This window comes from Limosilactobacillus avistercoris, from assembly GCF_014836425.1.
Taxonomy (GTDB): Bacteria; Bacillota; Bacilli; order Lactobacillales; family Lactobacillaceae; genus Limosilactobacillus; species Limosilactobacillus agrestimuris.
Genome location: NZ_JACSQW010000003.1, coordinates 1 through 57114 on the forward strand (window position 1 = coordinate 1; position 57114 = coordinate 57114).

Below are 57114 nucleotides of genomic sequence, written 5' to 3' on the forward strand. Positions count from 1 at the left end.
CCACCCGCATAGCAGGTGGTTTTTTGTTTCGCACACTCGCTCTGCTCGCGTGCTCAACTAGGTCTAAAGACACTAATCAAAAAGCAGAAGTTAATAGAATTACTTTATTCCATTAACTTCTGCTAATAATGATTTACAGCTGAACATCAAACCAACAAAGAATGTCCAACATTCAACTAATCTATTTGAGTATCGTTTAGTTCTTGGTAACGATTAATTAAGTTATCCAAGAAATTAACTAAATTTCGATTCATTGTTTGACAATCAATTTTGCGAATTTCCTTAGCGGATTGGACGTATTGATACTGCTGATACTTCTTAACGTCATCCCCAATTTTATCAATCAATCTCTCATAATCCGGTGGGGTCAGTTCCATATGACATTGTAATCCATACACCAATTCACCATAACGAACAATTTGCCGTGGACAACCCTCACTAAAAGCTAATACAGGCGTTTGAGAATTGACTCCCATCATATCATTGTGCCATTCACCAAGAAAAGCACTATCTTGAAAATTTTGCAATAATGGGTCTTGTTTACCACTTTCATTCAGCCAAACTTGAACTGCTCCTTCCTCCTTATGAAGACTGTGTTCATAAGGAATTCCAAGAGACTCGCCAATAAGTTGGCCTCCTAAACAAACGCCAACTACCATTCTTCGTTGTTGAATAAAGGCCCGAATTGTCTCCCGTTCCGCTTGAGCATCAAAATAAGAGCATTTCTGTTTACTCGTATGAGGATTCTGTGGACCACCTAAAACAACCAACATATCTGCCTTCTGAACCAATTGCGGAGTGGGCTTTTCCACATGACAGTTAATAATTTGAACATCGTACTGATGATCTCGTGCCCAAGTTAAGTAGTAGCCAGGTCCTACATAAGGTTCATGCTGGATAAAACAAATTCTCATCTTTGTTTTCTTTCAATCAACGGCAAATATTATTTTAGGAATCGCCTGCAAATACCTATAATAAAGTCATTATAGTTGAAAAGTCATTTCTTGTAATCATAATTATTAGAAAATTTCCTAAAATTCCAATAATATAAGAGAAAAGTCCAAAATAAGAAAATTGGCAAGCAAGACAAAATTTATTTTTATTCTATTGCCCTAGTCTATTCAATTAACTTTTTGCATAAAAACCAAAAAGTGTGCTAATTCTTTCTGTGGTAAGAATTAGCACACCTTTAAATTTCTAAAATTAGTATTTAAATACTTTCCAATCGAGCTTCATTTCATTAGCTCTCTTAAAGTCTTTGCATGAGTCTACTCGTTAATAGCTAAAGCTTAACGACTTGACTGAGCATTCCTAATGCTTTCATGCTCCTGCTAGTCCTGTTCAAGCACCGTTACGCTCTCTGCGGTTCGCCACTAACCAATCATTCGTCACTACGTTCCTCATTCTTGGGTGGCTATCGCATGGAGTATCACTAGCACTCTCTTCATCGCTTTAGCTCCTTGACAGTACTGTCACACTCTCAACATGTGGCGTCCGACTCATACCAATCACACATTGCCTCAAACGCTGAGACAGTGCGATTTGTCGCTGCTTTCTAAGGATTAATTTCTACAGCAATTTAACTAAGATGAGTGCTTGCTTATCATACCCAGTCTCACTATTTTAACATTTCATTAGCTAACGGAAACTCAACGAACGCTACTATGTTATAGCGTACTTGGTGCCTGTCGAGTGCATAAAATCAATCGCTTAGTTATCATGGTATAATTTACATGAATAGGTATTTTTATAGACCGAAGGTGATAACATGGGAAAACTTAACTTTATAGGAAAATGGAATCGAGCTTCTGAACTATTCCGAACAGAACAGTTCATCCTTACCTTTGCTAAAGAAGAAGACTTAATCAAGATTGAAGAGTTTATCAAGCAACGCCGCGAGAAACTGGCTAAGAAAGAGTCAAAACATTAGTCCAGATAACGTTGTTTTACCGTTCATATTTTATGCATACGAAAAGACCGTCCCGTTAACCTTGGCCAGTTGCGGACGATCTTTTATTAGCATAGGTAATTAAGCCCTCGTCATTAAAGCAGCTCAGCCTCAAATTGCAAGGTATAGTTGCTATTCCTCCTTAGCATCAATTACATCACGCACAACTTGTAAAACCTGATGTAGTGCAATATTGTCAATTTGTGTTAAATACCGCATTGAACGGGTTTGATAGTCAAAAGTGTGAAATTGCAGCGGATTCACTACCCCATTAACATGATCGTTCTTAACTTCTACGAACAGTCCTGTTTGCCTCAAACGATTATTTTGTGCATGTGTGATGGGGCAAACTACCGCTAATCCCGTTAAAGCTGAGTACCGTGAATTGCTAATTACTAAAGCGGGGCGCCGCTTACGAATCTCACTCCCCGAACTGGGATTAAAATCAATGGTGACAATATCACCTTTATGAGGAAGATAATCCATCCTAACTCCACTCACTATCCAGTACCTCGTGATCATTCATTACGTCTTCTTGGTGCAAGTCTTCTTTAAACCAATGCCCTTCAAAGGGATTCCGATGTTCCGGACGATAAACAATTGAGCCATCGTCTTGGAGTTCGGCCTTAAACTTAGCACCTGGAGCAACATTGAACGACTTAGGAATAGTTAACGTCACTGAATTACCTACTCTACGAACTTTAATAGTCATGTCAATCCCTCCTTGTGTATCTTTAGTATACACTGGAGGCTTGCAGGAATCAATCACTTAATTGCTTTGCCGACTGTGGTCATCAGTTACAAGTTTCCAAAAATGCTGAGAATAAAATGATGACGCTTGGGAACAGCGGAAGTTGAGGGAAGTGGCAACTTTCATAAATGGTCGAGCCTATAAACAAAATGAATTATTAGATTCAGGAAAATATAAAGTTCTTCGTGTTGGTAATTTTTATACAAATGATTCTTGGTACTATTCTAATCTAGAACTAGCAGATAAATATTATATTGATAAAGGCGACCTAGTGTATACTTGGTCAGCTACTTTTGGCCCTCATATCTGGGATGGCGAAAAAGTTATATATCACTACCATATCTGGAAAATTGAACTCTCTGAGTCTTTAGATAGAGATTTTACTTTGCAAATATTAGAAGCTGATAAAGCTCAAATACAAATGGATCAACGATGATTCATGTGACAAAAAAAGATATGGAAAGCAAAGTTATTTCACTGCCAAACATTGAAGAACAAAACAAATTGGTTCATATTTAATGAAGTTCGATTCTCTCATCGCCCTTCATCAGCGTAAGCCAAATACACCATTTTCCTAACTCAAACTTGATAAGTACCTCATGACCAAATCATTGTCCTGATTTTCCAGCTCATTGATGATATGCATGTATACTTTTTGTGTAGTCGTAATCGAAGAGTGTCCCAACCTTCGCGAAACACTCGCAATTGATACACCGGCAAACATCAACAACGAGGCATGCGTATGCCGTAACCCATGTAATGAAATTTCCGGAATACCGCAGTTCTTACAATGACGAGTAAGCCATTTGTTAGGTGTTGAGTTACAAACTGCTCCATTAACAAAAATAGGCTCATCGATTTCGAGTCCCTTGATCAATTGTTGAAACTGCATTCCTAATTGCCAATCCATCTGCACTTTTCTGATAGAACTGCGATTTTTCGTTGGTTGAAACTCTGTATTATTTTTGTAATCCCATGTCTTACTTACTGAAATTGTTTGCCTTACAAAATCAAAATCAGCAGGTGTTAGCCCTAGTGCCTCAGAAAAACGAAGACCTGTTTTAGCAATTAGAAGAATTAACCAGTCCTAATTTATAGAAGTACCTAAATCTAAGTCCTCCAACAAATTATGGAGTTCAAATTGATTTAGGTACTTCTTTTTCTTTTCTCTAGGGGCCTTCCCTTTAAAAATTACCTTTCGAGTAGGATCCCTGTCAATTAATCCATCATCAACTGCATCTAAAATGGCACCTTTCACTTGATGATGGAAGTCAATGACTGTTTGTCGTTCATGTGTTTCTACATATTTGTTTAACAGCTCTTGATACACATTTCTGTCAAAATCTTTCATCTTCAAATCTGGAATGATCTGTGCTAGGTGCTGATAGTTACTTTGATACTTTTCAAGCGTAACCTGACGAACCGCACCTTCTTTGTACAACTTAATCCAATGGTTAAAGTAGTCCTTGAATAGACTATCTCTCGTAAAATTATCTTTACTCATTACTATGAACCTCCAATTTACTATTTTGGCTTACGCTGATGAAGGGCGATGAGGGAGTCTAGTTGCTTAAAGAATTTTCCTATCTTTAGTTGTTCATGAATAATTGGTAATCTGTAAGTTAAATTATTTAAAGTATTTGGATATATCGCTGCTACACTTGTAGTTCCGGTTGCTCTAGCATGAATCTTAGCCATAATATTATCTGTATTATATAAGTAATTGAAAAAATTGTATCAATATCAGATTTAAAGACAAACCTAGCAATATTACTATTAAAAGCAGCCGTTTTTAATTCAGATAACCACGTTGCTCCCTTTCCAACTAGTTCTAGAGTGTTTCTGGTATTAAAAAGAAAATCTCCGTATTTTAGAATATCCTGTTCCTTCACTGATGATTTTAATGGTAAAAATTCTAATTTAGAAAAATCAAAATATCTATTTCTTAGATTTCCCATTTTTATTAACGGAATTCCATCATTTGATTCAGAGCCTAATAAATTAGTTCCTGTATGAATTGATAAAATATCTTCCCCCCAACTTTCGCTGTTCCCAAACTAAAGAACTATCAACCAACTCGTTTTATGTCCAAGAACTCCACCTACAACAAAGATGCGGCCGACTTTGCAGTTTCGTTCATCGAATGCCTTTGCAACACCAAAGGTACCTGGGCAGGAAAACCTTTTGAGCTGATTGACTGACAAGAAAAAATCATCCGTGCCATCTTCGGAATTCTTAAACCAGACGGCTATCGGCAGTTCAACACTGCTTATGTGGAAATTCCCAAGAAACAGGGCAAATCCGAACTTGCTGCGGCAGTCGCCCTGCTGCTTTGTTGTGCCGATGGCGAAGAACGGTCGGAGGTTTATGGTCGTGCCGCTGATCGCCAACAGGCAGCGATTGTATTTGATGTGGCTGCTGACATGGTGCGAATGAATCCAGTTTTAAAGAAACGGTGTAAGATTCTTGCTTCGCAAAAACGATTGATTTATGAGCCAACTAATAGTTTCTACCAGGTTCTATCGGCTGATGCTTATTCCAAACACGGATTTAACGTTTCTGGGGTTATCTTTGACGAATTGCACACTCAGCCGAATCGAAAACTCTACGATGTGATGACCAAAGGTTCTGGGGATGCCCGCACTCAGCCGCTTTATTTTTTGATTACCACTGCTGGTAACGATGAAAACTCTATCTGTTACCAAGTTCATCAAAAAGCGATCGATATTATGAAAGACCGTAAACATGATCCCCGCTTCCATCTAGTTATTTATGGTGCCAGTCGTGATGAAGACTGGTCGAGTCCTGCCGTCTGGAAAAAAGCTAACCCTTCACTCGGTATTACTGTCAAGATGGAAAAAGCCAAGGATGCCTATAATTCAGCCAAGGAAAATCCAGCTGAAGAGAATACTTTCCGGCAGCTCCGACTCAACCAATGGGTTAAACAGGATGTTCGTTGGATGCCGATGGACAAGTGGGATGCTTGTGCTTTTTCAGTGGATCCTGATGAGTTACGCGGGCGCGATTGCTATGGCGGATTAGACCTATCTTCCACCACTGATATCACTGCGTTTGTCCTTGTCTTTCCACCACGTGATGAATCGGAAGGCTACACTTTGCTCCCCTACTTCTGGATTCCTGAAGACAATGTCGATTTACGGGTTCGCCGCGATCATGTTCCATACGATATCTGGAAACAGCAAGGATATCTACAAACTACCGAAGGCAATGTTGTCCACTATGGCTTTATTGAACATTTTATTGACGATCTTGGTAAGAAATATCATATCCGAGAAATCGCCTTTGACCGCTGGGGAGCTGTTGAAATGGTGCAAAATCTGGAAGGAATGGGCTTTACGGTCGTGCCATTTGGCCAAGGCTTTAAAGATATGACGCCGCCGACCAAAGAACTGATGCGGTTAACCCTTGAAAAGAAGATTGCCCACGGTGGCCACCCAATACTGCGCTGGATGATGGATAACATCTATATCCGTACTGATCCAGCTGGTAACATCAAACCTGATAAAGCCAAATCTACTGAGAAGATTGATGGCGTGGTAGCCACTATCATGGGCTTAGATCGGGCTATTCGAAATGAGGATAGTGGCGATTCGGTTTACGATGGTCGCAGACTATTGATGCTTTAATCAAAATAGAACGCATTTGCATTCTGATATGATATAATATCATTAACAAATCCAAGGAGGTCCAAACATGGCAACTGCTACTAAATCCACCACTATCCGTTTTGATAAAGACGTCTTAAATTTGATTCACAAACAAGCAGATCTTGATGGTCAAACTTCCACTGAATTCATGCGAAGTGCCGTTCTAGAAAAACTTGAGGATAGCCTTGACTACCAAGATGCGGTCAAAAACATCCGCGAATCCCATGGTCAAGCTGTGTCTCGCGATGACGTTAAGAGGCAATTAGGTCTTTAATGATGAAATACACCTGGTCATTTAATCAAAAAGCACTAAAAGATTTTAAGAAAAATCTCGATAAACCTGTTCAGCGACGAATCATTAATTGGCTTGACAAACATATCGAAGGTTCTAATAATCCTCGAGTTTGGGGTAAAGCCCTGGAAGGCGAACTCGGTACTCTGTGGCGTTACCGAATTGGTAGTTACCGCATCATTGCTGATATTCAAGATGAAGTTTTTACGGTTGTTGCTGTCAAGGCAGGTAAAAGAAATGACGTCTACAAACGAAAAAGGTAAGCGACCATTAGATCTATCAAAGCTATCAAAAAGTGAATTTAACCGAGAAATTCAAAAGGGCTTTGATTATTCAAGCATAATCAAACATTTACTGCCCCAAAAAGTGAAAAGAATTAAAGAATCGAAATTAGCATCGGCTTTTCATGAAGTGCCCTACAATTGTTAGACAAGAAATCTAATGATTGTGAGGCACTTTTTTGTATGACCAAATATAAATCAGAACTGAAAGCCCAAATTGTTCATGAATACCTTTCGACTTCGCAAAGTACTAATGATTTAAGTAAGAAATATCAAATTAATGGGCGACGTATTGCTGAATGGTTTCAGGGATACCAATTGAGGGGGATCAACGCCCTTGAAAAACGACGTCATAAACGAATATTTACCGCCGATTTTAAACTAAATGTGATAGACTACTACCAAACTCATGAGGATTCGATGGCTGAAGTAGCCGCTCGCTTTAATATTTTAACAGCGCAAGTTTCAAGATGGCGTTCGCAATTTGAACGGGACGGTATTGCAGCTTTGAAGCCTCACCCAAAAGGCAGGCCTTCTAAAGTGAAACATACTAAAAAACAGGCTCGTCAGCTCGCTAATAAGAGTGAGCTGGAACGATTAAAGGAAGAATTGGCAAAGAAGAACCAAGAACTTTACGAAACTAAGATGGAGCGTAATATCTTAAAAAAATCGCTGTCCCTGTTTGGACCCTCAAAGCCAGGAAGAAAAACCAAATAGTGGATCAGATCAGGGACGATCAATCACAGCGACCAAAGAAACTGCGCTATAAGATCGGTGATCTTCTCAAAACCATTGGGCTTGCCAAGGCAACCTATCACGATGAACGTAAATGAATTGCCCGCTCTCACGACAAATACGAAGAAGCTAAAGCTCAAATTCTAAAGATTGCCCAACGGTTTAGACTTCGTGGACGTTGGACCGCAGATTATCGTCGTATTCAAATGGAGCTAGACCGAATAGGATTACATTTGGCTGGGGATACTATTCGCAAGTTAATGCGGGAATTAAATGTTCAAGTAAGTTTGTATAATCGCCATCGTAATGGTAAGTATTCATCCTACCATGGTACGGTTGGTAAGATTGCGGAAAATCGGTTAAACAAAGATTCAATGAAAAACGTCCCTATCATGTTATCCATACTGATGTAACACAAGTCCGTTTAGCTAATCATCAGTGGGCTTACATCTCAGCAATGATTGATGAAGCGAGTCAAGAGATTCTAGCTTTCCAAATAAGTATCAGCCCGAATAAAAAACTGATTATAAAAGCCATAGAAGAATTAATTACCAATCTACCTGATAATGCTCACCCAATTATTCATTCGGATCAGGGCTGGCATTACCAGTTAGATTACTATACCCAAAAATTAGCGGATCACCAGTTTATTCAAAGCATGTCGCGGAAAGGAAATTGCCTGGATAACGCTCCAGTAGAAAGTTTCTTTCACTTATTTAAGACCGAGTTACTAGCAGGGTTTCTGCCATGCAAGGATATCGCAGAATTAACCGAACTTTCTCACGACTACGTTCAATACTTTAACCATGTCAGAACAACCTTAAAGACAAAAGGCATGACTCCAGTCGAATACCGAAACCATGCCTTAGCAGCTTAATATTTTAATTTTGTCTAACTTTTGTCTTGCACTTCATCATAAGTCGGTGCTTTTATTATGCCCTGAAAGCAGCTGATGCTATGGGCTTTCTCAATAAACTATTCCACACCAACAAGGCTTCACCTAAGAATACCTTGTCTAGCACTATGTCATTTCTCTTCGGTAGTTCGATGGCAGGACAAACAGTAACTGAACGCACAGCAATGCAGAATACGGCTGTTTATGCCTACGTCCGGGTATTAGCTAAAGGGTTAGCAGAATTACCACTTCATATTTACCAATACACTAATGATGGCGACAAGCAACGGGCGATCAAGCACCCTCTTTATTTTTTGCTGCATGATGCGCCTAACCCAGAGATGACCAGTTTTATCTTCCGGGAAACCTTGATGAACCATCTTTTGCTTTGGGGTAACGCCTATGCCCAGATTGTCCGGAATGGTCAATGGCACTGAGAACTTGATTAACCATCAGATCACCTTCTTACAATAAATTCTACTATTTTATGGCAGGTTAGTAATTAATTTTTAAGATATTGTTGTAACAAAGCGCTGGTCGCTAATTACACGGTTCAACATATGATTGAGAAATGACATCGCATCATTACAGCATAAAAGGTAAATGATAAAATAGAAGTAAGTTAATTATCTGGAAAGGAGGAGTCCAGATTGGATAGTAAGATTGTTGCCCGCCCCTTAGTCACCATCACGAATGTCATTTGGAGCTTTAATACAGAATTGCACCGGCCGCAATTATTGTTAATTAAACGGGCAGATGAACCATTAAAGGGCAAGTGGGCCTTGCCAGAAACTCTGTTGCGTAGTCATGAAAGTGCTGATGCAGCGTGCATTCGCTTGATTGACGATAAGATTGGCCTTCAGGTGCTGATGAGTTCAACTGAACAATTGGCTACTTTTACTGATCCCAACCGGGTTGCTGATAGCCGGGCCTTATCATTAGCCTACATGACTTACCTGCCTTCGACGCCCAAGCTGCATCCGGGCTATGGGGCAACGGACGCTCAATGGTTTACCTTGAGTACTGATCAACACAAGTATGTAATTAGTCACGATCGGCAGCAATTCATCCTAACGACACCTTCTGACCTTGCGTTTGACCATGTTCAAATTATCAACACCGCCATTAATCGGATTAAAAATAAGCTCGATTACCAACCAGGTATTCTCCACATTCTCGGCGATTCCTTTACCCTGCGTCAGGCCCGGGAAGTCTTTGCGGCGTTCTTAGGAACGACCCTGGATCAAATCGATAATTCCAATTTTAAGAAAACTCATAACCACCTGTTTAAGGAAGTCGGCACCGCCTCATTACAACACTCAGGTCGGCCGCCAAAGTTGTTTAAGCTAAATTGTTAATTTTATAAACTTGCATTTTCAAAAAAAGTATCTACACTAGAAGTAAATAAAAGGCAAAGATACTTTTATTTTTACGATAATTAAAGTACTTTTTACTTAAAAGAAAGTGTGGGTAATATGGATTTACAAATGTTAACCGACCTTTATGAATTCTCAATGGCAAATGGCTATTACGCCATCCTGCCCCATGATCGTCAGGCCCGGTTCGACGTTTTCTACCGGCGGGTTCCTGATAACGGCAGCTTTGTTATTGCGGCCGGTCTCCAACAAGTAGTTGAACAAGTTGCTAACTGGCATTTTTCTAAGGAAAACATTGAATACCTGAAATTATTAAAAAAGTTTAGTCCTGATTTTCTGGACTACCTCAGCAAAATTAAAAACGGCTGCACTATTCAAGCGCTCCCTGAAGGTACTCCAGTATTCCCACGAGAACCAATTATCTCCATTAGTGGTCCATTAATTGAGGCCCAACTCTTAGAAACTTTCGTCCTCAACATTATTAACCACCAGTCACTAATTGCCACTAAGTCATGGCAGATTAACCATGCCGCGCAAGGACTGCCAATAATGGAATTTGGTGCCCGGCGTGCGCAAGGACCCGACGCGGCCACTTATGGTGCACGGGCAGCTGTGATTGGCGGTTGCACCAGTACCTCAAACTTGCAAGCAGCTAGTCAATTCCACATCCCCGCAGCGGGAACAATGGCCCACGCCTGGGTAGAAAGCTTTCCTGACGAACTCAGCGCCTTTCAAGCATGGGCAAAAGTTTATCCAAATAAAATTTCCCTACTGGTTGATACGTATGATGTCCTTAAATCAGGGGTTCCAAACGCTATTCGGGTCTTTAAGCAAGCTCGGGCCAATGGTCATGAACCAGTTGGCATTCGGATTGATTCCGGGGATATTTCTCAACTTGCCATTAAAGCACGCCAGATGCTTGATGAAGCGGGCTTCCTAAAGGCTAAGATCACTGCTTCTAATGCGCTTGATGCCCACGTTGTGAAATCACTGCTGGACGAGGGTGCACCAATTGATAACTTTGGGATTGGTGAACGCTTGATTACTAGTTCTTCTAGTCCGGTCTTAAGCGGCGTTTATAAATTAGCGGAAGAAAAAGTCAATGGTAAATGGATCCCAACGATTAAGGTTAGTGATAGCCGGGAAAAGGTTACTATTCCAGGCAACAAGCAGGTTTACCGGATCTACAGTAATGACCTGCCAAATAAGGCCATTGCCGATGTCATTGCCCTGGCTGATGAACCCATCACTGCACCGCTCAAGGTTGTTAACTCCAACCCTACCGCAACTAATGCCAGTCAAGTCTTAGCCAACTTTACTGCTAAGCCGCTATTAAAAAACTACCTAACAGCAGGCCAGCCAGTAAAGGTGGAAACGGATGTCTTTAAGATTCAACAAACTTCCCGGCAATTGCTCGCTCAATTACCAGAAGCAAGTAAGCGGCTAGTCAACCCTGATCGCTACCCGGTTTACTTAACAGCTAAGTTAGCTGACCTTCAAGAACAATTGATTACCAAAGCCCAGTTTGCTGAGGAGAATTAAAATGGCAAAAGCATTATTAATTATTGACTACACAAATGACTTTGTCGCTGATAATGGATCCCTAACCGTCGGTAAACCAGCCCAGGCGTTAGAGCACCCCATCATTAGTTTAGCTAACCAGTTTCTTAAAAATAAGGATTACGTGATTCTGCCGACTGATGGTCACTTGAAAGATGATCATTTTAATCCCGAACATCGCCTATACCCACCCCACAATATTATCGGGACTAAGGGACAAAAATTATATGGCAAGGTTGGTCAATGGTTCCAACAAAATCAGACTGATCCCCACGTCTATAAATTTAACAAAAACCGCTATTCCGCTTTCCAGAATACTAATCTAGACAATTATTTACGGGAACGGCGGATTAACGATGTCTGGATCTGTGGAGTATGTACCGATATCTGTGTATTACACACGGCAATTAGTGCATATAACCGTGATTATCAAATTGTCATCCCGCAAAAGGCAGTCGCTACTTTCTCCGAACTGGGAGCAAAGTGGGCAATGGGACACTTCAAGAATGTTCTTGGAATAACGATTCGTTAACGTAAAAGGAAGTATCTAACAATGAGTTTTTATGGCAACCGAACTGAAAGGATGGTTGAATCAGCCACTCCGGGTATTCATTTGCACGCAATCACGAACTTAGCTGAAACTCCACAGGTAAATATAATTATCGTTCATGGGTTATCATCATATGCTAAAAGTTATGACCCCTTCGCTAGTTTTCTTGTTAAGCATGACTGCAACGTTTTTCGCTACGATCAGCCTGGTCATGGAAAATCAGAGGGACTCCGGGGATATATGGATTCTTTAGCTGACCTGTATGAAAATTTACATGTAATGGTTAGAAGGACTAAAACGGCTTATCCAAACCTTCCCCTATTTGTCATTGGTCATAGCATGGGTGGCGAAACAGTCCTCTTATATGGCATAAAGTACCCGCAAACGGTTGATGGATTCGTGGTGGCTGATCCAGTTTCCATTGTTAAAGCACCAAATTCATGGAGTAAGGGTTTAACAGGCGACCCTAAGAAACAATTACCTAACGTGTTAAGTACAGGGCTTAACAGTGATCCACGAGTAGTTCATAGAATTCAAAATGATCCTGCTAATCTGCATCACTTGACAGTTGGAATTTTGCAGAATGAAATTAAGGGAGCTTACTTCCTTCGGGAACACTTAACTGGCTTTAAGGATCCACTATTGTTTTTACAAGGTCAAAAAGACGGTTTGATTGATTATCATGATTCATTAGAAGCTTACGCAATGATTGCTTCTAATGACAAAGAGCTTCACGTCTACTCTTCTCTAATGCACAATATTTTTGACGAGCCCCAACGAAAATGGGATATCTACTCAGAAGTCGTCCAGTGGATTAATCGTCATCGATATTGACACTGAGTTGCAGCTATTAAACCACTTTGAAATTATAAAAGAGACGCAACGAATGACACTTTCGTCACCGTTACGTCTCTTTTTCATATGGTTAATGATCCTAATGAACAATAGCCTTCTTTAACAGGTATCCACATTGCCCTGCACTAACCACTGTTAAGCCGCTAATAAGTCCCAGGTTGTTATCCCGCAAAACAAATGTAATAATGATTCCAGAAATTAAAGTCGCCCCTAATCACAATTAATTGCTGGTATTTAAACTTCCTGAAAAATTCCGTTATTCTTGATTCTTATCAATGCGGTTGATTGTTAATGGGTATTTCTTATCGAGTTTAGGAGTAACAAATTTAATAGTTAATCCTTTTTTCAACGGTCCCATTAGTATCCAAGCGCTAATCCATAACATCCCCACTATCGATGACCAAATATCACTACCTTGAATTAGTGGAAACATGCATCCCCAAATTAACATAATGATATAACGTGTATATTATCAACTAAGCAATAATTGCCTAACTAAACTAATTTTCGAATAATTCAATTCGACGTAATTGACGTTTCAGTTGACCTTGCTTTTCTAATAAAGCAAATTTACGAGACAGGGTCTCAGGTGTTGTTCCAAGGTATAAGGCTAAGTCTTTCATTTTTAAGGGTAAGGTAAAATTATTTTTACCAATTTCATCTGTATATGTTTGTAAATACTTTAATAACCGGTCTTCAACCTTCGGCAAAGCCAACAAGTGAACTTGTTTTTGCATTTCCGAAACTTTAACAATATTTAGTTCCAATAATCGAATACTTAATTCTGGCTGTTTATGCATCAGCTTCAATAAATCCTGCCGTTTTAATAAACAAATTTCACTGTGTTCCGTAGCCTCGACGTAATTATTGATATTCTTTTGACCAAAAAGCCAATCCTCACCAATATAATCACCAGTATGCAAGATTTGCAAAACATTCTCATAGCCGTCTTCATCTAAGGTGTACTGCTTAGCGTTACCATCAGCGACAATTACTAAATTATCATTTATCATTGGATCAATTATCACTTCACCCTTTTGATAGTTTTTATGCTGAACTAATTTTTCGATTTGCATCTTCTCATCCTGAGGTAAAGCATTAAATAGTGGTACTAAGTTAACACATAAATCAGCCATTAAATTCATCGTCCTTTAATTAAAAGTCATCATCGTCATCTTCGACATACAATCCTTCTTTTAGTTCATGACCTAAGAAGTCTTGAGTTATCCGAATTTGCTCCTTAATCCAAGCCATTAAATTAGTTAAATTAGCAGATAATTCTAGCCAACTTTCATTGTTAGCTAAAGTAATTGCCTTAGTAATGAAGAGCGTTTGCGTATCAAAATCTTTTACCAAGCCAAACAGTTGCTTATCACCTGATAAATATTTACTACTGCCATCTTCTTCTAGCATAGTATATTCCTTAAATTGAGCTGTAATTGTTGGAATACTTTCACCATTATTAACCAATAAGTGATTCAATTGGTCAAGTTCCTGAAGTTCATAAGCAATCCAACCAGCAGCTTTTTCGGCCAAAAAAAGACTAGCAGATCCTTTAGCAAATAAGTTAGCTTGGTTAATCTTTAAAGAATGGATTAACAAGTTAGAAATAATGTGACCAGTCATGGCAGCTGCAGTTGGCTGATGGTGATCAAGGTCGCTTTGCTTCAATTCCGCCTGGTATTTTTCTTCTGCATTCATCAGTTAAGCTCCTTTTCCTTAATTTCTTGTACTTCATAACCCATTTTTTCAATAGCTGTCTTGACGTCAACAGTTTTAGTCTTATCAGGATCCAACGTAAATTTTAGCTTTCCTGCATTGAATAAAACTTTGATTTGGTCGGTTCCATCCAAACTACCAACCGCCCTTTCAATTTTGCTTAAGCATGAAGGACAGGTCATGCCAGATAATTTCATCATTACTTTTTCCATGATTAAACTCCCCTTCCTTATTAATTTACATATCTAATGATACTTTGTTTTGTTGATTATAAACTTGATGATCGTCAATTTTTGTTGAAATTTGATTAATCTCATCCCGTTCAAGATAACAATTAAGATGCTAAATTCATGAATAAACATCCCACTTGCCATTTCAACATAACCCGCAAACAAACCGATGAACAACAATAAGACTGTCAGTAAAGCCATCACGATATTTTCATTCATGTTCAAAATTGTCTTCTTGGATAATCCAAGGGCATAAGCGATCTTTCGCAAGTCATTTTTAACTAAAACTATGTCTGAAACTTCAATGGCAACATCCGCTCCACTACTAACAGCAATTGCAACATTAGCATTAGCTAAGGCCGGACTATCATTGATCCCATCACCAATAAAAGCAATATGGTGTCCCTTAGCTCTTTCTTTTTTAACAAAAGCAGCCTTGTCTTGTGGCAACATTTGACCATGAACTTCATCGATTGGCAACTTCGCCGCAATTCGTTCAGCAGTTTCTTGATTGTCTCCAGAAAGCATCACTAGCTTCTTAACCCCTAATTCTTTTAAGTGGGTTAAAGCATCATTAGCTTCTGGGCGCAATTGGTCTTTAATGCCAAAAACAGCTAATTGACTTTGGTCCTCATTGGCAAAAGTGACAATTGAATTACCTAATTGACTCAAATGATCAATTGTTTCACCCAATTTTGCATTTGCACGAGTATTTTCAACAATTAATTTTTGGTTACCTAAATAATATTTTTGATTATTTAAAGTAGCGATGATTCCCTTACCCTTAACAGTTTCCACTTTAATTGAAGCTGGCTTTTGTTTATTTAATTTGGCAATTGCCTGAGCTAAGGGGTGGTTACTTTGACGCTCAATTTGAGCAGCTAATTTAATAATTTCATCTTTTGGACCATTTAATACCTCAATTGCACTAACTTCTGGATGTCCAACAGTCAAAGTGCCGGTTTTATCAAAAGCAATTTCATCAATCCGATGAGTTTGGTCCATCACTTGCGACCCTTTAAACATAATGCCATTTTTAGCACCATTACCGATACCAGCAACTGTAGATACTGGCACACCAATAACTAAAGCACCTGGGCAACCCAGCACCATAACTGTAATAGCCAGCCTAAGGTCTTTAGTAATTAAACCTACAACGATTGCAATTATAAGTACGGTGGGAGTGTAATATTTGGAAAACCGGTTAATTAACTTTTCTGTATGTGACTTTGTATCTTGTGCTTCTTCAACTATTTCGATAATTTTACCGAAAGTCGTATCTTCACCGACTGCGGTAGTTTCGACAGTCAATGTACCGTTTTCAAGGATAGTTCCTGCATATACTTCATTACCGGCTTTTTTATTAACTAATTTAGATTCACCGTTAACACTGGCTTCATTAAGATAACCAGAACCTGAAATAACCTTGCCATCGACTGGAACCTGATCACCAGTTTTAACTAAAATCTTCTCACCAGGATCAATAAAATCGACGTCTTCTTTCTCAGTTGAGCCATCATCTTGAACAACTAACGCAGTCTGTGGTGCCATTTTGGTTAAATCAGCGACGGCTGACCGCGTTTTCTTTAGGGTTAATTCTTCCAGTACATCTCCTAACATGAATAGCCAAGTAACAATGGCTGCTTCATTAAATTCACCAATAATGAAGGCACCGATTACCGCCAGCGATACTAAAACATCAATAGAAATTAATTTAACCCTTAAAGATGAAATAGCCGTCAAAACAATTGGAAGCACTCCGACAATTCCCACAATAAGCATTAAAGCCTGGTATGGTAAATTCATGTGCAATAGCCATTTAGATCCTTCAGCAAGCAACAGCAGAATAGTATTAACAAGCAAAAGCTGCTTTTTGTACCTCATAAAAAATTGTTGTAACTTAATCATTTTTCACCTCTCCCTTTCTTGACACTACATATCATAGGTAAAAAACAATTTAGGTGACTTGACTGTTATCAAGATACTAGTGTCTTTTTATATTTATCTTTTAAGCAAAAAATCACAGTTTTATCGTGTAAATTTCGTTTAATAAAAGAGAGAATATACAAAAAAAGACTAGAAACCATGCAAAAAGCATAGACTCTGGTTTTCAAATTTCAGTTCTATAAAAATTAATGTGCCAATTTAATCTCTCCAGCAGTAATTGGCAAAGTTATATGTGCATCATAACTCATAACATTACCGGCAACGCTAGATGGTAATTTAAGATCCGCTGGTACGCCGTGAACATAAACTACTCGTTATCTAATTGAAGATCCTCACTACCAAATGCTTGCTTAAATTTTGCTTGTAAATCTTTTAATGGGACATCCTTATCATATTCATAATGACCGTATTTATCTGCAACCGGGTAGCCATCCATGGGGAATGTTCATTTCTTGTGGTACATCATCAAAAGGAACCATCGTTGTCCCAGATACTGCCTCTGTTTCAGGTAAATCAATAAAACCATCATGATTCACGTCCTGCATTAGCGTCGGAACATGAGCTTGTTTCCCATCTGGAAATCAATGGAAATGTTCCCAATGTTCAATATTGGCAGGCGTATCAAACATTTCCACATGAATATGAAGGCTATTACCATTTTCACTAAATGTTGCTATTCCATGCGCCTGTGTTTCAATTTTATCCGCATTTATTGGTTTAATTTTTGCAATATAATCAACCATATTTCTCATCCTTCCATTTGACTATTGCGATATAAATCTAGCATAAAAGCATTTTACAAAAATTGATTAGAATCAATAAATTAAATCTTTGATTATAAATATCTTTAATAATTAACATCCATTATCTTATCGTCATGTCAACCATTACTGCTTCTCTCATCAACTTAACCAACTCACCTCCCCAAAACGGACACTTATCTACACAACCTAAAAATCCAGCACGTTGTCCACTCGACCCTCTAGCTCAATAAGCAAAAAGTGTACTAATTCCAATCACCAAAAGAGGAATTAGCACACTTTTCATCTATCAAGAATGCCGGCATACCAGCGTTTACAGGCTATTTATCTGTGCGCTCAAGGACGGTTACGGATTCCACATGTGTCGTCTGTGGGAACTGGTCCACTGGCTGAATCTGCTTGACAACATGGTAACCTTGTTCACTGAAACGTTGAATATCACGCACCAAGGTAGCGGGGTTACAACTAACGTAGATAACCTTCTTCGGTGCCATTTTACCGGTTGCTTCAATTAATGATTCAGCAAGGCCCTTCCGTGGCGGATCAACGATGACAACATCTGGCTTTAATCCTGCTTCCTGCCATTTAGCAAACTGTTCTTCTGCCTTGCCGACAACAAACTTAGCATTCTTGATACCATTCCGCTTAGCATTATACTTAGCATCATCAATTGCGGCCGGAACGATTTCAACCCCATAAACCTGCTTAGCGTGCTTAGCCACGGCAAGGGAGATTGTTCCAATCCCACAGTAAGCATCAATGACAGTTTGACTACCATCTAAGCCAGCATTGTCGATTGCCGTTTGGTATAAGCGCTCTGTTTGTTGTGGGTTAACCTGATAGAAGGATAATGGCGAAATCGCAAAGTCAATGCCAAGAAGCTGATCATGGATTTCATCGGCCCCCCACAAAGTCTTGTTCTTCTCACCAAGGAGACGGTTGGTCTTCTTATCGTTAATGTTTTGCACGATGCTCTTTACTTCGGGAACACCAGCAATAATTCCTTCCACAATCTGTTTTTCCATCGGCAGACGCTTGGTATTGGTTACTAAAACGACCATCACTTCATGACTGTAGTAACCACGACGGACCATCACTGTCCGGATAACGCCCTTTCCGGTTCGTTCATCATATGGTTGGATGTGGTATTTCCGTAACAAGTCCCGAACAACTACAATTGCTTGGTCAATCTTGGGATCTTGAATATAGAAATCTTCAATTGGCACGAGATTATGACTTCCCCGCTTGTAGAAGCCAGTCTCTAACTTACCGTGGATCATCTTTACCGGTACCTGGGCCTTATTCCGGTAGTGGTATGGCTGGTCCATCCCCATTGTTGGCAATACCTTAATATCATCCAAGTGAGCTTTTTCAAGTAATTCCGCAATTTGGTGTTGCTTGAACTTTAATTGAGCATCATATTTCAAGTGACCGAGCGGAGCAATCCCCGTTTGAATGTACTTCTTATCCTTAACATCAACCCGATCCGGACTCTTTGTTTGCCAATCCATCACCCGACCCCAGGCAAAATGACTTGCAACCTTCGTAATCCGCACCGTAATCTCTTCACTAGGCAAGGCGTTTGGAACAAATACCGGAAAATCGTCAATTTTAACGACCCCGTTGCCCTCATAAGTTAAATCAACTACCTTGGCAGGGTATTCTTCATTTTTATGTACTGGAATGTTTAATTTCAAGATTATTCCTCCATATATTTCACGCTACAAACTTTCCCTATTATAACAATAAGAGACTTGGAAAAACGATTTAATTTCCAAGCCTCAAATATTACCTATTTATTTTGCTCTTTTTCTTGATCCTGAATGTCATCGACACTCTTTACGAAGTCTTTTTCAACCCGCTTAAAATCATCGGAAACTGTGATTGCATCATCCGGAATCTCATCCAAGTTAGCAACAACTTCGATATGTTGTTTCAAATCATGGAATTCCATTGGTGCATCGCCACCGTATTCCCCATCAAGGTTAACCATCAAGCGGTCATCCTTGTTTAGCGGAATCACTTCAATATCAGTTGCCTTGGCATAGATAATCCGTGGATCGTCCAAATGCTTTCCTTGCAATGCTTTGGCCATCAAACTCAGCATATCAATCATGTTACTCTTCTTCACAATGATCATGGTAAACTTTCCGTCATCAAGAGAAGCATCGGGAACAATTTGTTCAAAGCCACCAACTGAATTTGTCAAAGCAATCATAAACATCGTTGCGTTTCCCCGGTATTCCTGATCGTCATACTTAATTTGCATTTCAATTGGCTTAATCCGCGGAATTAATTCGGCACCCTTGGCAAAGTAAGCAGCGTAACCAAAGAGTGACTTCATTTGGGAAGGAACTTCATAGGTTAATTCTGTCATCGTTCCCCCAGCAGCAATGTTCATGAAGTAATTCTTGCCGGCCTTACCAATATCAATCTTGAATTTCTTGTTCTTCTTCAAAATTAACTTAGCTGCCGCAATCGGATCATCACGGGGGATCCGCAATGCCCGCGCATAATCATTGGTCGTTCCGGCAGGGATAATAGCTAAGGTTGGTCGGTGTTCGAGCCCTGCAATTCCGTTAATTACTTCGTTGAGGGTTCCATCACCACCAGCAGCGACAATCAAGTCGAAGCCTTCCTTAGCTGCCCGAGTTGCTTCGTTTTTAGCTGAGTCCGGCGCAGGTGTAGTTGCGAAAGCACTGGTTTCATAACCTGCTTTTTCATAGATTGAAAGAATATCCACAAGATCACTGCGGAATGTTTCCCGACCAGATGTAGGATTATAAATTATCCGAGCACGTTTTCGCACGCTCATCCCTCCAAACTACTTAGCATTCAATGACTTCATCAACAACTTCGTAACAACTTGTGGGTTGGCCTTACCACGAGTTTGCTTCATGATTTGTCCCATCAAGTAACCAACAGCCCGGTCCTTACCATTCTTAAAGTCTTCGATTGACTGTTCGTTGTTTGCCAGAACATCATCAACGATTGGTTGCAATTGAGCAGGATCAGATAATTGAACCAAGCCGTGTTCCTTAGCGTAAGCCTGTGGTTCTTCACCATTAAGGATTCCCTTGAAGACCTTCTTAGCCATCTTGGATGAAATGGTACCATCTTCAATCAACTTAACCATTCCAGCAAGGTTAGCTGGAGTCAACTTGGTATCTGGTAAATCAACCTGCTTATCATTCAAGTAGGAGTTAACATCGTTCATCAAGTAGTTAGCAACCCGCTTTGGATCGCCACCGTCCTTAACAGCTTCTTCAAAGAAGTCAGACATTTCCTTAGTCTGGGTCAAAACCATGGCATCGTAATCTGTCAAACCAAGATCGTTAACGTAGTGCGCACGACGTTCACCTGGCATTTCAGGCATTTCAGAATTAATTTCATCAATCCATGCTTGATCAACATTTAAATCAGGAATATCTGGCTCTGGGAAGTAACGGTAATCATCAGAACCTTCCTTAGTCCGCATTGAGATTGTTTCACCAGTTGCTTCATCGTAACGCCGTGTTTCTTGGGCAATGTGACCACCTGAAAGCAGGACATTTTGGTGCCGCTTCTGTTCAAATTCCAATGCTTTCCGGACGTAGTTGAAGGAGTTGATGTTCTTCATTTCAGTCTTGGTACCAAACTTATCCGAACCAACAGGACGGATGGAAATGTTGGTATCAACACGCATAGAACCTTCTTCCATCTTCACGTCAGAAATTCCAGTAAATTGGATCCGTTGACGAAGAGCTTCCAAGTAAGCAACCGCTTCTTCAGGAGAAGCAATATCAGGCTTAGAAACAATTTCGATCAAAGGTGTTCCTTGACGGTTCAAGTCAACATATGAGTACTTACTGGTATGGGTGTTCTTACCAGCATCTTCTTCAATGTGCATTTCCTTGATCCCGATCTTTTTCTTCTTCCCGTCAACTTCAATTTCAATCCAACCATCATGAGCAATTGGAGTTTCAGATTGAGTAATTTGGTAAGCCTTTGGGTTATCTGGGTAGAAGTAGTTCTTCCGGTCAAAGTGCATGTGACGGGCAATTTGAGCATGAAGTGCCAATCCAGCCATGATTCCATCACGGACAACACCCTTGTTCAAGGTTGGCAGAACACCAGGGTATCCCCAATCGATCACATTAGTATTTCTGTTAGGTTGGTCACCGTATTCTACTGGTGATGGACTATAAATTTTAGAATTCGTCTTCAATTCGACGTGGACTTCTAGCCCAATCGTTGTTTCAAAGTTCATCTTAGTTTTGACCTCCTAACTTAGGTGCCTTCTTGTGAACATCAGTTGTTTGTTCAAAGACATAAGCAGTGTTGTAAACCGTTTGTTCATCAAATGGCTTTCCGATGATCTGTAAACCAACAGGCATTCCGTTCTTAGAAGAGAAGCCGGCTGGGACAGACATTGCAGGAAGACCAGCCATGTTTACAGGAACAGTTAAAACATCATTCATATACATGGTTTGCGGATCATCAATCTCGGCACCAATCTTAAATGCAGTTGAAGCACCAGTAGCACCAAGAATAACATCATGATCCTTAAAGACGTTTTCAAAGTCTTGGGCAATTAAGCGACGAACCTTAGCGGCCTTGTTGAAGTAAGCATCGTAGAACCCTGCTGAAAGGGAGAAGGTTCCCAACATAATCCGGCGCTTAACTTCTTCACTAAATCCTTCAGTCCGTGAACGAACGTAGACGTCTTCAATATTCTTAACATCCTTAGCACGGAAGCCATAGCGAATTCCATCATACCGTTGAAGGTTTGAGGAAGCTTCAGATGAAGCTAAAATGTAGTATGCAGGCACACCGTACTTAGTGTGTGGTAATGAAACTTCGTCAATAATTGCACCAAATGATTCAAGATGATCAAGGGCATTCTTGATTACTTCATGAACATCATCGTTAATTCCTTCGAAGTATTCCTTAGGAACAGCAATCCGCAAACCCTTAACATTAGTGTCATCATTCAATTGAGCAGCCCAGTTAGGAACTTCCTTCATTGATGAAGTCATATCATGTTCATCATTACCACTAATCATTTGGGTCAACAATGCATTATCCTTAACGGTCCGGGTAAGCCAACCAACTTGGTCAAAGCTTGAACCAAAGGCAATGATTCCCCAACGAGATACACGACCATACGTTGGCTTCATGCCGACAATTCCATTAAATGATGCTGGCATCCGAATTGAACCACCAGTATCAGTACCAAGAGCACCAAGGACATCTCCAGCTGCAACTGCTGCAGCAGAACCACCTGAAGAACCACCAGGAACTCGGGTAAGGTCCCAAGGGTTATGTGTTGTGAAGAATGCAGAGTTTTCGGTTGATGAACCCATTGCAAATTCATCCAGGTTAGTCTTCCCAACATTAATAAAACCGTTATTATTTAACTTTTCCACAACCGTTGCATCATAAACGGGGTTGAAGTTTTCCAACATCTTTGAAGCTGCAGTAGTCTTCAAACCCTTAGTTAAGATGTTATCCTTAACTGCCAATGGAATCCCAGCAGTTAGTTGATCATCGTTAATTCCTTGTTGATCAATTTCAGCAGCCTTCTTCATTGCTGCATCTTCATTTAAGGTGATGAAGGCCTTTACTTGGTCTTCATTTTCCTTGATGTGATCAAAGGTTTCCTTCGTTAATTCAGTTGCACTGATCTTTTTATTCTTTAAATCATCGTGTAACTGGCTTAAATCGGTTTGATAGAAATCCATTATTCGCCGTCCTCACTTTCATCGATGATTGCAGGAACCTTAATGTACCCATCATCAGTATCAGGAGCGTTATTAAGCAGTGCATCCGTCTCTTCTTTTGAACTCTTAACTGCCTTATCCTCACGCATAACGTTTTCCCGATCTGAAGCTGAAGTCATTGGTTCAACACCATCAGTATCAACATTAGTGAGGTCTTCAAACATATCAATAATGCTTCCTAATTGAGTGGTAAACTTGGTAAGTTCTTCATCTTTGAATTCTAACTTAGCAAGTTCAGCAACGTGTTCTACTTGTTGCTCAGTGATCTTACTGGCCATTCTCTCTACCTCTTTTCCAGTAATTATGGCTTAAATATAGTACATACATTTTATAATTTTAGCACAGAATACTAGTGGTTTTCACTATTCGTTCTTAAATATTGAATGAAAAGAAAGTGTCTCATAATCTACGAAGAAATGAAACTTCAGGTTATGAAACACTTTCTTTTATTATGCAGCTATGAAATGCTCGCCAGGAACTTGCTAGAGCTAAATTCCTAGGCAACCGAGCTAAGATCTGCTCGCCGTGACCGCACACTTTCTAATTTACATAGTCGAGATCTGTTCGCCCTAAACTTCCTCAAGCTAACGACCTCCACCTCCGACGACAAATTCGCCGTTCAGTGGAGAAATCGTTAGCCACCGGAAGTTTTTAACGGGCTCGCACTCTACTTTAATACGAATCAAAGACGTGGGTTTGGAATTTATCAGAGCCGGAATTACGGTAGACAACAGCCTGCATTTCGGAACTAGATTGAATCTTGATATCAATTGGAATCCCACTTGGAAGGTACTTTCTTGCAGCGCGAGCAATATATTGAGTAAAACTGGTGATTTCAGTTTGACTATAGAACTGCGTAGTAATCGTAATATGCAAACCAGTTAATGAATCACCATTGTACTGTGCCTGAGCTGTTACCCCACTAAGGTTCGGGAAGAAACTCTGAACTTGGCTCTTGAAGTTTGAGAAACTATCATTATCAGCCTGATCAGACTTTGTTTCCTGATCAGTACCGTTAGCCTTTGGTAATACTGCAGTCCGGTAATTCAGCTTATGCCAACTACTAATCTTATTACCATTATTCTTGCTGTAAGCAAAGAAACTTCCACCAACAAGACTATCATCGGGTGCCTGCTTGTACAAAGCAATCACAATTGGAACATTCCGTAATGCTTTCTTTTTCCGCAACCGAGTTAAGACCTTCTGGGCAGCAATCTCACCTTGACGCTTAACTTCCTCGTCACTGATCTTCTTGGTGAAGTTTGGTCCATCAGTCTTCTTTTGGTAATTATATTCGGAATTAATTCCAATCCCGATAGTAACACCATGAAGTTTCATTGAATTACCGCTCTCTTGCATGTAATCCTGTTCTTCAATTTGTTGGATATATTCGGGATTAGGATCACTCTTCTTCCCCTGAGCAGGGTTAAGTCCTTCTGGATTGCTCTTACTCTTCCGACCTAGCCAATTTTCAATTGTACTAGTATCAAGGTACTGGCCTTCTTGGAAAATGTAGTTTTTCGTTGAGAAAACCCGCTTTGAAACTTGGGTTAGCCCACTTTCAAAGCTTTTAAGGTTGTAAGGATTACTGTTTTGGGTAACATTAACTCCTCGTGCCTTACTGGTTTTATAATGGCCGCCCTTAATGACTCCCTGATAAGTCCCACTCAAAGAACCAGTGGTACTGTAGTTTTTTGATGATTTATGACCGAAACCGCATGAAGCCAAAACTAGCGTTGACATCAAGAGGGCAACCCCAACGGTTACTTTTTTTAGTTTACTCTTCAACGTTTATTGTTCCTCCTTCATTGCCTGACTAAAGCGTTGTTCATCCCAGACATCAATACCTAAGTCTTGAGCCTTGGTAAGTTTACTTCCTGCTTTTTCACCGGCAATGACAATATCTGTCTTTTTAGAAACGCTCCCTGTGACCTTAGCTCCGTGTGCCTCAAGCCATTTCTTAGCTTCTCCACGAGTCATCTCTACCAACTTTCCGGTTAAGACAACTCGCTTACCATTCCATTCACTTGATTCATCAACTGAAGTAGTTGAACCAAGATATTCAAAGTTAAGTCCTGATTGACGAAGCTCTTCGATTAACGACCGAACCTGTTCATTAGCAAAATAAGTTTCAACACTTTCACCAATTGTGGGGCCGATCCCATCAACTGCTGAAACTTCTTCTGCACTTGCAGCCATCAATCGATCCAAATTACCAAATTGGGCCATAATTAGCCGAGCAGCTTTGGCGCCAACATGGCGAATACCAAGGCCAAATAAAAGACGTTCGACAGAATTATTACGACTATTATTGATCGAAGTCAATAGGTTTGTCGCTGATTTTTCGCCAAATTTATCTAAAGTTAATAATTGGTCTTCAGTTAATGCGTAAAGTCCAGCAACATCATGGATTAACTTTTTATCCCATAGTTGCTCAATAATCTTCGGGCCTAATCCCCCAATATCCATCGCATTTCGTGATGCAAAGTGAGCTAACCCTTCTTTAATTTGTGCTGGGCACATTGGGTTAATACAACGAAGTGCCACCTCATCATCAAGGTGAACAAGCTCTGAGCCACATGCTGGACACTTTGTCGGAATTTGATATGGTTTACTATCTGCTGGTCGCTTCCTCAAATCTACCTTAGAGATTTCTGGAATGATATCACCAGCTTTATGAAGGTATACCGTATCGCCTAACCGAACGTCCTTTTCCTTCAAATAATCTGGATTATGAAGGGAAGCCCGACTTACTGTTGTTCCAGCTAGTTGAACTGGATCCATCACTGCTGTTGGCGTAACGTTTCCGGTCCGGCCAACTGTCCATTCAATGTCCCGAACAACCGTTGCCTGCTCTTCTGGTGGGAACTTATAAGCGATCTCCCAACGAGGAACCTTAACAGTATTACCAAGTGCCTCTTCAGTTTCAAGATCGTTAACCTTTTCAACAATTCCATCAATTCCATAAGCTAGCTGATCGCGCTTAGCTGTATATTCTTTAATGTAATCTTCAATTTCTTGCCGGTTATGAACAACCCGATTATTTGGATTAACCTTAAAGCCAAGTTCACGCATTTTATCTAACGCTTCAGCTTGGGTTGTAACACCAATTTTTTGGTATTCCGGAACATAGTACATAAATGTATCTAAGTCACGCTTAGCCGTTACCTTCGGATCTAACTGCCGTAAACTACCAGCTGCCGCATTCCGGGGATTGGCAAAGACTGGTTGCCCATCGGCTTCCCGTTGAGCATTCAATTTGGCGAACGATTCTTTAGGCATGTAACATTCTCCCCGAAATTCAACGGAAAGTGGCTCGGGTAATACTTGAGGAACGGACTTAATCGTCTTAACGTTCTCGGTAACGTCCTCACCGATATTCCCATTTCCCCGAGTAGAGCCCTGAACTAGCTTTCCGTTCTCATAAACGAGGGATAATGAAAGACCATCAATTTTTAGTTCCAGGTTATATTCTGGTTCAACATCAACATCACGGTTTTCCTGTTGCCGTTGGTTAAAGTCCATCAATTCTTCAATGGAGAAAACATCCCCCATTGATAACATCGGAATTTCGTGACGAACTTTTGTTAATTGGCTTTCTACCTCACCACCGACCCGTTGTGTTGGCGAATCAGTTGTTTGAAGCTCAGGAAAACGTTGTTCAATCTGCACAAGTCGTTGGTATTGCCGATCATAAACGTAATCTTCAACAGTTGGATTATCTTGTTCGTAATATTCCTTTCCCCATTGAGTAATCTGATCACGTAATGGGCCAATTTCTTTTTTGGCTTGGTCCAACGTTAATTGTTCCACTGAGGTTAATTGATTATCCATTTTATTGGCCTCACTTTAATTAGTCAGTAACCTTCTTAATTGGTGCAAAACTAGCTAAAAGACGCTTAACTCCCTGTTGTGGAAAGGCAATATCCAATTCCTTGTCATTACCAGTTCCGCTAACTTTTACAACAGTTCCTTCTCCCCACTTCTTATGGGTTACCTTGTCACCGGTCTTCCATGAAACCTGGTCAGCACCTGTTCCAGTATTAGTTACTGGTTTAACCCTCTTCCCGGCACTCCGGTATTGACGACGTTGCTTTTGCTCACGATAAGTAGTGGCAGTTGCAGCCTCACCACCAAATGGTAGTTTTTGTCCACCAAGAGTATTGCTAGTCCGGTCATTTTCAAATTCAAGCAAGTCAGGATTAATTTCTTCCACAAACCGCGATGGTTGGTTCCGTTGAATTCGGCCATACAGTAACCGAGAGAAAGCATTTGTTAAGTACAGCTTCTTCTTTGCCCGGGTAATCCCAACATATGCTAGGCGTCGTTCTTCTTCCAGTTCATCATCTTCCATGATTGCTCGAGAAAGAGGGAAGATCCCTTCTTCCATCCCTACCAAGAAGACAACTGGGAATTCAAGCCCCTTAGCTGCATGAAGTGTCATCAAGGTTACCGCTGGAGCCTGCTCATCAACATCATCTTGATCAGAAACTAAGGCTAAATCAGCAAGGAAGTTAGTAATCTTTTGGAGATTATCACTATCGTCATCCTTGTGCTGTTCATCATATTCCTGAGTAACTGATTTAAATTCATCAAGGTTTTCCCGACGCGCTTGAGATTCAAGACTCTTATCTTGTTCAAGAGCCTTATTGTAACCACTCTTATCCAAGATCTCCTCGGTTAAGTCAGTTATGTTTAAGAATTCAGCTTGTTTTCTTAAATTCCGCATTAATTGGCCGAATTCATCAATTTTTACCCGCGTCCGTGTTGAAATATTGTTTGCAACATCAACGTTTTCTGCTGCTTCAAGAAGTGACCAGTTATTGTCATTAGCAAAATCTCGTAAATGATCAACACTAGTCATCCCGATGCCCCGTTTAGGAGTATTGACAACCCGTTCGAAACTCATTGAGTCCTGAGGGTTAACGATTAACGTCAAGTAGGCAAGAATATCCCGAATTTCCTTCCGGTCATAGAACTTATGCCCACCAACCATGGTATAAGGAACACTACTCTTGAGGAAGGTTTCTTCGATCATCCGTGATTGTGCGTTTGTCCGGTAAAGGATCGCAAAATCATTGTACTTATAATTATTCTTTTCCCGTTCTTCTTTAATCTTTGAAACGATAAATTGGGCTTCATCATGCTCATTCTGTGCCCGGTAGTAAGAAATCTTATCTCCCTTACCATTTTCCGTCCATAACTTCTTCTTTTTCCGGTAAACGTTGTTATCGATTACTTCATTAGCCGCATCCAAAATTGTTTGGGTTGACCGGTAATTTTGTTCCAACATTACTGTATGAGCTTGTGGATAATCATGCTCAAAATTCAAAATATTATTCATGTTAGCACCACGCCAGCCATAAATACTCTGGTCAGCATCCCCAACAGCACAGATGTTTTTATAACCCTGAGCTAGCATGTTAACCAACTTATATTGAGCATCGTTGGTATCCTGGTACTCATCAACATGGATGTAGTGGAACTTATCCTGGTAAAATTCAAGCGTTTCTTGATCCTTTTCAAAGAGTTCAATCGTCTTCATAATCAGATCATCAAAATCAAGAGACTGGTTAGCCTCTAGTTCACGCTGGTAAAGCTTGTATGCACGAGCAACCATATTTTCAAACATACTGTTAGCTTCTTTTGAATAATCATCAGGTGTTTGCAGAGCGTTCTTGGCGTTGGAAATTGCGCCTAAAATACTGCGGGGATCGAATTTCTTGGTATCGATATTTAATTCCGCACAAATCCGCTTCATCAATGTCCGCTGTTCACTAGTATCGGCGATTGTGAAGGCACGGTTGTAACCTAATTTTTCAATATCACGACGTAAAATCCGCACACACAAGGCGTGAAAAGTAGAAACCCAAATATCACGGGCGCTTTCACCCAGAAGGTTTCCAACACGTTCTTGCATTTCTCGTGCGGCCTTATTTGTAAAGGTGATCGCTAAAATATTCCATGGAAGAACACCTTTTTCTTCGATTAGGTATGCAATCCGATGAGTTAACACTCGCGTCTTACCCGAACCAGCTCCGGCCATTACTAAGAGTGGACCTTCCGTTGTTAGGACTGCTTCGGTTTGCTTATCATTCATGCCGTCTAAAAGTGCTTGACTATTCACGCCTTTTTCCATCCTCTCTAAATTTCAATCGGCTCATATTATACCAAATTTTCACCGTCTTTTGGTCCTTTAACGAACATATGTTGCAAAATAAAAAACTGAACCGAAGACTTTTCAGTGAGCAGTCTTAGCTCAGTTTTAGCAAATTATTCTTCTTGATCTTCGTCAGTCGGCTTAGGTGCTTCCTCAGCATCAGAAGTTGGTAATGGCTTATTCCAAACTTCTGTATCATCAACCTGATTCCGTAGTGCTTCCAGATCAGCATCCCCGGTAACCCAAACAAAGCCAAGGATCCCTGCCGGATCATCGGTATTTGAATTATTAAAGAAACGAAACTTCCAATTGGTTTTCAATAACCATTGACGCTTGATCGCAACCGCCTGATAGTTACGAATAATCATCAATAAGGCAGTCTGTAATTGGCGAATAACGTGAAGTGGCATTCCAACGCTTGCCCGTAATTGTTGTTCATATTGATCTACATTAGTTGTATTATCGTAGACATTCGCAATTGACGTTAGACCCAACTCAATATTCTTTACATAAAGCGTACCAGTTGAGGTTACATAAAAGTTCACGGAAAGAACACCCGTGTATTGGAGAGAATCAGCAACACTCTTAATGATCCGTTGCATTTCTTCTAACATATCGTCGTCTACCTCTGCAGGAGAAGCAACTGAGATTAGCTTTCGATCCCCGGTATACTCTAACTGAGCTAACGGAAAGATCTCAACGTCATCTTTCGTACATGCCGCTGTCAATGTATATTCAGAAGTATGATCAATCCATGATTCGAGGAGATATGTTCCCGTATCGATAAAGTCTGCAGCCCGTGTTATATCTGATTGCCGCTTGATCATCATTGATTGTTCACCAATTCCCCGTTGAATTGGTTTCAAAAGAGCAGGGTAACCAATTGAATCAATTGATTGATAAACATCGTCCAAGCCAACAACAGTAACATAGGGAGCAATATTGATATTAATTTGATCCAAAAATGCCCGTTCCATTAATCGATCCTGAACAATCTCTAGACCATTAATACCTTGAGGGATCGCAGCATACTGTCCAAGAAAACGAATTACCGTTGAATCGATATTTGGTGTTTGGTAAATAATTGCATCACAAGCTTCACCAAACTCAGTTAACTTTTGCTTATCATTGTAAGCACCATCAATAGTGAAATCAGCCATTTTAGTAACATCTGGTTGAGAATGATTGATATAAACACCAACATTAAAGCCAGCTTTTTTGGCAGCGGCAATCATTGCTACCCCGTTCCGGTTAATACCAATAATCCCTAAAGTACTGCCAGGAAAAATTGTACTACTCATTTGATTCCCCTCTCCACATTATAATTAATCTTCCATAAAGGTTACTTTACCATCTGCTAATGACTTGATCCGTGCTAATGATTCAACACGAATACCACGATCTTTTAACTCTTGGGCCCCTGGTTGGAAACTCTTTTCAATCACAATTCCAGCACCAGCAACATCAACACCTGCTTGATCAGCAATCTCTAACATCCCTTCAACTGCTTGACCATTAGCTAAGAAATCATCAATCATTAGGATCTTATCGCTTGGGTCAACATACTTTTTAGAAATAGAAATTCGATTAGTTGTTTTTTTAGTGTATGAATATACATCAGCAGTATACATGTTCTGATTAAGGGTTAAACTCTTATGCTTTCGTGCAAAAATTACTGGAACCCTAAGTGCTAGGCCAGTCATTACTGCTGGGGCAATTCCAGAAGACTCAACCGTCCAAACTTTAGTAATACCCTCATCAGCAAATAACTGAGCAAATTCTTGTCCCACCTTAACCATCAATTCTGGATCAACTTGATGGTTAAGAAAGGCATCAACCTTTAAAACATTACCAGGAAGGACCGTTCCGTATTGTTTAATCTTTTCTTGCAATTCCTTCATAATGTAACCCCCTCTTGATTACTTATCATAATTATATAACTTATATGTTTGAATGACTGAAATAAGCTTTCGTGCGTAATTTGGATCAGTGGCATAACCAGATTGTTGTAATCCTTTTGCAGCTTCCTCATAATTAGTAGCTTTAACAACCCGATCATAATTTTGCCGGTTCATATCCGTTCCCTGAAGCATTAACCGGGTATGATCCTTAATTGAATCATCCCAACTATTATAAACACGGAACCGATCCTTAATAACAACCCATTTACCGCCAACGTATTCTTTAGTCGTCATGACTTTTGAATTAGCACCGGTCCCTTTAATTCCAAAAAGATTATGGTACTCGGTAGACAACTTACTTGTCCCCCAATTGGATTCAAGGATCGCCTGGGCAATTGTAATAGATGCATACACATGATAAGTATTCTGCATTGCTTGAGCCTCTGGAGCAACTTGTTTAATAAATAACTCCTTTGCCTCACGATCACGTTTCAAGGCAGCTTGTTCAATCCGTTGTTGGTTCCAAATTCGGTAGAAATGATGACCAACGTAAACACCTAAAAATAAAATAATAATGACTAATAACCAAACGAAAATATTCCCCTGCGATCTTTTCTTTCTCGTTTTTTTCCGGCGCCGTTTTGCCAAAATCATGCCTCCCTTATTTCCTACTAACTATTGATTGTAGCAAAATAAGCTTTGTTTGGGAGAATATTTTATCATTTTAAATTTAAAATACAAAAGGAATTGGAATAATCCAACCCCCTTAGTGAATTTTATTCAACTATTTTAGTGGAACTGCATCCCACCATCAACAATAATTGTTTGACCAGTGATGTAGTTTGAATCAGGTCCAGCTAAGAAGCCAACCGCATTAGCAACATCCTCTGGTTCAGAGAGACGCTTCAACGCAATGTTCTTAGCAAATGTTTGCATTCCCCATTCATCGCTCTTACCGGCATTCTTTCCTACTTGGTGGGCAATGTCAAACATCATTGGTGTCTTAACAATACCAGGAGCATAAGCATTAACGGTGATTCCTTCGTCAGCTAAGTCACGGGCTGCAACTTGCGTGATCCCACGAATAGCAAACTTAGTACCAGAATAAAGAGCAAGGTTGGGATTACCAACAACCCCAGCTTGTGAAGTAGCGTTAATAATCTTTCCACCATGGCCTAACTTCTTAAATGCTTTATGAGCAGCTTGGATTCCCCAAAGAACACCACCAACATTTACACCATAAACCTTTTCAAATTGTTCTGGAGTAATAGTATCAATTGGTGTAGTTGGACCAAGACCAGCATTGTTGACAATAACATTTAAGTCGCCAAAATGATCAACAGTCTTTTCAACTGCAGCAAATACAGCGTCACGGTCAGAAACATCAGCAACAAGTGGTAATGCTTCGCCACCCTTTTCTTCAAGTTCCTTAGCTGTTTGCTGTAACTTATCTTCTTCCAAAGCAACTAGAGCAACAGAAAAGCCATCGTTAACTAAGCGTTCTGCAATTGCCTTTCCGATTCCTTGACTACCACCTGTAACTAAAGCAACTCTTTTTGCCATAATTCATGCCTCCTACAATTTTAGTAAGCGTTTACAACAATTTTATTATACGTCTTTTAACCGAAAGAAAAAAGAAATTTGCACACTTAATTGTATAAAAAAAGAAGTTGGATAAAATCCAACTTCTTTTTTGGAAGCGATAAATCGAATATTAACGCTTACTGAATTGAGCAGCCTTACGAGCCTTCTTAAGACCTGGCTTACGACGTTCCTTCATACGAGGGTCACGAGTCAATAGACCGGCCTTCTTTAAGACGTCACGGAAGTCAGGGTCAACGGCGAGCAATGCACGGGCGATACCGTGACGTACTGCACCAGCTTGACCAGAGAAACCTCCACCATTAACGTTAGCTAAAACATCGTATTGACCATCAGTCTTAGTTACGTTAAATGGTTGGTTAACGATAGCACGTAAGTTGGCAAATGGAATGTAGTCTTCAATTGCCTTGCCGTTCATTGTAATCTTACCAGAACCTGGTACTAAGCGAACACGCGCAGTAGCGTCTTTACGCCGACCAGTACCACTGTATTGAACTTGTTGAGCCAATTCCATTCCCTCCTTAAATTAAGTTAGTAATATCGAGTGCTTCAGGCTTTTGTGCTGCATGACTGTGGTCTTCACCAGCGTAGACATGAAGCTTTAAGCCCATCTTGTGACCAAGAGAGTTGTGTGGAAGCATACCCTTGATAGAGTGTTCCAATAACTTTTCTGGTTCCTTAGCACGGAAGTCACCGGCAGTCCGTTGCTTCAAACCACCAGGGTAGTCTGAGTGACGGTAGTACATCTTTTGAGATGCCTTCTTACCAGTTAACTTAACTTGCGCAGCATTGATAACGATAACGTAATCACCAGTATCAACGTGTGGAGTGTATGTTGGCTTGTTCTTACCACGCAAAATGGATGCTACAGCAGATGAAAGACGACCCATTGGGACATCCTTAGCATCGACAACGTACCACTTGCGATCAACTTCACCAGGTTTTGCGATGTATGTCGTTCTCACGATTAAGTCCTCCAATTTTGTTTTTCTTTTACATATAATAGTGTACCGAGTTATTAGATGGAAAAGAAATACCAAGTGCTAGTATACCTTGTTCCTAGCTCTTCGTCAAATACTTTCCTGATCATTCCCGTAATCTACTGAAACTAGGTAGAGGCCACTTGCAGGAGCCGTCATCCGTGCCTGTGTCCGATCCTTAGCTACTAAGACTCGTTTCACATCATCAACTGGCCGCTGCTTACTTCCAATCTCTAAAAGAAAAGCAACCATGATCCGAATCTGATTATATAAAAAGCCGTTTCCCGTAAAGTCAAAGACAACTTCATTCCTTAGTTCATCACGTCTAATCTTAATCGCATAAACCGTTCTTACGTTACTCTTCGCCTGGCTTCCTGATGCTACAAAACTGGTAAAATCGTGTTCACCGATAAAGTCCTTAGCCGCTTTTCGCATTAAATCTAGGTCCAATGGATATTTAAAATGAGCTGTGTAATTTCTTTTAAACGGATTAACAAATTCACCCTGATCTACCCGATAACGGTAGGTTTTATCATGAGCACTATAGCGAGCATGAAAGTTACTATCCACCAATTCTGCCTTTTTTATTAAAATATCGAGTGGCAAAATACTATTTAATGCCTTTCGCATTGACTCATTACTTAAATGATACGGGATATCAAAATGAGCTACCTGGTTTAGCGCATGAACTCCAGCATCGGTTCTTCCAGAGCCGATTACGGGAATTTCAGGTGTCGGATGCTTAGCAATTTTATTAACCGCATTTTTTAATACCTGTTCAACAGTTCGTTTATGAGGCTGAATCTGAAAACCAGAGAAGTTTGCCCCGTCATATGCAAACGTTATTTTGTAGCGATACACAATCAAAAACCTTCCTCACTAAATTAAGTTTAATATACAAATTCCAACATCGACAACTAACATTAAGAGTAATGCAATATTGTCACCCTTACGCCATCGTAATTGCCGATATTGAGTCCGCTGACGATCAAGTGAATATCCACGAGCTTCCATTGCAATTGCAAGGTCCTCAGAATGTTGAAGCGAATTTACAAATAACGGAATCACAACCGGCAAAAGATGTTTTAACCTTGTTATTAGATTACCTTGGTGAAAATCCATTCCCCGTGAACGTTGTGCATCCATGATTACTTTGATATCAGCCATAATCATGGGCACAAACCTTAATGCAATTGATAACATCAGTGAAATTTTATCAACCGGAACCTTCAACCATTTAAGGGGATAAATTAACCATGAAAATGCACTTGCCAGCTGAAGCGTTGGTGTAGTAGCAGTTAAAACGGTAGACGCAGTAATAATTACAGTAAACCGATAAAAAATTAGAAACGCATTTTTAATTCCATCACTTGTAACCGATATCCAACCAAAATGCCAATACATCTGCCCACCACTACTAAATAAGACTTGGAGACAAACCGTAATTAAAATAACAATTAAAAATGGTTTCAATCCTGCCCAATACATTTTAAGGGGTACGCGACTCATAATTAGGACTGCAAGTAAAACTAACGAGACCCAAAGTGCGGGCCATAGGTGGTTAGCGAAAAAGACACTAATTACATACCAAATGCAAAGAATTAATTTCGTTCGTGCGTCTAAGCGATGAATTGGCGAACTAAGTGGAACATAGCTTCCAAAAATAACCATGTTACTCATTAGCCCTACCCCCATTTTTTAACTGCTTAATAATCTCCATTGATAAGTCATCAATTGACAATGGTAAACTACTTAATCCTATTTCCCGGGAAATCTGAACGCTTTTAGGTGCCAATAATTTACTCTTTTTTAACATGGTTTGACTCTTAAAAAATTCCTGTGGACTACCATCAAATGTAATTTTTCCATTATGAAGGGCTACTATTTGAGTTACTAGAGAAGTTATCATTTCAAGATAATGAGTAATCATAATAATCGTGACTCCACGCTGATTTAAGTCTGTAAGGATATTTAGGAGCTGTTTAATCGATAATGAATCCAATCCCACAGCAGGCTCATCCAAAACTAATACTTCTGGATTCATTGCTAGCACTCCAGCAATTGCGACGCGCCGCTTTTGTCCACCAGACAATGAAAACGGAGAACTATTAAGTATTTTAGAATCTAATTGAACAGTTTCTAAGGCCTTCATAACTGCATCATCAATTTTGGATTGGCTCCACCTCAGATTACGTGGACCAAATTCTAAATCTTCACGAACAGTTTGAGCAAATAATTGGCGTTCAGGAAATTGAAAAACGTAACCAATATTTCGTCGAAAAATTTCTTGTTCTTTTTTAGAGGTTTGACTATTAAGGAGATGATTATTAACAATAATTTGCCCTGATGTTGGTTGTGTTAAGGCATCAATTAAATTTACCAAAGTAGATTTACCACTACCCGTCTGCCCTACTAGGACGGTAAATGCTCCATCATCAATTTTTAAATTAATATTATCCAATGCCTGGTATTCCATGGGGGTTCCTGGTTGATAGGTAAAACTAACATTTTTTAATTCAATTTTTGTTTTAGCCATCTAACCATTTCCTCCGTTTTTAAATATTTATCAGGCACACTAATCCCTACACTAATTAATTTTTCCCTTATTTGTTCACCAGTTGCCGGAGCTAGTTGAAGTTCTTTTAATAACTTACTGTTTGATAAAACTTCCTCAGTAATACCATTTGCTAACACTTTCCCCTGCTCAAGAACTAAAACGTGATCGGCTAGTTCTGCTTCATTTAAATCATGAGTAATCATAATAATCGTATAGTGACCGTCATCATGAAGCTTTCTTAATAACTTCATAATTGATTCTCTTCCCATTGGATCAAGCATACTCGTAGCCTCATCCAAAACAATTATTTGGGGTCTGACCGCTAAAACACCAGCAATTGCAATCCGTTGCTTTTGCCCACCAGAAAGATCGGAAATTAAGCTATTTTCATACTTTGTCATTCCAACCGTCGCTAAAGCTTGTTTAATTATCATTGGCATTTCTTCAGGTGCGACATTATAATTCTCCAAGCCAAAAGCAACATCCTCTGCAACTGTTGAACCCACAAATTGATTTTCTGGATTCTGAAATACCATTCCAACAAGCTTATGAACTTCTTCTAAATTTTGTTCATTTACTACTAAATTATCAATTGTAATTTGCCCCTTATTAGGCTGAAGAAGTCCATTAAGAAGTCGCATAATAGTACTTTTGCCACTTCCGTTATGGCCAACAATAGAAATCCATTTATTAGTGGGTAAAGTAAAAGACTGATCATCTATCAATATTTTTTGGGAATTCGGATATTTGAATGTAACGTGGTTAAATTTAATCTCTCGCATCTTTTTTATCCTTTACATTAATACTTATTATTTTAACAGAGAAATTAAAAGAATTTAAAAATAAAAAATCACTTACCAAAGAAGTGCACGGTCTCCCGCATTCAAGCTAGACTAGGGATAATAATCCCACCATCGTAACGCTCTATACTTCAGTGATAGTGATTCTTTATTACGTATTAATAAACTTTGATTAACGAAATGTTAGTCAACGAATTCCAAGATAACCATCTTAGCACCGTCACCACGACGAGGCATAGTCTTCAAAATCCGTGTGTAACCACCATTACGTTCAGCATACTTAGGTGCCAATTCTTCAAATAAGTTTTGAAGAGCAGATTGGATACGAATGTTGTCGCCATCTTCCTTAACATCAGCAACAACGTTCCGAACAAAAGCAGCTGCCTTACGACGTGAAGCTAAATCGCCACGCTTTGCAAGGGTAATCATTTGGTCAGCAGTCTTACGAACTTCCTTAGCACGAGCTTCGGTAGTAGTAATACGACCATTAACAATTAAATCAGTAGTTAAATCACGTAATAAAGCCTTACGTTGTGAACTTGTACGTCCTAATTTACGGTAACTCATGAAGTTGTCCCTCCTTTTCTATTGGTTTGATTAATTAATCATCTTGACGAAATGAAACGCCGAGATCGTTTAATTTCAACTTAATTTCTTCAAGTGACTTTTGGCCTAAGTTCCGCACTTTCATCATGTCAGCTTCGGTCCGATCGGATAATTCCTTAACAGTGTTAATACCCGCACGCTTAAGACAGTTGTAAGAACGAACAGAAAGATCCAATTCTTCAATCGTCATTTCAAGCATCTTTTCTTTATGGGTTTCTTCCTTTTCAACCATTACTTGTGCATTTTGGGCCTCTTCAGTAAGGTTAACAAACATTGCCAAGTGTTCAGTTAAAATCTTTGCACCCAAGCTAACAGCTTCAGTCGGTGTTAATGAACCATCAGTCCAAACATCTAAGGTTAGTTTATCGTAATCATTACGTTGACCAACCCGAGCATTTTCAACTGTGTAGTTAACACGTTCAATCGGGGTATAAATGGAGTCGATCGGCAATACACCAATTGCAAGATCATCCATTCGAGCTTTGTTATCATTTGCAGAAAGATATCCACGCCCTTTATCAGCGGTCATCTTGATGTGTAATTCGGCACCATCTGCAACGGTAGCAATATACAAGTCAGGATTAAGAACCTTAACGTCACTATCGCCTTGAATATCACTGGCGGTAACTTCAGCAGGACCCTTAACATCAATTTCAAGATCCTTTTGTTCTTCTGAATCAAGTTTCAGGGAAACCTTCTTCAAGTTCAAAATGATTTGGGTTACATCTTCAGTAACACCTTCAACAGTACTGAATTCATGTAAAACACCATCAATTTGAATACTAGTGATGGCAGCACCAGGTAAAGATGCTAGTAAAACTCGTCTTAATGAATTACCAAGTGTAGTTCCATAACCACGTTCGAGTGGTTCAACAACGAACTTACCGTAGCTATCAGTTTCTTCAACCTTGTGAATGTTTGGCTTTTCAAATTCGATCATTCTATCTCTGTACCCCTTTCAAACGCAGTTCGTATTTTAGACTAAAAGGCCATTGGTGGATTCGTAACTCCAGCAATGTCAATTAAACACGACGACGCTTTGGAGGACGAGAACCATTATGAGGAACTGGAGTTACATCACGAATAGCAGTAACTTCCAAACCAGTAGCTTGAAGAGCACGGATAGCTGATTCACGACCAGAACCTGGACCCTTAACTTCAACTTCGACAGTCTTCATACCGTGTTCCATAGCTTGCTTTGCAGCAGCTTCAGAAGCCATTTGGGCAGCGAAAGGAGTTGACTTCCGTGAACCCTTAAAGCCTAATACACCAGCTGATGACCAAGCAACAGCATTACCTTGAACATCGGTAATCATGATCAAAGTGTTGTTAAATGTTGAGTGAATGTGAGCAACACCAGTTTCAACATTCTTTTTTGCACGACGCTTACGCGTACCTTTTTTGGTTGCCATATTAAGTACTAACCTCCTTTATATTAAAATAAAATTACTTCTTCTTGTTAGCAATAGTAACTGCCTTACCCTTACGAGTACGTGCATTGTTCTTAGTGTGTTGACCACGAACTGGTAAACCACGACGGTGACGCATTCCACGGTATGAACCAATTTCTTGGAGCCGCTTAATGTTTAAAGTAACTTCACGACGTAAGTCACCTTCAACTTGGTATTGGTCAACTTGAGTACGGATTTGTTCTTCTTGTTCAGGAGTCAAATCACGAACACGGATATCTTCTGAAACACCAGCATCCTTCAAAATCTTTTGAGCACGAGTGTTACCGATTCCGTAAATGTATGTTAAGCCGATTACGATTCGCTTGTCACGAGGTAAATCGACACCTGCGATACGAGCCATTTATTTACACCTCCATCCTTATTTAAATAAATTACTTGCCTTGGCGTTGCTTGTGCTTAGGATTAGCAGAGCAAATAACCATAACACGTCCATGACGCTTTACGATCTTGCAGTGTTCGCACATCCGCTTGACTGATGGTCTTACTTTCATTTTATTAATCCTCCTAGAGAGTTACTGTTTAATTTCTACTTAAACCGGAAAGTGATCCGACCCTTGGTCAAATCATATGGTGACATTTCTACTTTAACACGATCACCTGGCAAAATCTTAATATAATGCATACGGATCTTACCAGAAACGTGTGCTAAAATTTCTGCACCATTTTCCAATTCAACTTTAAACATCGCATTAGGTAAGGTTTCTGTAATCTTACCTTCAACTTCAATCACATCGGCTTTTGCCACAATTGGTTCCTCCTTGCATAACCAAGAAATGACGTAAAAACGGTGGAAAATAGTATTATTTTCCACTGTAAGCTATATAAACCTTACAAAGTTTAGCATAACTATGTAAACTTCGCAAGGTTTAACAGCTTAAAGGTTATCTAATACCTTCTTAACATCTTCATAAACCTTGTCAATATCTTGTTGACCATCGATTGTGTACAAAACACCTTTCTTTTGGTAGTAATCTACCAGTGGTGTATTTAACTTGATGTTAACATCTAACCGATTTTTTACGGTTTCAGGTTTATCATCATCACGTTGGTAAAAATCATGATGACCACAAACATCACAAGTACCTTCAACCTTAGGTGGGTTGTAAAGACGGTGATAAGTTGCACCACAATTACGACAGATAAATCGACCACTTAGTCGTTCTACCAATACATCTGGTTCGACGTGAATATTGATAACCGCATCTAGTTGCCGATTACTTTCCGCCAGCATCTTATCCAAAGCAGCTGCTTGGTTAAGATTACGTGGGAAGCCATCTAACATGAAACCATTTTTCGTATCATCTTTTGAAAGTCGTTCCTTAACGATACCATTGGTAACTTCATCAGGAACAAGTTCTCCCTTATCAATGTACTTCTTAGCTTCAATTCCCATTGGCGTTTCATTCTTAATTGCTGCCCGGAAAATATCTCCGGTAGAAATGTGAGGAATATCAAAATCCTCAACAATCTTTTGAGCTTGAGTACCCTTACCGGCACCTGGCAGGCCCATTAAAACAAGATTCATTGTCATTATAATTCTCCCCCTTCAGGTCTTGGTCCACGAATAAATCCAATATATTCACGTTTCATTGTCAAACCAGTCAATTGACGAACAACATCAAGAGCAATTTGAACAATGATTAGTAAACTTGTACCACCTAATCCAATTGATTGGCTTAGGTTCCATACATTGCTGGCAACTAATGGAATTAACGAGACTAATCCCAAGAAAAGTGAACCAACAGTGCTTAACCGCATTAATAATGCTGAAACATATTGCTGAGTACCTTTTCCAGGACGAACACCTGAAATGTAACTCCCTTGTTTCTGCAAGTTCTCCGCAAGTTTTTCTGGATTGACTTGAACAAAGGCGTAGAAGAAGGTAAATACAACAATTAAGAAAATGTATAATGTAATCCCTGGTCCAGATTGCATATTAAAAATTGTAGACAATACTTGGTACCAGGTGTCTCCACCATGATTTTGTTGAAATGCCATCAAGATTGTTTGTGGTGTAGAAATAAATGAACCAGCAAAAATAACTGGAATAACACCAGAAACATTAATCTTTAATGGTAAATAACTACTAGCAGGTGAAGTTGTAGTCCGTCGAGTATACTGAATTGGTAAGCGTCGTTCAGCTTGCTGTACCCAAGTAACAAATGCAACGATAATAATCAATGCAATCATAACTAATGCAACAAAGCCAATTCCCATCCAAAGAGCTGATCCAGATTCACCAGCAATTTGATCCTGCCAAAGTTGATAAATTCCACCTGGCATTTGGGCAACAATACCAGCAAAGATCAACATAGAAACACCGTTTCCTAATCCTCGCTCAGTAATCATATCCCCCATCCAAGTAGCAAACATTGTACCAGCCGTAAGAATTAATCCAATGGTTAAGTACGTTGTTGGCGTTGGATGATTGACAAGTTTAATTGAACTTAAAGCATTAAAACCTGCCGTTATCCCAATTGACTGAATAAACCCAAGAACAATTGTTAGCCACCGGGTTGCTTGATTCAATTTTCGCCGACCAACTTCACCTTGTTTACTCCATTCAACAAATCGTGGAACAATATCCATTTGCAGTAATTGAACAACAATTTGCGCAGTGATATATGGGGAAACACCCATTGCAAACAATGAGTAATTTTCAAGCCCACCACCACTAAAGGTATTCAGGATTGAAGCCAATCCAGTCGATGAAATTTCCTGCAAAGCAGCAGCATTAACACCAGGAACTGTGATCGCCGCCCCAATCCGGTAAACAATTAATACAAATAAAGTAAAGAATATCTTTTTTCGAATATCCTTAACCTTAAATGCATTTTTGACGGCTGTAAACAATTACATCACCTCAGTTTTACCGCCAGCAGCTTCGATAGCTGATACTGCTGAAGCAGAAAACTTATTAGCCTTTACTGTTAACTTCTTAGTAAGCTTTCCGCTACCAAGAACCTTAACACCGCTCTTTAAGTTCTTAACAATACCGCTTTCCATCAACAATTGTGGAGTAACTTCAGTACCATCTTCGAACCGGTCCAAAGTACTTAAGTTAACAATAGCGTATTCCTTACGGTTAATGTTAGTGAAACCACGCTTTGGAATTTGCCGGTAAAGTGGCATTTGGCCCCCTTCAAAGCCCAAACGTGTCTTACCATGAGCCTTTTGACCCTTAGTACCACGTCCAGAAGTAAAACCATGACCAGATGAAAGGCCACGACCCTTACGAAGACGCTTTGAACGAGAACCTGCAGCAGGTTTTAATTCGTTTAACTTCATTTAGTAGGCACCTCCTTATTATTTAGTTGTAATTACTTAACTTCTTCAATAGAAACTAAGTGAGCAATCTTAAAGATTTGGCCACGTGTTGCAGCGTTATCTGGCAAAATAACAGAGCTGTTAATCTTACCAAGACCCAATGCCTTCACAGTCCGGCGTTGAGTAGGCTGACGGTGGGCAACACTGTGGATTAAAGTAACTTTAACTTGAGCCATAATTAGTGCCCTCCTTATTCTGCTAAGTGGTCTACAGAAACGCCACGAAGTTTAGCAACTTCTTCAGCGCTCTTCAATTGCTTCAAACCTTCAAATGTTGCACGAACAACGTTAACAGGAGTGTTTGAACCAAGACGCTTTGAAGTAACATCGGCTACACCGGCAAGGTCCATAACGTTACGAACTGCACCACCGGCAGCAACCCCAGAACCTTCAACGGCTGGCTTCAACATAATCTTTCCACCACCGTATGTACCGATAACTTCGTGTGGAATAGTAGTACCAACGATAGGAACAGTGATCAGGTTCTTTTCAGCAGCAGCTTGAGCCTTACGGATAGCTTCTGGAACTTCTTGAGCCTTACCAGTACCAAAACCAACATGGCCCTTACGATCGCCGACGATAACTAAAGCGGCAAAACGCATCCGACGACCACCCTTAACAACCTTGGTAATCCGGTTGATGGCAACAACTTGATCGTCTAAGTCCAACTTTGCTGGATCAATGAATTCTGATGATGTCATTGCAGGTTATTCCTCCTTTTCCTTAGAATTTAAGTCCGTTTTCACGAGCAGCTTCAGCTAATGCTTGAACACGACCATGGTAAAGGTATCCACCACGATCAAAGACAACATTAGTGATGTTCTTAGCAGCAGCACGCTTGGCAATTAATTCACCAACACCACTAGCTTGTTCAGTCTTGCTCTTTCCACTAACTTCACTGTCAATTGTGGAGGCACTTGCGAGCGTCACACCCTTTACGTCATCAATTAATTGAGCGTAAATGTTTTTGTTTGAACGGTAAACACTTAAGCGTGGGCGCTCCGCAGTACCAGAAATCTTACCGCGAACGCGCATATGACGACGTTGACGGATCTTATTCTTATCTGGTTTAGAAATCACAACAGTCACCTCTTAATATAAAATTTAGTTTAATTTGTAGATAATAACTAAGTAGTAATGAAATATTACTTACCAGTCTTACCTTCCTTACGAATAATGTGTTCGTTTTCGTAACGAATACCCTTACCCTTGTATGGTTCAGGTGAACGAACGGCACGAACTAAGGCAGCAAAATCACCAAGATGTTGCTTGTTGATTGAGCTTAATTCAATAGTAGTGTTGTCAGGAACCTTAATATCAACATCTTCTGGCTTGTCCATTTCAACTGGTTGGGAGTAACCAACAGTTAAAATAAGCTTGTTACCCTTAAATTGGGCACGGTAACCAACACCGACAAGCTTCAAGGTCTTACTAAATCCATTAACAACACCTTCAACCATGTTATTGACATTTGCACGGGTAGTTCCGTGAATCATCTTAACTTGGTTGCTGTCATCATCACGATCAAACTTTATAACGTTACCTTCAACGCTCATCTTGATCAATGGTGAAATTTCACGACTTAAAGTACCCTTAGGTCCCTTTACAGTCACAACATTACCTTGTTGGGAAATTTCTACACCTTCTGGTAGATCAATTTCCTTGTAACCAATACGACTCATGCTTGCACCTCCTAACTTAATTTATTTAATTACCAGATATAGGCGATAACTTCGCCACCAATTTTTTTGGCGCGAGCAACCTTGTCAGTCACAACACCTTCAGATGTTGAGATAATGGCAATCCCTAATCCGTTGAGAACCTTTGGCACTGCGTCAGCCTTAACGTATGTACGAAGACCGGGCTTAGAAATCCGCTTTAATCCGGAAATAACCCGTTGACCATCGTTACCATACTTTAAGAAGACACGAATGATGCCTTGCTTGTTATCGTCAACGTATTCAACATCGCGAATGAAACCTTCATTCTTTAAGATTTCAGCGATGTCCTTCTTCATCTTTGATGCAGGTGCTTCTACTGATTCGTGTTGAGCCATATTAGCGTTACGAATACGAGTTAAGAAATCTGCGATTGGATCACTCATAGACATCGATGTTTTCCTCCTTTTGTCGGTGATTTGTTTACCAGCTAGCCTTCTTTAAACCAGGAATTTGTCCCTTGTGGGCAAGTTCTCGTAAGCAAAGCCGGCATAAGTGGAATTTACGGTAAACTGAGTGCGGACGTCCACAACGTGCACAGCGTGTGTATTCACGACTTGAGAACTTAGCTGGACGGTTGCACTTAGCAATCATTGATTTTTTAGCCAATTTGTGGAACCTCCTTTATTTAGCGAACGGCATACCAAGTTGAGCCAATAATTCGTGTGATTCTTCATCAGTTTGCGCAGTTGTAACAATAACAACATCCAAACCACGAACACGGTTAACCTTATCAAAATCAATTTCAGGGAAGATTAATTGTTCACGGATACCCAAAGTGTAGTTACCACGGCCATCAAATGACTTATTGCTTACACCATGGAAATCACGAACACGAGGTAATGAAACATTAATCAACTTATCCAAGAAATCATACATGCGTTCACCACGTAAAGTGACCTTAGCACCAATTGACATACCTTCACGAAGACGGAATCCGGCAATTGATTTCTTAGCCTTAGTAATCAAAGGCTTTTGACCAGAAATTAATCCTAATTCTTCAACGGCTTCATCAAGGTTCTTTGAGTTGGTAGTAGCGTCACCAACACCCATGTTCAAGACAATCTTGTCAATCTTAGGTGCTTGCATGATTGATGAATAGTTAAACTTTTCAATCAATGCTGGACGGATTTCACTTTCGTACTTAGCTTTCAAACGATTTTCCATTGGAAGTTATTCCTCCTTTCGTAATTAATTTTAGTCGATAGTCTTGCCGGACTTCTTGGCAAAACGAACCTTCTTACCATCAACGAACTTGAAACCAACGCGGGTTGGTTCGTTAGTAGAAGGATCAATCAGCATAACATTTGAAGCACTGATAGCAGCTTCAGTATCAATAACTCCACCATTAGGGTTTGAGTTACTTGGCTTTTGGTGTTTCTTAACCATGTTAATGCCTTCAACGATCACACGGTTAGCAGAAGCAATGGTCTTCTTAACAGTACCTTCCTTGCCCTTGTCCTTACCGGCGATAACGCGAACTTTGTCACCTGTTTTAATGAACATGTTGATAGTGCACCTCCTTATTTTTGGGTAAATCTTACAGAACTTCTGGAGCTAATGAAACGATCTTCATGAAGTCATCTCCACGAAGTTCACGAGCAATTGGGCCAAAAATACGGGTACCCTTAGGGCTCTTATCGTTGTTAATCAAAACAGCGGCGTTTTCATCAAACTTGATGTATGAACCATCCTTACGGTGTAGACCTTGCTTAGTCCGTACTACAACAGCCTTAACAACGTCACCCTTTTTGACAACGCCACCTGGTGTTGCCTGTTTTACAGTAGCAACAATAATATCACCAATGTTACCTGTTTTTACTCGGGAACCACCTAAAATCTTGATTACCAAGATTTCACGGGCACCGGAGTTATCAGCGACCTTCAACCGACTTTCTTGTTGAATCACGGTTAATGTCCTCCTTCCATCTTTGAATAAGAATTAGAATACGAAATTTAGAGTTATCTGCTAATTAAAGGGTAGCAGCCTTTTCGACAATCTTTACAAGACGGAAACGCTTCTTTGCAGATAATGGACGTGTTTCCATGATTTGTACAGTGTCGCCAGTCTTAGCTTCGTTGTTTTCGTCGTGTGCATAGTACTTCTTTGAGTACTTAACACGCTTGCCGTAAATTGGGGCACTCTTATAAGTATCAATCACAACAGTGATAGTCTTATCCATTTTATCGGAAACAACGCGGCCTTGATAAACCTTACGTGCATTACGTTCTTCACTCATGCGCTAATCCTCCTTTTCGTATTCTTTATTTATTTAATTCTTGTTGACGAAGAACTGTCTTAACCCGGGCAATGTCTTTGCGTACTTGCTTAAGACTTGCAGTGTTTTCCAATTGGCCGGTTGCTAATTGGAAACGTAAGTTAAATAATTGCTCCTTCAGTTCCTTTTCACGGTCAAGTAGCTTCTCAGTGGTTAATCCATTCAGTTCTTGTACGTAATCTTTACTTTTCATTAGATTGTCCACCTACTTCCTCACGTTTTACGATCTTAGTGCGAACTGGCAACTTGTGACCGGCAAGACGTAAAGCTTCACGAGCAGTTTCTTCAGATACACCTGCTACTTCGAACATTACCTTGCCACGCTTAACTGGGGCAACCCAACCTTCTGGGGCACCCTTACCATTACCCATCCGGACACCAACACCTTTGCTAGTGTAGGAAAGTTGAGGGAAGATCTTAATCCAAACCTTACCACCACGCTTCATGTAACGGGTAATAGCGATACGAGCAGCTTCAATTTGACGGTTACTGATCCAGTGGGAATCCAATGCTTGTAAACCGAATTCACCGAATGAAACAGTCTTACCACCCTTAGCTTCACCACGCATGTGGCCACGTTGAACCTTACGGTGCTTAACTCGCTTAGGTACTAGCATGTTTACTTCCCTCCTTCTTCATCGTTGTTCTTCTTGGCTGGGAAAACTTCACCACGGTAGATCCAAGTCTTTACACCAAGAACACCGTATGTAGTGTTAGCTTCATCCCAAGAGTAATCAATGTCAGCACGTAATGTGTGCAAAGGAACAGTTCCGTCAGAGTATGATTCAACCCGTGACATATCTGCACCATTCAAACGACCAGCAACTTGAGTTTTAATACCCTTAGCACCGGCACGCATTGCACGTTGCATAGCACCACGCATTGCACGACGGAATGCGATACGTGCTTCCAATTGACGAGCGATGCTTTCACCAACAAGGTGCGCATCCAAGTCTGGCTTCTTGATTTCCACAATGTTAATGTGGACACGCTTACCAGTTAACTTGTTTAATTCCTTACGAAGTGCTTCAACTTCTGAACCACCCTTACCAATAACCATACCAGGCTTGGCAGTATGAATTGAAACGTTTACGCGGTTAGCAGCACGTTCAATTTCAACGGTTGATACTGAGGCATCAGCAAGTCGCTTTTCAATGTACTTACGGATCCGAAGGTCTTCGTTTAAGTAGTTAGCAAAATCTTTTTCTGCGTACCACTTAGCAGTCCAGTCGCGAATGACCCCAACACGAAAACCATTAGGATTGATCTTTTGACCCACTATTCATTCCTCCTATCGTTCTGTAACAACCACTGTGATGTGACTAGTCCGCTTGTTAATTGGTGAAGCGGAACCCTTGGCACGTGGACGGAACCGCTTAAGGGTTGGTCCTTCGTTTGCAAATGCTTCGCTAACTACAAGTGAAGCACGATCCAAGTCAAAGTTGTTTTCAGCGTTTGCAACAGCAGATTTTAATACTTTTTCAACATCTGAAGCGGCACCACGAGGAGTGAACTTCAGAATAGCAAATGCTTCGGCAACGCTCTTACCGCGAATAGCGTCTAAAACAAGACGAACTTTCCGTGCAGAAACACGAACCATCTTAGCAGTTGCCTTAGCGGATGTAATGTTTTCAGCCATGTCTATAGTTCACCCTCCTTACTTAGTTGCCTTGTCATCAGCTGCGTGACCATGGAAAGTCCGTGTTGGAACAAATTCACCAAGCTTGTGACCAACCATATCTTCTTGTACGTAAACTGGCACATGCTTACGACCATCATATACAGCGAAAGTATAACCGATAAAACTTGGGAAAATTGTTGAACGACGTGACCATGTCTTGATGACAGTTTTCTTATCAGAACCTTCTTGTTCCTTAACCTTCTTTAATAGAGAAGCGTCAGCGAAAGGTCCTTTCTTCAAACTACGACCCATTTAGTGTACCTCCTCTCGGGTATTTGAGCGATATTTAATCTTAACGAGTATGTGGACCGCGCTTCCGACCACGAACAATGAACTTGTTTGAACGAGCCTTGTGTGAACGAGTCTTCTTACCAGCGGTCTTCTTACCCCATGGAGATAGAGGAGATGGTAAACCAACAGGTTGCTTACCTTCACCACCACCATGTGGGTGATCATTAGGGTTCATAACAGAACCACGAACGTGTGGACGTTGACCAGCATAACGAGTACGACCAGCCTTACCCTTAATAAGCAATGCATGTTCATCGTTACCAACAGTACCGATAGTAGCACGGCAAGTTGCAAGAACCATCCGAACTTCACCAGATGATAGACGAACAAGTACATACTTTTCTTCCTTACCAAGCAATTGAGCAGAAGCACCAGCTGAACGAGCTAATTGACCACCCTTACCTGGCTTTAATTCAATGTTGTGAATAACAGTACCAACTGGGATGTTCTTTAATGGAAGAGCATTACCAACCTTGATATCAGCTTCTGGACCAGATTGAACTGTCATACCAACTTTAAGACCCTTAGGAGCGAGGATGTATGACTTAGTACCATCAGCGTAAACAAGTAAAGCAATGTTAGCAGTCCGGTTTGGATCATATTCGATTGCCTTAACAGTTGCAGGTACATCATCCTTAATCCGCTTAAAGTCAATGATACGGTATTGACGCTTTACACCACCACCACGGTGACGAACAGTAATGTGACCGTAACTGTTACGACCAGCCTTGTGCTTCAAAGGAGCCAATAATGACTTTTCTGGAGCTGACTTTGTAATTTCAGCAAAGTCATAACCGTTCATATTACGGCGACCGTTAGTAGTAGGTTTGTACTTACGAATTCCCACTATGTTTTCCTCCTTTTTTTAATGATTAGTTTTCACTGTCGTTAAACAGTTTGATTTCATTTGAATCGGCAGATAAAGTAACAATAGCCTTACGACGACGCTTAGTGTAACCAACGTAACGGCCTTGACGCTTCTTCTTACCCTTTAAGTTCATGATGTTTACCTTAACAACCTTAACACCAAAGACTTCTTCAACAGCATTCTTTACTTGTGTCTTAGTTGCTCGTAAATCAACATCGAATGTGTAACGCTTGTCGTCCATACCGGCCATTGAAGCTTCGGTAACTACTGGACGTAAGATAACTTCGCGTGCTTCCATTATGCGAGCACCTCCTCTACTTGAGAAAGAGCTGACTTAGTGATGACGATCTTTTGACTGTCAACAACACTTAAGATGTTAACACCAGCTGGTGTAACAACAGTGGCATTTGCCAAGTTGCGAGCAGACAAAGCAGCGTTCTTGTCATCATCAGTAACAACAACCAGTACCTTTTCGGCAACCTTAAGGTTATCCATAACTCCTGCAAATTCCTTAGTCTTTGGTGCATCAAAGTTTAATGCATCAACAACAACTAATGCGTTGTCTAGAACCTTTTGAGAAAGGGCAGACTTAATAGCAAGTTGACGAACCTTGCGAGGAAGGCTGTACTTGTAAGAACGTGGAGTAGGTCCGAAGACGATACCACCACCACGGAATTGTGGTGAACGGATTGAACCTTGACGAGCACGACCAGTACCCTTTTGACGCCATGGCTTCTTACCACCACCGCTAACAGCTGAACGGTTCTTTACGGCATGTGTACCTTGACGCATTGCAGCACGTTGACGAAGAATGGCTTCGAATTCGGCATTTTCATTTGGTTCAATACCAAAAATGTCAGCATTCAAATCGATAGTACCGTTTTGGCTACCATCTTGCTTGTACAAATTAACGCTAGTCATTATTAACTTCCTCCTTTCTTAATTATTTATTGTGTTGCTTGCTCAGGCTCTTCTTAGTGTTAGCCTTCACAGAGTTCTTAATAGTAACGTATGACTTGTTAGCACCAGGAACGTTACCTTTAATTAAAAGAACATTGTTATCAAGATCAACCTTAACAACTTCAAGGTGTTGCATAGTGACAGTCTTGCCACCCATACGACCTGGTAACTTCATACCCTTGAAGACACGGTTAATGATTGGTCCTAATGAACCTGGACGACGGTGGTAACGAGAACCGTGTGACATAGGTCCACGTCTTTGGTTGTCCTTGTGAATGTTACCTTGGTAACCATGACCCTTTGTAACACCCGTAACGTCGACAGTTTCACCTTCATTGAAGACATCAGCCTTAACTTCGTCTCCAACCTTGATGTCATCCCCTAATTTAGCGTCACGGATTTCACCGATGAAGCGCTTAGGGGTCGTGTTTGCTTTTGCTGCATGACCTTGTTCGGGCTTGTTGCTCAAGATTTCGCGCTTATCATCAAAACCAAGTTGAACAGCGTTGTAACCATCGTTTTCAACAGTCTTGATTTGCATAACAACGTTTGGTGTTACGTCAATAACAGTAACTGGTACCAATTCACCGTTGTCAGTAAAAACTTGAGTCATCCCAACTTTTTTACCTAAGATTCCTTTGGCCATGAGTACACCTCCTAATAAAATTTAATTTAATTCAGAATAATAATTACAATTTAATTTCGATATCAACACCACTTGGAAGATCAAGCTTCATAAGTGAATCAACAGTCTTTGGTGTTGGATCAACAATATCAATCAAACGCTTGTGAGTGCGCATTTCAAATTGTTCCCGAGACTTCTTGAACTTGTGTGGTGAACGGAGAACAGTGTAGATAGTCCGTTCAGTTGGCAACGGGATAGGACCTGAAATTTGAGCACCTGTACGCTTTGCAGTTTCAACAATCTTGTCTGCTGATTGATCAAGAATACGGTGTTCATAAGCCTTTAACCGAATACGAATCTTTTGTTTTGCCATTATATTCCCTCCTTCGTCAGATTTAAAATTTGACTAGCTCCGCGGAAATTACCGCCACATCCTGTGGCAAAGCGGCCGGGTGTGTCGCAACCTTCCGCATCATCGCTTCGCAGCTTAATTTCGTTTGGGGGTATATGAAATTATTCCCCTTGAACTCAAGCACCTATCCATAATACTAAAGAATGATTGTTATATCAACCTTTTTAAGAAATTAATTTCAATTTTTTCTTTACAAATTGATTGCAGGCCCGAAATTTTCTTGCAATAATTTCTTTGTTTTTGCCGTGTTTGTCCTAACAAATGCTAAAATATGATCATTGTACAATCATTTTAAGGAGTTAGTTATGGAGTTTTCGTTTAAGAAAAGATCAGTAAAAAAGCTGTACCTTGAATACACAGTCCTTTTTCTCTTTCTTGCGCTATGTATTTTCGGTACATATTTAATAACTGGTCATAGTTTTATTTGGAGTAAGGATGCTTTAAATCAGCACCTACCACTATTAGCCAAGTATCGTGAAGCAGTCATTAACTTCTTCCACCATCCAGGAAGACTAAATTTCTGGTCTTGGCAATTTGGGTTAGGTTCCGATACTTTTCAAGTTTTTTCCTACTATAATATAGGAGATATTTTTTCGTACTTAGCATTACTTTTTCCGGCGCATAAAATAACTCGCGCCTATCAATTTATTAGCATTGTTCGAATGTACTGTGTCGGCCTGTCTTTTGTCTATTTCGCTCAACATTTTAAGTTTAGGAATACGACTATCCTTGCAGGAGCCACTGCCTACTTGGTAAATTCATTTCTGTTATATGCATGTGTTGCTCAGCCGTTCTTCACAACACCCTTTATTCTTTTTCCTTTAATAATTGTTCAAATTGAACGAATTTTGCAGGGCGGCTCAGCATGGCCATTAGCTGGTGCCTTTACCTGGATGCTAATTAGTAATTACTATTTAGCGTTTATTCTCGGTATTGGCTCACTAATTTATCTTATTCTGCGAGTTATTACTAAATACCGCAAAAGCCTTAATTATCTTCAAGTACTTATTAAGCTTGCCTTTGCTACTATTACTAGTCTGCTCTTATCAGCAATTATGTGGATCCCAGAACTAATTGCCGTTAGTCATTCCACACGACTTGGTGCACAATTTGCAAATGGCCTAAAAGTTTATCCACTTTACTATTATCTTTTCTTACCTAAACAACTAATTAATGGTGATCAATGGTCATTTATGTTCTGGAGTGCTTTAGGGATTGCTTCAATTGGCTTCATCGCTCTGGTGTACGTTTATATCTATGCTAAAAAGTACCCATTAATAACGATCAGTTTAAGACTTGCCCTCATTATGCTCCTCATCCCTGCTGTTGGAGCTACCTTTAACGGAATGATGGCTGCTTCAAATCGTTGGACACTTCTTATTTACCTCCCCTTATCAATGGCAATCTGTTTATTGGTAGAAAATGCTCATTCACTTTCTCACCATTCATTAAAGATCATTTCCTTTGCAACAGGAATTTATGTAGCCATCCTTCTTCTTACATTCCTTTTTGAAAACGAAAATGATATTGTTATCCCACTCCTCTTCCTGCTAACTTCCTTACTTCTTCTCTGGCTAATTAGTTTTCACCGTCTTCCTCATCCCCAACTATGGCTTTTGAGTATTATTGTCTTAAATGCTGGATTCAATGCAATTTATGCATCCTTCCCTTACAATGGTGATTTCAGTACTAAAATGCTTAGCCGTGGTCAATACCAACAAATGATAGCAATGCGGTATGGAGGACTTGATCAAGGACTGGAACGAACACCCTCTTACCGGGTTTCAACAATTAGTGAAAATCAAATTATTGACGTTCCAACCATCGATAACGATCTCACTTCTGGACTTCATAATATTGATTCATATTATTCATTACAAAACCAATACTTAGGGAACTTTAGTACAAGCTTACAAAATAACCAGTATCAGGCTAACGTTCCCCTTCGCCAGGTTGACGATCGAACTGTCTTAAATAACTTCTTAGGTGTTAAATACCTCTTTGTCCAAAGTGACGGTGAAAATGCTACAAAGATTCCTGAAGGATACTTCTTAGATCAATCATCCGAACCAATTATTAACTATGATTCTGGTCAACCTAGTGATATTCAGGATAAAAAGGACTTCATCCCCACCCAAACAAATCGCTACAAAACTAACAATACCTTCCCACTAATTTATTGGCAGGATAGCTATATTAGTCAAAAGCGTTACCAAAAATTATCCCCGACTGAGAAAGAACGGGCACTCGCAAGTGGGGTTGTTGTTAACCAAGAAAAGGTTACTAAGGGAATAAAACAAGCAAATCTCAATAATCACGTTTATAAATTAAAGAGTAACCTGATCTCAAATCGCTTAAACAAAGTTAACCCCGAGCACTTGAAGTATACAGATAGTGAAGAGAAGTATCATATTGAACTTCCCCAGTTAGCCAATTCAACTCTCCGGCGGAAACTTCGGAGCTCTGAACTTCATATTGAATTCAGTCAAATTAAGTTCACCCCATTCTCAATGAAAGAACAGATTAAGTACGAACAACAACATTTACAACAAATGGCCACTAATCCAGGAAGTATGGTTAACTATAAGTACAACCAGTACCGGTACTGGCGCTACCATATTCTTAATGGTTCACCTGATATCAGTTTTAAGATTAACGTTGGTAGTCGCTTTGGAACTGCAACTATTAATCAGCCAAAGCAGAGTACCTTATCCTTCTTTAAGCAGGTTAAAAACACAACGTTAAATATTGGTTACTACAATGGCGGTCTCCCTGATAAACTATCATTTCAACCAACAAAACTCGGTACTTACCGGTTAAAGTACCAAGTAGTCGCTGAAAAGCTTGATAATCATTATCATAAACAAGTAGCAACCATTCAACAGCATCGTTTACGCAACCTTAAATTTAGCCCGAATAAAGTCCAGGGAACAATCACCACTAACAAGAAAGGAATATTGACATCCTCAATTCCATACTCAAGTGGTTGGAGTGCTTCCGTAAATGGAAAAACTGTCAAAACAGTCAGGACAAACCAAGCTTTCTTAGGAATTCCCCTTCCTGCGGGAACTCACCGGGTAACCTTTAACTACCAATTACCTGGTTTCCGTACGGGAATTATTATTAGTATCATTGGTTTAATCTGGACTGTTCTAGTCGCTATCCTGTCACTAATCTTCAATAAAAAAATGTAGAGAATATTAAGGGGCTGTGACATAAGTTATCTACACAGTTAAAAAATACTACAGCGCAGTACACAAAGAGGCTCTAGCGTTCGGAAAATCCGAACACTAGAGCCCTCTTTGTGCTTGCGGGGGTTACCAGAGGCTAGCTTCGCGTCGAAAAACGAACTAGCAAGCTAGTTCTGTCTCACTCCCTTTTATTTACTAAATTTTAGCTCGCTTTGGCATCAAAAGATTAAGAACAATTGCTGTGATTGCTGCCATCGCAACTGGTGAGCCTAAAAGGTACTGAATCATTTGTGGCGCACCATGAACAATCTTTTGTGGAATTAATACCAAGGCAATTGTAATGACAATCGGTAGTCCAATGATGTAAAGATCACTTTCCCGAACCTGTAAGTTTCGAATAACATTTAGCCCATTTAGCATAATTGTTACTGTAATAATTGCAAAGACACCACCAATTACTGGCGCTGGAATAGCAGCTAGAAAGGCAGAAAGCTTTGTACAGAAGCCTAGAATTACAAACCAAACACCAGCGGCAACAAAGACAATTTTACTTGCCACTCCGGTAATTGAAATAATTCCCGCATTTGTGGAATATCCAGTAACCGGTGTTGAGCCCGTAATCGTAGCAATTAAGCAGCTAAGGCCTTCACCAATAATTCCCCGATTCCATTGCTTATCGGTGATTTCATGATTTGTTACGGCCCCCATCGCAAACCAAGTTCCTGTCGTTTCAGTAGTTAAAATGGCATAAATAATGATAAACGTAAAAATTGCAGTCATATCAAAGTGGATCCCCCAATGGAAGATTGTTCGTTGAGGAAGGCTAAACCAAGGAGCGGCTGCAACTGATGAAGCGTCAAATCGTCCCATCGAAGCACTAATTACAGTTCCCGCTAACAAAGCAATAACAATTGAACCGGTCTTAAATAACTTTTGAACTTTAGGAAAACGAATACTAATCGCAACACACACGATCAAAATTGCGGCTGTAATTCCTGCCAATTCCATATTCTGGTAAACATCACCCTTAGCTTCAAAAATGTTGTCATTCAAAGCTGAAGGAATCAATGATAACCCAACACAGGTAATAATTGTTCCACCAACAACCGCTGGAACTAAACGGTTAATAATTTTTTGGAAAAAGCCACTTAAGCCCAAAAGAATTAAAAGAATTGCCCCAACAAGTAAGGCTCCCATTAGCGTCGCCATTCCGCCACCATGAAGACCGCCACTCGCAAGAACCACTCCGGCAGCTGCAGTTAAAGGAACAAATGATGGTCCCTGAGATACGGGCATTTTCATAAAGTACGCAGTTTGTAAAATTGTACCAATCCCACAAGCCAGGAACGTTGCTTGAAGTAGTCCAGTAGAATCAGCGGCTCCCATCGTTAACAGTCCAGCCAAAATAATTGGTGGCACATAAACGTCCATTGCCAAAACGTGTTGTAATCCAAGTAGAATTGCTTCACCAGTAGGAACCTTTTCATCTGGTCCAATCAGTAATTGTGCCTTTTCATCCATTAAAATATCCTCCTAATCTTTTCCGTATACTCTCTTTCCTGCAACATAAACACTTTGAATATCCTGTTGCTCAGTCTGATACATTAAACGTTGAAAAATATCAGCACTTGATAGCTCCATCAACCTTTGATGACCATTAACAATTTGAAAATCTGCCTGAAAGCCAGGAACTATCTGGCCCGTTTTGAGATGAAGTGCTTTTGCTCCGCCAACAGTAGCAAGGTAAAAAGCATTAGCCATTGTTATCCTTGAGCCTGTTACCCCACGTTGTTCAACTGGCTGGGAACTATCAACTCCATCCGTAAGCATTTGAGATGATTTAACCGCCTGCCGAATATTATGGTAAAGGCTTGGTGAATATCCCCCAGATATATCGCTCCCTAGTCCAACCCGGTTTCCAAGTCTTAAGAGCTTTTTGGTGGGTAATACACCATTACCAAAATAAATATTAGAAAGCGGACAATGGGCAATCGTTGTTCCTCGTTGACGGACCGTCGTTAAATCAGCAGCCGTTAGTTGAGTTCCGTGTGCCATGACCGACTTATCCGTTAAAAGGTGAAACCGATCCATAACTGCAGTATCATGCATCCCAAATCGCTTAATTGCATATTCATGTTCCCAATTGCTCTCACTTAAATGCGATTGAATAGGTAAGTCATATTGGTGCGCTAGTTGGCCTAAACCAAGCAATGCCTTATCAGTACAGCTAGGAACAAAGCGTGGTGTAATAACTGGCATAACGGTTGCACTCGTGTTCTTTCTTAACTCAAGAATCTCCTGAATAAACTTCTCTGTATCCCTAAGCGCAGCTGCTGAAGTTTGGTTACGATAATA

The 57114-nt window shown here is 40.1% G+C and carries 70 protein-coding genes and 4 pseudogenes (1 of these 74 only partly in view); 14 read left to right on the forward strand and 60 right to left on the reverse strand.

The window, feature by feature from the left end:
* Positions 1 to 176: 176 nt before the first annotated feature.
* Complete coding sequence (locus H9564_RS01360; protein ID WP_191683790.1) at positions 177 to 914, reverse strand: glutamine amidotransferase-related protein; 738 nt, start codon at positions 912 to 914, stop codon at positions 177 to 179.
* Between the two features lie 854 nt (positions 915 to 1768).
* Here H9564_RS01360 and H9564_RS01365 point away from each other — a divergent pair.
* A complete protein-coding gene (locus H9564_RS01365; protein WP_191683791.1) occupies positions 1769 to 1930 on the forward strand; it encodes a hypothetical protein in 162 nt (53 codons plus the stop codon).
* A 150-nt stretch (positions 1931 to 2080) separates the two neighbouring features.
* Here the strand turns inward: H9564_RS01365 and H9564_RS01370 are convergent, their stop codons facing one another.
* On the reverse strand, positions 2081 to 2449 hold the full coding sequence (locus tag H9564_RS01370; RefSeq protein ID WP_318241061.1) for a type II toxin-antitoxin system PemK/MazF family toxin: 369 nt from the start codon (positions 2447 to 2449) through the stop codon (positions 2081 to 2083).
* Positions 2436 to 2660, reverse strand: coding sequence for a type II toxin-antitoxin system PemI/MazE family antitoxin (mazE, locus tag H9564_RS01375; RefSeq protein WP_191683793.1), 225 nt, complete (start codon positions 2658 to 2660; stop codon positions 2436 to 2438). The genes H9564_RS01370 and mazE overlap by 14 nt, the downstream gene beginning before the upstream one ends.
* A 151-nt stretch (positions 2661 to 2811) precedes the next feature.
* Here mazE and H9564_RS01380 point away from each other — a divergent pair.
* A pseudogene (locus H9564_RS01380) lies at positions 2812 to 3218 on the forward strand (restriction endonuclease subunit S).
* Between the two features lie 55 nt (positions 3219 to 3273).
* On the opposite strand, the pseudogene H9564_RS01385 reads toward H9564_RS01380, so the two are convergent.
* Both H9564_RS01385 and H9564_RS01390 read right to left on the reverse strand, forming a co-directional pair.
* Positions 3274 to 4203 (reverse strand): annotated as a pseudogene (locus H9564_RS01385) (site-specific integrase).
* A 20-nt stretch (positions 4204 to 4223) separates the two neighbouring features.
* Positions 4224 to 4397 (reverse strand): restriction endonuclease subunit S domain-containing protein, encoded by a 174-nt coding sequence (locus tag H9564_RS01390; RefSeq protein WP_191683794.1) that lies wholly within the window; start codon positions 4395 to 4397, stop codon positions 4224 to 4226.
* Between the two features lie 386 nt (positions 4398 to 4783).
* Between H9564_RS01390 and H9564_RS01395 the strand changes: the two are divergent.
* The 11 genes and pseudogenes from H9564_RS01395 to H9564_RS01445 all read left to right on the forward strand — a co-directional run bounded on the left by H9564_RS01395 (position 4784) and on the right by H9564_RS01445 (position 12890).
* Positions 4784 to 6346 (forward strand): annotated as a pseudogene (locus tag H9564_RS01395) (terminase large subunit).
* Positions 6347 to 6413: 67 nt separating this feature from the next.
* Complete coding sequence (gene relB / locus H9564_RS01400) at positions 6414 to 6641, forward strand: type II toxin-antitoxin system RelB family antitoxin (protein WP_191683795.1); 228 nt, start codon at positions 6414 to 6416, stop codon at positions 6639 to 6641.
* Positions 6642 to 6643: 2 nt separating this feature from the next.
* The gene (locus tag H9564_RS01405) at positions 6644 to 6922 is read left to right on the forward strand and encodes a type II toxin-antitoxin system RelE family toxin (protein WP_191683879.1); all 279 of its coding nucleotides are present in this window, start codon (positions 6644 to 6646) and stop codon (positions 6920 to 6922) included.
* 201 nt (positions 6923 to 7123) lie between these two features.
* Positions 7124 to 7657 (forward strand): helix-turn-helix domain-containing protein, encoded by a 534-nt coding sequence (locus tag H9564_RS01410; RefSeq protein WP_191683796.1) that lies wholly within the window; start codon positions 7124 to 7126, stop codon positions 7655 to 7657.
* A gap of 158 nt (positions 7658 to 7815) precedes the next feature.
* Positions 7816 to 8088, forward strand: a complete 273-nt coding sequence (locus H9564_RS09080) for an IS3 family transposase (protein WP_449826297.1) — start codon at positions 7816 to 7818, stop codon at positions 8086 to 8088.
* Positions 8073 to 8552, forward strand: a complete 480-nt coding sequence (locus tag H9564_RS01420) for an IS3 family transposase (RefSeq protein ID WP_191683880.1) — start codon at positions 8073 to 8075, stop codon at positions 8550 to 8552. Before H9564_RS09080 ends, H9564_RS01420 begins: the two co-directional genes overlap by 16 nt.
* An 80-nt stretch (positions 8553 to 8632) precedes the next feature.
* Positions 8633 to 9007 carry a phage portal protein gene (locus H9564_RS01425; RefSeq protein ID WP_449826296.1) on the forward strand — a complete coding sequence of 125 codons (375 nt, stop codon included), beginning with the start codon at positions 8633 to 8635 and terminating at the stop codon, positions 9005 to 9007.
* 213 nt (positions 9008 to 9220) lie between these two features.
* Entirely contained in the window at positions 9221 to 9928 is a 708-nt protein-coding gene (locus tag H9564_RS01430; RefSeq protein WP_191683797.1) for an NUDIX hydrolase, read from the forward strand.
* A gap of 117 nt (positions 9929 to 10045) precedes the next feature.
* Positions 10046 to 11488, forward strand: coding sequence for a nicotinate phosphoribosyltransferase (locus H9564_RS01435; protein ID WP_191683798.1), 1443 nt, complete (start codon positions 10046 to 10048; stop codon positions 11486 to 11488).
* Between the two features lies 1 nt (position 11489).
* Positions 11490 to 12038, forward strand: coding sequence for a cysteine hydrolase family protein (locus H9564_RS01440; protein WP_191683799.1), 549 nt, complete (start codon positions 11490 to 11492; stop codon positions 12036 to 12038).
* 21 nt (positions 12039 to 12059) lie between these two features.
* Positions 12060 to 12890, forward strand: a complete 831-nt coding sequence (locus tag H9564_RS01445) for an alpha/beta fold hydrolase (RefSeq protein ID WP_191683800.1) — start codon at positions 12060 to 12062, stop codon at positions 12888 to 12890.
* Between the two features lie 277 nt (positions 12891 to 13167).
* Here H9564_RS01445 and H9564_RS01450 read toward each other — a convergent pair whose 3' ends face one another.
* From H9564_RS01450 to rpsJ, 53 genes and pseudogenes are all read right to left on the reverse strand, one after another.
* Complete coding sequence (locus tag H9564_RS01450) at positions 13168 to 13344, reverse strand: hypothetical protein (RefSeq protein ID WP_191683887.1); 177 nt, start codon at positions 13342 to 13344, stop codon at positions 13168 to 13170.
* A gap of 67 nt (positions 13345 to 13411) precedes the next feature.
* Positions 13412 to 14047, reverse strand: a complete 636-nt coding sequence (locus H9564_RS01455; RefSeq protein ID WP_191683801.1) for a Crp/Fnr family transcriptional regulator — start codon at positions 14045 to 14047, stop codon at positions 13412 to 13414.
* Positions 14048 to 14066: 19 nt separating this feature from the next.
* Positions 14067 to 14612, reverse strand: a complete 546-nt coding sequence (locus H9564_RS01460) for a DNA-binding protein (RefSeq protein ID WP_191683802.1) — start codon at positions 14610 to 14612, stop codon at positions 14067 to 14069.
* Entirely contained in the window at positions 14612 to 14842 is a 231-nt protein-coding gene (locus H9564_RS01465) for a heavy-metal-associated domain-containing protein (RefSeq protein WP_004897838.1), read from the reverse strand. The genes H9564_RS01460 and H9564_RS01465 overlap by 1 nt, the downstream gene beginning before the upstream one ends.
* A gap of 33 nt (positions 14843 to 14875) precedes the next feature.
* The gene (locus tag H9564_RS01470) at positions 14876 to 16768 is read right to left on the reverse strand and encodes a heavy metal translocating P-type ATPase (protein WP_191683803.1); all 1893 of its coding nucleotides are present in this window, start codon (positions 16766 to 16768) and stop codon (positions 14876 to 14878) included.
* Positions 16769 to 16992: 224 nt separating this feature from the next.
* Positions 16993 to 17550: pseudogene (locus H9564_RS09085) on the reverse strand (hypothetical protein).
* Between the two features lie 338 nt (positions 17551 to 17888).
* The gene (gene rlmD / locus H9564_RS01485) at positions 17889 to 19265 is read right to left on the reverse strand and encodes a 23S rRNA (uracil(1939)-C(5))-methyltransferase RlmD (protein WP_191683804.1); all 1377 of its coding nucleotides are present in this window, start codon (positions 19263 to 19265) and stop codon (positions 17889 to 17891) included.
* Between the two features lie 95 nt (positions 19266 to 19360).
* Positions 19361 to 20383, reverse strand: a complete 1023-nt coding sequence (locus H9564_RS01490; protein WP_191683805.1) for a diacylglycerol kinase — start codon at positions 20381 to 20383, stop codon at positions 19361 to 19363.
* A gap of 9 nt (positions 20384 to 20392) precedes the next feature.
* Entirely contained in the window at positions 20393 to 21817 is a 1425-nt protein-coding gene (gene gatB, locus H9564_RS01495) for an Asp-tRNA(Asn)/Glu-tRNA(Gln) amidotransferase subunit GatB (RefSeq protein ID WP_191683806.1), read from the reverse strand.
* Between the two features lies 1 nt (position 21818).
* Positions 21819 to 23291, reverse strand: coding sequence for an Asp-tRNA(Asn)/Glu-tRNA(Gln) amidotransferase subunit GatA (gatA, locus tag H9564_RS01500; protein WP_191683807.1), 1473 nt, complete (start codon positions 23289 to 23291; stop codon positions 21819 to 21821).
* Positions 23291 to 23608 carry an Asp-tRNA(Asn)/Glu-tRNA(Gln) amidotransferase subunit GatC gene (gene gatC, locus H9564_RS01505; RefSeq protein ID WP_191683808.1) on the reverse strand — a complete coding sequence of 106 codons (318 nt, stop codon included), beginning with the start codon at positions 23606 to 23608 and terminating at the stop codon, positions 23291 to 23293. Before gatC ends, gatA begins: the two co-directional genes overlap by 1 nt.
* 394 nt (positions 23609 to 24002) lie before the next feature.
* Complete coding sequence (locus tag H9564_RS01510; RefSeq protein WP_191683809.1) at positions 24003 to 25118, reverse strand: CamS family sex pheromone protein; 1116 nt, start codon at positions 25116 to 25118, stop codon at positions 24003 to 24005.
* 3 nt (positions 25119 to 25121) lie between these two features.
* Complete coding sequence (gene ligA, locus H9564_RS01515) at positions 25122 to 27164, reverse strand: NAD-dependent DNA ligase LigA (RefSeq protein ID WP_191683810.1); 2043 nt, start codon at positions 27162 to 27164, stop codon at positions 25122 to 25124.
* 19 nt (positions 27165 to 27183) lie between these two features.
* On the reverse strand, positions 27184 to 29469 hold the full coding sequence (gene pcrA, locus H9564_RS01520; RefSeq protein WP_191683811.1) for a DNA helicase PcrA: 2286 nt from the start codon (positions 29467 to 29469) through the stop codon (positions 27184 to 27186).
* Positions 29470 to 29603: 134 nt separating this feature from the next.
* The gene (locus H9564_RS01525) at positions 29604 to 30791 is read right to left on the reverse strand and encodes an ATP-grasp domain-containing protein (protein ID WP_191683812.1); all 1188 of its coding nucleotides are present in this window, start codon (positions 30789 to 30791) and stop codon (positions 29604 to 29606) included.
* Between the two features lie 24 nt (positions 30792 to 30815).
* A complete protein-coding gene (locus H9564_RS01530) occupies positions 30816 to 31391 on the reverse strand; it encodes a xanthine phosphoribosyltransferase (RefSeq protein ID WP_191683813.1) in 576 nt (191 codons plus the stop codon).
* Positions 31392 to 31409: 18 nt separating this feature from the next.
* A complete protein-coding gene (locus H9564_RS01535; RefSeq protein ID WP_191683814.1) occupies positions 31410 to 32039 on the reverse strand; it encodes a glycoside hydrolase family 73 protein in 630 nt (209 codons plus the stop codon).
* Positions 32040 to 32180: 141 nt separating this feature from the next.
* Positions 32181 to 32954 carry a (S)-acetoin forming diacetyl reductase gene (locus H9564_RS01540; RefSeq protein WP_191683815.1) on the reverse strand — a complete coding sequence of 258 codons (774 nt, stop codon included), beginning with the start codon at positions 32952 to 32954 and terminating at the stop codon, positions 32181 to 32183.
* A gap of 151 nt (positions 32955 to 33105) precedes the next feature.
* On the reverse strand, positions 33106 to 33507 hold the full coding sequence (gene rpsI, locus H9564_RS01545) for a 30S ribosomal protein S9 (protein WP_191683816.1): 402 nt from the start codon (positions 33505 to 33507) through the stop codon (positions 33106 to 33108).
* A gap of 7 nt (positions 33508 to 33514) precedes the next feature.
* Positions 33515 to 33958, reverse strand: a complete 444-nt coding sequence (gene rplM, locus H9564_RS01550) for a 50S ribosomal protein L13 (protein ID WP_182580901.1) — start codon at positions 33956 to 33958, stop codon at positions 33515 to 33517.
* Positions 33959 to 34063: 105 nt separating this feature from the next.
* Positions 34064 to 34834 (reverse strand): tRNA pseudouridine(38-40) synthase TruA, encoded by a 771-nt coding sequence (gene truA / locus H9564_RS01555; protein WP_191683817.1) that lies wholly within the window; start codon positions 34832 to 34834, stop codon positions 34064 to 34066.
* 18 nt (positions 34835 to 34852) lie between these two features.
* Positions 34853 to 35653: an energy-coupling factor transporter transmembrane component T family protein gene (locus H9564_RS01560; RefSeq protein WP_191683818.1), complete on the reverse strand. Its 801-nt coding sequence runs from the start codon at positions 35651 to 35653 to the stop codon at positions 34853 to 34855.
* On the reverse strand, positions 35646 to 36509 hold the full coding sequence (locus H9564_RS01565) for an ATP-binding cassette domain-containing protein (protein WP_191683819.1): 864 nt from the start codon (positions 36507 to 36509) through the stop codon (positions 35646 to 35648). The genes H9564_RS01560 and H9564_RS01565 overlap by 8 nt, the downstream gene beginning before the upstream one ends.
* Positions 36485 to 37312 (reverse strand): energy-coupling factor transporter ATPase, encoded by an 828-nt coding sequence (locus H9564_RS01570; RefSeq protein ID WP_191683820.1) that lies wholly within the window; start codon positions 37310 to 37312, stop codon positions 36485 to 36487. Before H9564_RS01570 ends, H9564_RS01565 begins: the two co-directional genes overlap by 25 nt.
* 201 nt (positions 37313 to 37513) lie before the next feature.
* Complete coding sequence (rplQ, locus tag H9564_RS01575; protein WP_003716678.1) at positions 37514 to 37897, reverse strand: 50S ribosomal protein L17; 384 nt, start codon at positions 37895 to 37897, stop codon at positions 37514 to 37516.
* A 34-nt stretch (positions 37898 to 37931) separates the two neighbouring features.
* Complete coding sequence (locus tag H9564_RS01580) at positions 37932 to 38876, reverse strand: DNA-directed RNA polymerase subunit alpha (RefSeq protein WP_191683821.1); 945 nt, start codon at positions 38874 to 38876, stop codon at positions 37932 to 37934.
* 82 nt (positions 38877 to 38958) lie between these two features.
* On the reverse strand, positions 38959 to 39348 hold the full coding sequence (rpsK, locus tag H9564_RS01585) for a 30S ribosomal protein S11 (protein ID WP_003716676.1): 390 nt from the start codon (positions 39346 to 39348) through the stop codon (positions 38959 to 38961).
* A gap of 34 nt (positions 39349 to 39382) precedes the next feature.
* Complete coding sequence (rpsM, locus tag H9564_RS01590; RefSeq protein ID WP_003716675.1) at positions 39383 to 39748, reverse strand: 30S ribosomal protein S13; 366 nt, start codon at positions 39746 to 39748, stop codon at positions 39383 to 39385.
* Positions 39749 to 39779: 31 nt separating this feature from the next.
* Positions 39780 to 39899: a 50S ribosomal protein L36 gene (rpmJ, locus tag H9564_RS01595; protein WP_003714521.1), complete on the reverse strand. Its 120-nt coding sequence runs from the start codon at positions 39897 to 39899 to the stop codon at positions 39780 to 39782.
* Between the two features lie 35 nt (positions 39900 to 39934).
* On the reverse strand, positions 39935 to 40153 hold the full coding sequence (infA, locus tag H9564_RS01600) for a translation initiation factor IF-1 (protein WP_040530804.1): 219 nt from the start codon (positions 40151 to 40153) through the stop codon (positions 39935 to 39937).
* Positions 40154 to 40282: 129 nt separating this feature from the next.
* Positions 40283 to 40933 carry an adenylate kinase gene (locus H9564_RS01605; protein WP_277612838.1) on the reverse strand — a complete coding sequence of 217 codons (651 nt, stop codon included), beginning with the start codon at positions 40931 to 40933 and terminating at the stop codon, positions 40283 to 40285.
* A 5-nt stretch (positions 40934 to 40938) separates the two neighbouring features.
* Positions 40939 to 42261: a preprotein translocase subunit SecY gene (gene secY / locus H9564_RS01610; protein ID WP_191683823.1), complete on the reverse strand. Its 1323-nt coding sequence runs from the start codon at positions 42259 to 42261 to the stop codon at positions 40939 to 40941.
* Positions 42262 to 42696: a 50S ribosomal protein L15 gene (gene rplO, locus H9564_RS01615; protein WP_182582801.1), complete on the reverse strand. Its 435-nt coding sequence runs from the start codon at positions 42694 to 42696 to the stop codon at positions 42262 to 42264.
* 32 nt (positions 42697 to 42728) lie between these two features.
* Positions 42729 to 42911, reverse strand: coding sequence for a 50S ribosomal protein L30 (rpmD, locus tag H9564_RS01620; RefSeq protein ID WP_003716670.1), 183 nt, complete (start codon positions 42909 to 42911; stop codon positions 42729 to 42731).
* Positions 42912 to 42925: 14 nt separating this feature from the next.
* Positions 42926 to 43435, reverse strand: coding sequence for a 30S ribosomal protein S5 (gene rpsE / locus H9564_RS01625; RefSeq protein ID WP_003716669.1), 510 nt, complete (start codon positions 43433 to 43435; stop codon positions 42926 to 42928).
* Positions 43436 to 43457: 22 nt separating this feature from the next.
* Positions 43458 to 43814 carry a 50S ribosomal protein L18 gene (gene rplR / locus H9564_RS01630; protein WP_040530802.1) on the reverse strand — a complete coding sequence of 119 codons (357 nt, stop codon included), beginning with the start codon at positions 43812 to 43814 and terminating at the stop codon, positions 43458 to 43460.
* Between the two features lie 65 nt (positions 43815 to 43879).
* Positions 43880 to 44416 (reverse strand): 50S ribosomal protein L6, encoded by a 537-nt coding sequence (rplF, locus tag H9564_RS01635; RefSeq protein WP_191683824.1) that lies wholly within the window; start codon positions 44414 to 44416, stop codon positions 43880 to 43882.
* A 29-nt stretch (positions 44417 to 44445) separates the two neighbouring features.
* Positions 44446 to 44844: a 30S ribosomal protein S8 gene (gene rpsH / locus H9564_RS01640; protein ID WP_040530800.1), complete on the reverse strand. Its 399-nt coding sequence runs from the start codon at positions 44842 to 44844 to the stop codon at positions 44446 to 44448.
* 31 nt (positions 44845 to 44875) lie between these two features.
* Positions 44876 to 45061, reverse strand: coding sequence for a type Z 30S ribosomal protein S14 (locus tag H9564_RS01645; protein ID WP_003716665.1), 186 nt, complete (start codon positions 45059 to 45061; stop codon positions 44876 to 44878).
* Positions 45062 to 45076: 15 nt separating this feature from the next.
* A complete protein-coding gene (gene rplE / locus H9564_RS01650; RefSeq protein ID WP_003716664.1) occupies positions 45077 to 45619 on the reverse strand; it encodes a 50S ribosomal protein L5 in 543 nt (180 codons plus the stop codon).
* Positions 45620 to 45649: 30 nt separating this feature from the next.
* Positions 45650 to 45958, reverse strand: coding sequence for a 50S ribosomal protein L24 (gene rplX, locus H9564_RS01655; protein ID WP_003716663.1), 309 nt, complete (start codon positions 45956 to 45958; stop codon positions 45650 to 45652).
* 34 nt (positions 45959 to 45992) lie between these two features.
* Positions 45993 to 46361, reverse strand: a complete 369-nt coding sequence (gene rplN / locus H9564_RS01660; RefSeq protein ID WP_003716662.1) for a 50S ribosomal protein L14 — start codon at positions 46359 to 46361, stop codon at positions 45993 to 45995.
* A 64-nt stretch (positions 46362 to 46425) separates the two neighbouring features.
* Complete coding sequence (gene rpsQ, locus H9564_RS01665; protein ID WP_003716661.1) at positions 46426 to 46692, reverse strand: 30S ribosomal protein S17; 267 nt, start codon at positions 46690 to 46692, stop codon at positions 46426 to 46428.
* A 25-nt stretch (positions 46693 to 46717) separates the two neighbouring features.
* A complete protein-coding gene (gene rpmC / locus H9564_RS01670; RefSeq protein ID WP_003716660.1) occupies positions 46718 to 46924 on the reverse strand; it encodes a 50S ribosomal protein L29 in 207 nt (68 codons plus the stop codon).
* Positions 46914 to 47348: a 50S ribosomal protein L16 gene (gene rplP / locus H9564_RS01675; RefSeq protein WP_003716659.1), complete on the reverse strand. Its 435-nt coding sequence runs from the start codon at positions 47346 to 47348 to the stop codon at positions 46914 to 46916. Before rplP ends, rpmC begins: the two co-directional genes overlap by 11 nt.
* A 2-nt stretch (positions 47349 to 47350) precedes the next feature.
* Positions 47351 to 48010: a 30S ribosomal protein S3 gene (gene rpsC, locus H9564_RS01680; protein WP_191683825.1), complete on the reverse strand. Its 660-nt coding sequence runs from the start codon at positions 48008 to 48010 to the stop codon at positions 47351 to 47353.
* Positions 48011 to 48022: 12 nt separating this feature from the next.
* Entirely contained in the window at positions 48023 to 48370 is a 348-nt protein-coding gene (gene rplV, locus H9564_RS01685; protein ID WP_003664558.1) for a 50S ribosomal protein L22, read from the reverse strand.
* Between the two features lie 18 nt (positions 48371 to 48388).
* Complete coding sequence (gene rpsS, locus H9564_RS01690) at positions 48389 to 48664, reverse strand: 30S ribosomal protein S19 (protein ID WP_191683826.1); 276 nt, start codon at positions 48662 to 48664, stop codon at positions 48389 to 48391.
* Between the two features lie 40 nt (positions 48665 to 48704).
* Positions 48705 to 49550 (reverse strand): 50S ribosomal protein L2, encoded by an 846-nt coding sequence (gene rplB / locus H9564_RS01695; protein ID WP_191683827.1) that lies wholly within the window; start codon positions 49548 to 49550, stop codon positions 48705 to 48707.
* Positions 49551 to 49575: 25 nt separating this feature from the next.
* Positions 49576 to 49869: a 50S ribosomal protein L23 gene (gene rplW, locus H9564_RS01700; protein ID WP_191683828.1), complete on the reverse strand. Its 294-nt coding sequence runs from the start codon at positions 49867 to 49869 to the stop codon at positions 49576 to 49578.
* The gene (gene rplD / locus H9564_RS01705) at positions 49869 to 50492 is read right to left on the reverse strand and encodes a 50S ribosomal protein L4 (protein ID WP_191683829.1); all 624 of its coding nucleotides are present in this window, start codon (positions 50490 to 50492) and stop codon (positions 49869 to 49871) included. The genes rplW and rplD overlap by 1 nt, the downstream gene beginning before the upstream one ends.
* 22 nt (positions 50493 to 50514) lie before the next feature.
* Positions 50515 to 51177: a 50S ribosomal protein L3 gene (gene rplC, locus H9564_RS01710; RefSeq protein WP_191683830.1), complete on the reverse strand. Its 663-nt coding sequence runs from the start codon at positions 51175 to 51177 to the stop codon at positions 50515 to 50517.
* Positions 51178 to 51220: 43 nt separating this feature from the next.
* On the reverse strand, positions 51221 to 51529 hold the full coding sequence (gene rpsJ / locus H9564_RS01715; RefSeq protein WP_003716651.1) for a 30S ribosomal protein S10: 309 nt from the start codon (positions 51527 to 51529) through the stop codon (positions 51221 to 51223).
* 344 nt (positions 51530 to 51873) lie between these two features.
* On the opposite strand from rpsJ, the gene H9564_RS01720 reads away from it, so the two are divergent.
* A complete protein-coding gene (locus H9564_RS01720) occupies positions 51874 to 54762 on the forward strand; it encodes a YfhO family protein (protein ID WP_191683831.1) in 2889 nt (962 codons plus the stop codon).
* 192 nt (positions 54763 to 54954) lie between these two features.
* Here H9564_RS01720 and H9564_RS01725 read toward each other — a convergent pair whose 3' ends face one another.
* Both H9564_RS01725 and guaD read right to left on the reverse strand, forming a co-directional pair.
* Positions 54955 to 56280, reverse strand: coding sequence for a uracil-xanthine permease family protein (locus tag H9564_RS01725; protein WP_191683832.1), 1326 nt, complete (start codon positions 56278 to 56280; stop codon positions 54955 to 54957).
* A gap of 12 nt (positions 56281 to 56292) precedes the next feature.
* A protein-coding gene (guaD, locus tag H9564_RS01730; protein ID WP_191683833.1) for a guanine deaminase crosses the window boundary here: on the reverse strand, positions 56293 to 57114 show its 3' portion. It continues 519 nt past the right edge of the window; the window shows 822 of its 1341 coding nt (coding positions 520–1341); the start codon falls outside the window, past its right edge — the gene reads right to left on this strand; the stop codon is at positions 56293 to 56295.

Coding starts and splice junctions, on each gene's coding strand:
- rplD (WP_191683829.1), bottom strand. CDS start 50,492: ATGACTAGCGTTAATTTGTACAAGCAAGATGGTAGCCAAAACGGTACT.
- pcrA (WP_191683811.1), bottom strand. CDS start 29,469: ATGGAAAAAGGCGTGAATAGTCAAGCACTTTTAGACGGCATGAATGAT.
- rplO (WP_182582801.1), bottom strand. CDS start 42,696: ATGAAGTTAAACGAATTAAAACCTGCTGCAGGTTCTCGTTCAAAGCGT.
- rplE (WP_003716664.1), bottom strand. CDS start 45,619: ATGGAAAATCGTTTGAAAGCTAAGTACGAAAGTGAAATCCGTCCAGCA.
- rplQ (WP_003716678.1), bottom strand. CDS start 37,897: ATGAGTTACCGTAAATTAGGACGTACAAGTTCACAACGTAAGGCTTTA.
- H9564_RS01470 (WP_191683803.1), bottom strand. CDS start 16,768: ATGATTAAGTTACAACAATTTTTTATGAGGTACAAAAAGCAGCTTTTG.
- H9564_RS01440 (WP_191683799.1), top strand. CDS start 11,490: ATGGCAAAAGCATTATTAATTATTGACTACACAAATGACTTTGTCGCT.
- H9564_RS01405 (WP_191683879.1), top strand. CDS start 6,644: ATGAAATACACCTGGTCATTTAATCAAAAAGCACTAAAAGATTTTAAG.
- rpsI (WP_191683816.1), bottom strand. CDS start 33,507: ATGGAATTGGCTCAACAAGTTCAATACAGTGGTACTGGTCGGCGTAAA.
- H9564_RS01540 (WP_191683815.1), bottom strand. CDS start 32,954: ATGGCAAAAAGAGTTGCTTTAGTTACAGGTGGTAGTCAAGGAATCGGA.
- rpsE (WP_003716669.1), bottom strand. CDS start 43,435: ATGACATCATCAGAATTCATTGATCCAGCAAAGTTGGACTTAGACGAT.
- rpmJ (WP_003714521.1), bottom strand. CDS start 39,899: ATGAAAGTAAGACCATCAGTCAAGCGGATGTGCGAACACTGCAAGATC.
- H9564_RS01490 (WP_191683805.1), bottom strand. CDS start 20,383: ATGAGCGTGCGAAAACGTGCTCGGATAATTTATAATCCTACATCTGGT.
- rplP (WP_003716659.1), bottom strand. CDS start 47,348: ATGCTAGTACCTAAGCGAGTTAAGCACCGTAAGGTTCAACGTGGCCAC.
- H9564_RS01605 (WP_277612838.1), bottom strand. CDS start 40,933: ATGAATCTTGTTTTAATGGGCCTGCCAGGTGCCGGTAAGGGTACTCAA.
- H9564_RS01455 (WP_191683801.1), bottom strand. CDS start 14,047: ATGGCTGATTTATGTGTTAACTTAGTACCACTATTTAATGCTTTACCT.
- rplF (WP_191683824.1), bottom strand. CDS start 44,416: ATGAGTCGTATTGGTTACAAGGAAATTGATCTACCAGAAGGTGTAGAA.
- H9564_RS01465 (WP_004897838.1), bottom strand. CDS start 14,842: ATGGAAAAAGTAATGATGAAATTATCTGGCATGACCTGTCCTTCATGC.
- rplW (WP_191683828.1), bottom strand. CDS start 49,869: ATGGAAGCACGCGAAGTTATCTTACGTCCAGTAGTTACCGAAGCTTCA.
- rplC (WP_191683830.1), bottom strand. CDS start 51,177: ATGGCCAAAGGAATCTTAGGTAAAAAAGTTGGGATGACTCAAGTTTTT.
- rpsK (WP_003716676.1), bottom strand. CDS start 39,348: ATGGCAACCAAAAAAGGTACGCGTAAGCGTCGTGCAAAAAAGAATGTT.
- rplV (WP_003664558.1), bottom strand. CDS start 48,370: ATGGCTGAAAACATTACATCCGCTAAGGCAACTGCTAAGATGGTTCGT.
- rpmD (WP_003716670.1), bottom strand. CDS start 42,911: ATGGCTCAAGTTAAAGTTACTTTAATCCACAGTGTTGCCCACCGTCAG.
- H9564_RS01580 (WP_191683821.1), bottom strand. CDS start 38,876: ATGATCGAATTTGAAAAGCCAAACATTCACAAGGTTGAAGAAACTGAT.
- rpsH (WP_040530800.1), bottom strand. CDS start 44,844: ATGTCTATGAGTGATCCAATCGCAGATTTCTTAACTCGTATTCGTAAC.
- ligA (WP_191683810.1), bottom strand. CDS start 27,164: ATGGATAATCAATTAACCTCAGTGGAACAATTAACGTTGGACCAAGCC.
- rpsJ (WP_003716651.1), bottom strand. CDS start 51,529: ATGGCAAAACAAAAGATTCGTATTCGGTTAAAGGCTTATGAACACCGT.
- H9564_RS01360 (WP_191683790.1), bottom strand. CDS start 914: ATGAGAATTTGTTTTATCCAGCATGAACCTTATGTAGGACCTGGCTAC.
- relB (WP_191683795.1), top strand. CDS start 6,414: ATGGCAACTGCTACTAAATCCACCACTATCCGTTTTGATAAAGACGTC.
- H9564_RS01435 (WP_191683798.1), top strand. CDS start 10,046: ATGGATTTACAAATGTTAACCGACCTTTATGAATTCTCAATGGCAAAT.
- rplX (WP_003716663.1), bottom strand. CDS start 45,958: ATGTTCATTAAAACAGGTGACAAAGTTCGCGTTATCGCCGGTAAGGAC.
- H9564_RS01425 (WP_449826296.1), top strand. CDS start 8,633: ATGGGCTTTCTCAATAAACTATTCCACACCAACAAGGCTTCACCTAAG.
- H9564_RS01445 (WP_191683800.1), top strand. CDS start 12,060: ATGAGTTTTTATGGCAACCGAACTGAAAGGATGGTTGAATCAGCCACT.
- H9564_RS01560 (WP_191683818.1), bottom strand. CDS start 35,653: ATGAGTAACATGGTTATTTTTGGAAGCTATGTTCCACTTAGTTCGCCA.
- H9564_RS01565 (WP_191683819.1), bottom strand. CDS start 36,509: ATGGCTAAAACAAAAATTGAATTAAAAAATGTTAGTTTTACCTATCAA.
- H9564_RS01460 (WP_191683802.1), bottom strand. CDS start 14,612: ATGAATGCAGAAGAAAAATACCAGGCGGAATTGAAGCAAAGCGACCTT.
- H9564_RS01450 (WP_191683887.1), bottom strand. CDS start 13,344: ATGTTTCCACTAATTCAAGGTAGTGATATTTGGTCATCGATAGTGGGG.
- rpsQ (WP_003716661.1), bottom strand. CDS start 46,692: ATGAGTGAAGAACGTAATGCACGTAAGGTTTATCAAGGCCGCGTTGTT.
- H9564_RS01570 (WP_191683820.1), bottom strand. CDS start 37,312: ATGCGAGAGATTAAATTTAACCACGTTACATTCAAATATCCGAATTCC.
- H9564_RS01720 (WP_191683831.1), top strand. CDS start 51,874: ATGGAGTTTTCGTTTAAGAAAAGATCAGTAAAAAAGCTGTACCTTGAA.
- mazE (WP_191683793.1), bottom strand. CDS start 2,660: ATGACTATTAAAGTTCGTAGAGTAGGTAATTCAGTGACGTTAACTATT.
- gatB (WP_191683806.1), bottom strand. CDS start 21,817: ATGAACTTTGAAACAACGATTGGGCTAGAAGTCCACGTCGAATTGAAG.
- rpsS (WP_191683826.1), bottom strand. CDS start 48,664: ATGGGTCGTAGTTTGAAGAAAGGACCTTTCGCTGACGCTTCTCTATTA.
- H9564_RS01725 (WP_191683832.1), bottom strand. CDS start 56,280: ATGGATGAAAAGGCACAATTACTGATTGGACCAGATGAAAAGGTTCCT.
- H9564_RS01410 (WP_191683796.1), top strand. CDS start 7,124: ATGACCAAATATAAATCAGAACTGAAAGCCCAAATTGTTCATGAATAC.
- H9564_RS01390 (WP_191683794.1), bottom strand. CDS start 4,397: ATGGCTAAGATTCATGCTAGAGCAACCGGAACTACAAGTGTAGCAGCG.
- gatC (WP_191683808.1), bottom strand. CDS start 23,608: ATGGCCAGTAAGATCACTGAGCAACAAGTAGAACACGTTGCTGAACTT.
- rpmC (WP_003716660.1), bottom strand. CDS start 46,924: ATGAAAAGTAAAGATTACGTACAAGAACTGAATGGATTAACCACTGAG.
- rpsM (WP_003716675.1), bottom strand. CDS start 39,748: ATGGCTCGTATCGCAGGTGTCGATTTACCTCGTGACAAGCGAATCGTA.
- H9564_RS01365 (WP_191683791.1), top strand. CDS start 1,769: ATGGGAAAACTTAACTTTATAGGAAAATGGAATCGAGCTTCTGAACTA.
- H9564_RS01525 (WP_191683812.1), bottom strand. CDS start 30,791: ATGAGTAGTACAATTTTTCCTGGCAGTACTTTAGGGATTATTGGTATT.
- H9564_RS01530 (WP_191683813.1), bottom strand. CDS start 31,391: ATGAAGGAATTGCAAGAAAAGATTAAACAATACGGAACGGTCCTTCCT.
- gatA (WP_191683807.1), bottom strand. CDS start 23,291: ATGGATTTCTATCAAACCGATTTAAGCCAGTTACACGATGATTTAAAG.